46 protein-coding genes and 1 pseudogene are annotated in these 41,136 nt (G+C 39.3%); 33 read left to right on the top strand and 14 right to left on the bottom strand.

The annotated features are described in order from the left end of the window. Together R7190_RS24250 and R7190_RS24245 are read left to right on the top strand one after the other, a co-directional pair. The coding region (locus tag R7190_RS24250) for a Tn3 family transposase (RefSeq protein ID WP_206926123.1) at positions 1-282 on the top strand (282 nt) is incomplete at its 5' end. 127 nt (positions 283-409) lie between these two features. After that, positions 410-601 carry a hypothetical protein gene (locus R7190_RS24245; RefSeq protein WP_225455764.1) on the top strand — a complete coding sequence of 64 codons (192 nt, stop codon included), beginning with the start codon at positions 410-412 and terminating at the stop codon, positions 599-601. 894 nt (positions 602-1,495) lie between these two features. Here the strand turns inward: R7190_RS24245 and R7190_RS24240 are convergent. Both R7190_RS24240 and R7190_RS24235 read right to left on the bottom strand, forming a co-directional pair. After that, positions 1,496-1,858, bottom strand: a complete 363-nt coding sequence (locus R7190_RS24240; RefSeq protein WP_025634091.1) for a hypothetical protein — start codon at positions 1,856-1,858, stop codon at positions 1,496-1,498. Positions 1,859-1,944: 86 nt separating this feature from the next. Continuing rightward, positions 1,945-2,229 carry a hypothetical protein gene (locus tag R7190_RS24235; RefSeq protein ID WP_138058896.1) on the bottom strand — a complete coding sequence of 95 codons (285 nt, stop codon included), beginning with the start codon at positions 2,227-2,229 and terminating at the stop codon, positions 1,945-1,947. Between the two features lie 753 nt (positions 2,230-2,982). Between R7190_RS24235 and R7190_RS24230 the strand changes: the two genes are divergently transcribed. The 7 genes from R7190_RS24230 to R7190_RS24200 all read left to right on the top strand — a co-directional run bounded on the left by R7190_RS24230 (position 2,983) and on the right by R7190_RS24200 (position 8,689). After that, positions 2,983-3,531, top strand: a complete 549-nt coding sequence (locus R7190_RS24230) for a hypothetical protein (RefSeq protein ID WP_318137620.1) — start codon at positions 2,983-2,985, stop codon at positions 3,529-3,531. 11 nt (positions 3,532-3,542) lie between these two features. Next, positions 3,543-3,881 (top strand): hypothetical protein, encoded by a 339-nt coding sequence (locus R7190_RS24225; RefSeq protein ID WP_025634098.1) that lies wholly within the window; start codon positions 3,543-3,545, stop codon positions 3,879-3,881. Positions 3,882-3,892: 11 nt separating this feature from the next. Next, positions 3,893-5,230 (top strand): hypothetical protein, encoded by a 1,338-nt coding sequence (locus R7190_RS24220; RefSeq protein ID WP_025634099.1) that lies wholly within the window; start codon positions 3,893-3,895, stop codon positions 5,228-5,230. Positions 5,231-5,335: 105 nt separating this feature from the next. Continuing rightward, the gene (locus tag R7190_RS24215) at positions 5,336-5,653 is read left to right on the top strand and encodes a hypothetical protein (protein WP_025634101.1); all 318 of its coding nucleotides are present in this window, start codon (positions 5,336-5,338) and stop codon (positions 5,651-5,653) included. Positions 5,654-5,913: 260 nt separating this feature from the next. Continuing rightward, on the top strand, positions 5,914-6,561 hold the full coding sequence (locus tag R7190_RS24210) for a hypothetical protein (protein WP_042776360.1): 648 nt from the start codon (positions 5,914-5,916) through the stop codon (positions 6,559-6,561). 245 nt (positions 6,562-6,806) lie between these two features. Further along, complete coding sequence (locus tag R7190_RS24205) at positions 6,807-7,223, top strand: hypothetical protein (RefSeq protein WP_025634104.1); 417 nt, start codon at positions 6,807-6,809, stop codon at positions 7,221-7,223. A 308-nt stretch (positions 7,224-7,531) separates the two neighbouring features. After that, complete coding sequence (locus tag R7190_RS24200) at positions 7,532-8,689, top strand: tyrosine-type recombinase/integrase (RefSeq protein ID WP_086484022.1); 1,158 nt, start codon at positions 7,532-7,534, stop codon at positions 8,687-8,689. Here R7190_RS24200 and R7190_RS24195 read toward each other — a convergent pair. After that, positions 8,686-9,408: a hypothetical protein gene (locus R7190_RS24195; protein WP_086484021.1), complete on the bottom strand. Its 723-nt coding sequence runs from the start codon at positions 9,406-9,408 to the stop codon at positions 8,686-8,688. The two genes, R7190_RS24200 and R7190_RS24195, sit on opposite strands and share 4 nt — an antisense overlap. Positions 9,409-9,586: 178 nt before the next feature. On the opposite strand from R7190_RS24195, the gene R7190_RS24190 reads away from it, so the two are divergent. After that, the gene (locus tag R7190_RS24190; RefSeq protein ID WP_025634109.1) at positions 9,587-9,949 is read left to right on the top strand and encodes a hypothetical protein; all 363 of its coding nucleotides are present in this window, start codon (positions 9,587-9,589) and stop codon (positions 9,947-9,949) included. 3 nt (positions 9,950-9,952) lie between these two features. After that, positions 9,953-10,390 (top strand): hypothetical protein, encoded by a 438-nt coding sequence (locus tag R7190_RS24185; protein WP_025634110.1) that lies wholly within the window; start codon positions 9,953-9,955, stop codon positions 10,388-10,390. Here the strand turns inward: R7190_RS24185 and R7190_RS24180 are convergent. Further along, positions 10,387-10,878, bottom strand: coding sequence for a hypothetical protein (locus R7190_RS24180; protein ID WP_025634112.1), 492 nt, complete (start codon positions 10,876-10,878; stop codon positions 10,387-10,389). The genes R7190_RS24185 and R7190_RS24180 overlap by 4 nt on opposite strands. A 344-nt stretch (positions 10,879-11,222) precedes the next feature. Here R7190_RS24180 and R7190_RS24175 point away from each other — a divergent pair, with 344 nt between their 5' ends. The 13 genes from R7190_RS24175 to R7190_RS24115 all read left to right on the top strand — a co-directional run bounded on the left by R7190_RS24175 (position 11,223) and on the right by R7190_RS24115 (position 25,004). Then, positions 11,223-11,747 carry a hypothetical protein gene (locus R7190_RS24175; RefSeq protein ID WP_139351512.1) on the top strand — a complete coding sequence of 175 codons (525 nt, stop codon included), beginning with the start codon at positions 11,223-11,225 and terminating at the stop codon, positions 11,745-11,747. After that, positions 11,734-12,258 (top strand): DotD/TraH family lipoprotein, encoded by a 525-nt coding sequence (locus tag R7190_RS24170; RefSeq protein ID WP_025634114.1) that lies wholly within the window; start codon positions 11,734-11,736, stop codon positions 12,256-12,258. Before R7190_RS24175 ends, R7190_RS24170 begins: the two co-directional genes overlap by 14 nt. Beyond that, complete coding sequence (locus tag R7190_RS24165; protein ID WP_206946959.1) at positions 12,255-13,184, top strand: type IV secretory system conjugative DNA transfer family protein; 930 nt, start codon at positions 12,255-12,257, stop codon at positions 13,182-13,184. Before R7190_RS24170 ends, R7190_RS24165 begins: the two co-directional genes overlap by 4 nt. Before the next feature lie 8 nt (positions 13,185-13,192). Next, entirely contained in the window at positions 13,193-14,335 is a 1,143-nt protein-coding gene (locus tag R7190_RS24160; protein ID WP_025634117.1) for an ATPase, T2SS/T4P/T4SS family, read from the top strand. Positions 14,336-14,711: 376 nt separating this feature from the next. Next, the gene (locus R7190_RS24155; protein ID WP_025634121.1) at positions 14,712-15,359 is read left to right on the top strand and encodes a hypothetical protein; all 648 of its coding nucleotides are present in this window, start codon (positions 14,712-14,714) and stop codon (positions 15,357-15,359) included. Next, on the top strand, positions 15,359-16,996 hold the full coding sequence (locus R7190_RS24150) for a hypothetical protein (RefSeq protein ID WP_025634122.1): 1,638 nt from the start codon (positions 15,359-15,361) through the stop codon (positions 16,994-16,996). The genes R7190_RS24155 and R7190_RS24150 overlap by 1 nt, the downstream gene beginning before the upstream one ends. A 17-nt stretch (positions 16,997-17,013) precedes the next feature. Beyond that, entirely contained in the window at positions 17,014-18,576 is a 1,563-nt protein-coding gene (locus R7190_RS24145; RefSeq protein WP_206946961.1) for a hypothetical protein, read from the top strand. Continuing rightward, complete coding sequence (locus tag R7190_RS24140) at positions 18,566-19,306, top strand: hypothetical protein (protein ID WP_025634125.1); 741 nt, start codon at positions 18,566-18,568, stop codon at positions 19,304-19,306. Before R7190_RS24145 ends, R7190_RS24140 begins: the two co-directional genes overlap by 11 nt. 7 nt (positions 19,307-19,313) lie before the next feature. Next, the gene (locus R7190_RS24135; protein ID WP_206946963.1) at positions 19,314-21,137 is read left to right on the top strand and encodes a GspE/PulE family protein; all 1,824 of its coding nucleotides are present in this window, start codon (positions 19,314-19,316) and stop codon (positions 21,135-21,137) included. A 3-nt stretch (positions 21,138-21,140) separates the two neighbouring features. Further along, positions 21,141-22,229 (top strand): hypothetical protein, encoded by a 1,089-nt coding sequence (locus R7190_RS24130; protein WP_025634128.1) that lies wholly within the window; start codon positions 21,141-21,143, stop codon positions 22,227-22,229. 101 nt (positions 22,230-22,330) lie between these two features. Then, positions 22,331-22,915 (top strand): hypothetical protein, encoded by a 585-nt coding sequence (locus tag R7190_RS24125; protein WP_025634129.1) that lies wholly within the window; start codon positions 22,331-22,333, stop codon positions 22,913-22,915. 24 nt (positions 22,916-22,939) lie between these two features. After that, positions 22,940-24,442 (top strand): hypothetical protein, encoded by a 1,503-nt coding sequence (locus R7190_RS24120; RefSeq protein WP_025634131.1) that lies wholly within the window; start codon positions 22,940-22,942, stop codon positions 24,440-24,442. A gap of 64 nt (positions 24,443-24,506) precedes the next feature. After that, complete coding sequence (locus R7190_RS24115; RefSeq protein WP_025634132.1) at positions 24,507-25,004, top strand: hypothetical protein; 498 nt, start codon at positions 24,507-24,509, stop codon at positions 25,002-25,004. A gap of 241 nt (positions 25,005-25,245) precedes the next feature. On the opposite strand, the gene R7190_RS24110 is transcribed toward R7190_RS24115, so the two are convergent. Then, positions 25,246-25,524 carry a hypothetical protein gene (locus tag R7190_RS24110; RefSeq protein WP_206946965.1) on the bottom strand — a complete coding sequence of 93 codons (279 nt, stop codon included), beginning with the start codon at positions 25,522-25,524 and terminating at the stop codon, positions 25,246-25,248. Between the two features lie 211 nt (positions 25,525-25,735). Between R7190_RS24110 and R7190_RS24105 the strand changes: the two genes are divergently transcribed. Further along, a complete protein-coding gene (locus tag R7190_RS24105; protein ID WP_083135829.1) occupies positions 25,736-26,656 on the top strand; it encodes an IS5 family transposase in 921 nt (306 codons plus the stop codon). Between the two features lie 58 nt (positions 26,657-26,714). Here the strand turns inward: R7190_RS24105 and gltS are convergent, their stop codons facing one another. Next, entirely contained in the window at positions 26,715-27,920 is a 1,206-nt protein-coding gene (gltS, locus tag R7190_RS24100; RefSeq protein ID WP_000599531.1) for a sodium/glutamate symporter, read from the bottom strand. 443 nt (positions 27,921-28,363) lie between these two features. Here gltS and R7190_RS24095 point away from each other — a divergent pair, with 443 nt between their 5' ends. The 3 genes from R7190_RS24095 to R7190_RS24085 are packed head-to-tail and all read left to right on the top strand — an operon-like array spanning position 28,364 to position 29,757. After that, entirely contained in the window at positions 28,364-28,684 is a 321-nt protein-coding gene (locus R7190_RS24095; protein WP_000562370.1) for an antibiotic biosynthesis monooxygenase family protein, read from the top strand. Further along, the gene (locus R7190_RS24090; protein WP_000460651.1) at positions 28,677-29,063 is read left to right on the top strand and encodes a hypothetical protein; all 387 of its coding nucleotides are present in this window, start codon (positions 28,677-28,679) and stop codon (positions 29,061-29,063) included. Before R7190_RS24095 ends, R7190_RS24090 begins: the two co-directional genes overlap by 8 nt. Before the next feature lie 7 nt (positions 29,064-29,070). Then, on the top strand, positions 29,071-29,757 hold the full coding sequence (locus R7190_RS24085) for an ArsR/SmtB family transcription factor (protein ID WP_001284954.1): 687 nt from the start codon (positions 29,071-29,073) through the stop codon (positions 29,755-29,757). On the opposite strand, the gene tetR(B) is transcribed toward R7190_RS24085, so the two are convergent. Continuing rightward, a complete protein-coding gene (gene tetR(B) / locus R7190_RS24080) occupies positions 29,735-30,358 on the bottom strand; it encodes a tetracycline resistance transcriptional repressor TetR(B) (protein ID WP_000088605.1) in 624 nt (207 codons plus the stop codon). The genes R7190_RS24085 and tetR(B) overlap by 23 nt on opposite strands. Positions 30,359-30,439: 81 nt before the next feature. On the opposite strand from tetR(B), the gene tet(B) reads away from it, so the two are divergent. After that, a complete protein-coding gene (gene tet(B) / locus R7190_RS24075) occupies positions 30,440-31,645 on the top strand; it encodes a tetracycline efflux MFS transporter Tet(B) (protein WP_010446567.1) in 1,206 nt (401 codons plus the stop codon). Between the two features lie 112 nt (positions 31,646-31,757). On the opposite strand, the gene tetC is transcribed toward tet(B), so the two are convergent. Then, on the bottom strand, positions 31,758-32,351 hold the full coding sequence (gene tetC / locus R7190_RS24070) for a tetracyline resistance-associated transcriptional repressor TetC (protein WP_139794960.1): 594 nt from the start codon (positions 32,349-32,351) through the stop codon (positions 31,758-31,760). An 87-nt stretch (positions 32,352-32,438) separates the two neighbouring features. Between tetC and R7190_RS24065 the strand changes: the two genes are divergently transcribed. Beyond that, a complete protein-coding gene (locus R7190_RS24065) occupies positions 32,439-32,855 on the top strand; it encodes a helix-turn-helix domain-containing protein (protein ID WP_000275180.1) in 417 nt (138 codons plus the stop codon). Positions 32,856-32,864: 9 nt separating this feature from the next. Here R7190_RS24065 and R7190_RS24060 read toward each other — a convergent pair. From R7190_RS24060 to R7190_RS24035, 6 genes and pseudogenes are all read right to left on the bottom strand, one after another. Beyond that, positions 32,865-33,353, bottom strand: a pseudogene (locus R7190_RS24060) (IS4-like element ISVsa5 family transposase); the annotation flags it as partial. Between the two features lie 40 nt (positions 33,354-33,393). Next, entirely contained in the window at positions 33,394-33,954 is a 561-nt protein-coding gene (locus tag R7190_RS24055; RefSeq protein WP_083135933.1) for a hypothetical protein, read from the bottom strand. A 101-nt stretch (positions 33,955-34,055) separates the two neighbouring features. Then, positions 34,056-34,844, bottom strand: a complete 789-nt coding sequence (locus R7190_RS24050) for an SIR2 family NAD-dependent protein deacylase (protein ID WP_083135934.1) — start codon at positions 34,842-34,844, stop codon at positions 34,056-34,058. After that, positions 34,844-35,398 (bottom strand): non-canonical purine NTP pyrophosphatase, encoded by a 555-nt coding sequence (locus tag R7190_RS24045; protein WP_083135935.1) that lies wholly within the window; start codon positions 35,396-35,398, stop codon positions 34,844-34,846. Before R7190_RS24045 ends, R7190_RS24050 begins: the two co-directional genes overlap by 1 nt. Beyond that, positions 35,395-36,375, bottom strand: coding sequence for an adenosine deaminase (locus tag R7190_RS24040; RefSeq protein WP_031847929.1), 981 nt, complete (start codon positions 36,373-36,375; stop codon positions 35,395-35,397). Before R7190_RS24040 ends, R7190_RS24045 begins: the two co-directional genes overlap by 4 nt. Positions 36,376-36,384: 9 nt before the next feature. After that, the gene (locus tag R7190_RS24035) at positions 36,385-36,699 is read right to left on the bottom strand and encodes a helix-turn-helix domain-containing protein (protein WP_083135936.1); all 315 of its coding nucleotides are present in this window, start codon (positions 36,697-36,699) and stop codon (positions 36,385-36,387) included. A 114-nt stretch (positions 36,700-36,813) separates the two neighbouring features. Between R7190_RS24035 and R7190_RS24030 the strand changes: the two genes are divergently transcribed. From R7190_RS24030 to R7190_RS24020, 3 genes are all read left to right on the top strand, one after another. Then, positions 36,814-37,326, top strand: a complete 513-nt coding sequence (locus R7190_RS24030) for a hypothetical protein (protein WP_083135937.1) — start codon at positions 36,814-36,816, stop codon at positions 37,324-37,326. A gap of 351 nt (positions 37,327-37,677) precedes the next feature. Next, complete coding sequence (locus R7190_RS24025; RefSeq protein WP_031847928.1) at positions 37,678-38,652, top strand: AAA family ATPase; 975 nt, start codon at positions 37,678-37,680, stop codon at positions 38,650-38,652. A gap of 24 nt (positions 38,653-38,676) precedes the next feature. Beyond that, positions 38,677-41,037 (top strand): S8 family peptidase, encoded by a 2,361-nt coding sequence (locus R7190_RS24020; RefSeq protein ID WP_318137619.1) that lies wholly within the window; start codon positions 38,677-38,679, stop codon positions 41,035-41,037. Positions 41,038-41,136: the final 99 nt, after the last annotated feature.

The following is a 41,136-nucleotide window of genomic DNA, read 5'->3' as shown; positions in this document are numbered from 1 at the left end:
GTGAATGGTGATCAGTTCCGTGGCAAAAACGAGTCTGAAATCGCTATCTGGAATGAATGCGCAAGATTGCTTGCCAATGCGCTCATCTACTTCAACTCCGCGATACTGAGTCATCTTCTGGGACACTTTGAAGCGACAGGTGATGAAGAAAAAGCGGCTATCACTCGTGCTGTTTCGCCCGTTGCATGGCAAAATATCAACTTAAGCGGGACGTATAACTTCACCAATACCGGAAAATTGCCTGATATTAGTGAAATTACGAAGCCAATCGTGGATGATTAAGCTTGGAAACGAAAGTAACCCACAGCTGGAGGCTATATAATACAAAGCCTGTAGCATTCTATGTTACTTTAGAGGGGAAAATCCCTAGAACCCCTTCTTGGCTCATAGTTATTTCCAAGCTAAAGCTATGGATTTTATGAACGCGTCTGGGCGTAATAAGATGATTACAGGGTTGGAAAAATCAATAGAGTTGTTCAATGAGGTTGAGGACATCCTAAACCCAATCACAATGACTGTCGCAGCAAAGTATGGGTTAACCGAGGAAGTTATTGCAAATATTCAAAAACAGGCTCTGGAAGATGCGAAAACCGACCTTTAACAAACGACTATGGCGTCAATAACTAATTTTTAGCTATGTTCTAATCCTACATGATGCATCTCTTAGCATATCACAACCATCTTGCGAACACATGCAATAATAGCAAGCGTTTAAGGTTTCAAGATGCTTTTTCTAATCTGACAAAAACGTTTTAATACACAGCTCTAAAACATTTTTGTCCAGATACGTGTTCCAGCGGATGGTCAGACAACCAGTATGATACTTTTATAGTCAATTGTTGTGAGATTGAAACATGGTAGTACCAATTGGTATGAATCTTTATTTATGTCAGCGTGACATTTAGAACGGTACTGACAGGCTTACTTGAACATTTAGTATGAAACTTTATTTCTCTCCCAAATCTACGGGGACTTCAAACCATAAATATACACGGTATCCACCACCTAAACTACACCACAAGCCGCTGTTACGACACCAATAACCTTAACTACCTCACTCGCTTTAACTCGAATTAAGCGAGCTTCGCTCGCAAAGAATCAAGCTCCCTTTCGCGTCTTCGACGCTAACGAATAAGGGCTTCGCCCTAAATATTTCTACTCCTTGGTGGCTTCGCCACTGCTAAGACCCCCTGGAAAAAAGTTTGGCGTAGCCAAACATAGATATGGATAGATAAAGATAGAAATAAATCGATATGAATAGTATTTACCAATCTAAGAAGCGGCGAAGCCGCTGGTTCTCCCAGGGGGGAGAATGCTCAAGAGGCGGCGAAGCCGACCTTATAGTTACAGCACGTGCGGATGGAGCGAAGCGGTGGGGGAGAGGCACCAATGAGTACCTTAAAGTGTGGTGGATACCGTGTATAGTTGACTAATTTTTGTTCGATAGTGGTTCAAATGAGGTCCGATTTAGACCTCAATATTTGAAAACGAAGTATTAAGTCAAAGCTGATAATGGCCAAGCAAATGTACTCAATGAGTTGTCTGACTCTTTGATTTTCTCCACAAGGTCATCCGCTCCGACTTCAATACCACATTCATACAGTCCATAAACCTCTTTTACAAAGAAAGGTTCGTCCGAACTAGTGTCCTTTACCATTTTTCGATTAAGGCATTCATTAATAAATGTTCTAGAGACATGTAAGTTCTCAGGATGTTGCCTGTTCCAGGTATCGATCGTATGCATTCTGGAATCTTTGATATGAGCGAGGTGCTGACTAATTTGTCCTCCAATTATCGACACTATGACAGTAATCGAAAACAATATTACTTTTAGACTAAGACGGATCGCAGATTTCATGCAGTATTCCTATTATAGAGGGGGATTTATTCTGATTTGGTGCTTAACGAGGTTGTTTGTGAAAGCTCTATCAAGTTGTAGTTAGGTCATGACATAAAAGGAACACCAGCCTTTTCTAGGTCTTGCCATGTAAGGGGGGCGTTCTTCACTGTACGGGGTGTTTCAAAGTGAACATTTTCGGCTTCTGAAATAAACATTCCTCTATCAGGATTTAAAAGATCCATGATTAAAGTGCCATCGGGATGGACAATAAACTCCAATTGATATCCCTCCGGTACATTTGGCCATTTATAATCCTCAGGAATGATGCCTTTAAGCCTTTGCGAGACAATGGAGACTGTCAAAACTTCATCTTTATCAATTTTTATCATATCAATCATACTCTTCGTTAATATTTGTACCAAAGCTCATATGGAAACTAAGTTGATCAAATTATCAACTAGCTCAGCATGAGGTTTTCCTAACATACGTATTAAAATATATGGTAACATTAGTATTGTTTTTTATACGCGAATGACATCTATTATTCAATGTTTAGTCTAGACTGCCTAAGAATGGTTGAGGAAAAGCTAATGTTTAGAACAAAGTATTTACTGATAGCACTATCTTGTACTGCTTTGATTTGCCTGATTTTCTTTAATAGCGGAGCATACAAAGACAATTTCGAGGTGGTGGCCAAGGTATGTGGTCTACTATCACTAGCTAGCTGGCTAGAACGTACAAAGCAGATATAACAGATAGTCGTCATGTGGCCAAAACCTATACATCCATATCTACTTAAAAAGCATGCGTACAGGTGTGCTCTAGATCCATATCGACACACGTTGATGACACTCCAGAACTATGACGACCTGATAAACCTAGATCTGCAGGTGCTTGATACTCTCTATCAACTAGAACATTTGATAGTCAGTCATTTAGAAAAAATGACAAACCATCATATTAACTCAATTACTAGTGGTAAGTACCTTTTCGGCTTGAAACTAATAGAGGCGGCTATACACAGACTTCCAGTACCGACATTCGAAAATATTGAACTGACATCGCGATCAGATAACGGCGTAAGACAAATCCTCGCGATAAAAGTGTTGTAACTGAGAATATTTGAACTAGGAGACTCAAGATTGGAAAGCGCAGTAACTAAAACAAGATGTACTGCTAAGCGCAATACATCAACGAACATCGAAAGGGCATGCTCTGCTAGTTTAGAAGAATTACTTTCAACCTATAAATTAATTGAAAGTATGGGAAGGTATGATCCTCTCTGGATCTCTTTCGAAAGAAACAGAATTGAACAAATTTGCAAAGTTAAAGAATGGACTAGGGTTGGTTTAAAAGAGCTCAATTGTATTTTGTCTTCGAAAGATATGATTAAGCTCGCCAAGAAAGAACCTAACCTAACACCACTACTTGACAGGTTATCAGGGTGTTATCGCGTTAGAAGTACCAATACTTACATGGTAAGTACCTCAAGCGAACTCGATTTGTTGAAGATTGAATTTACAGCAGCAGCACGATTTACTGTCGCAAGTTGGATGTACATTGCATTTTCTACCCATTTTGAGGACGGAGTTGAGCTAGGTTGGTCAACCATTGATGCAATATTCGAATCTCAATCACTCCCTTCAACACATCCAGACACATGGACAATGGACAATTTCTTATACATCTAGGAGGTAATAATATGATGCATTACAAAGACTCTGTATTTTCACCAGAATGGGGGCAGTTCACCAGAAGAATAGTTATATTGGCATTTTCTCTAACAATTGTAGGTTTAGCTGCATGGCGATTCTCTCAATTAGAGTCTTTTAATCTGCTTTATATAGTAATTCTTCTTCTTGGTATCCTTATCCAGGGGCTATACCCAATTTATGCTGAACGCAAAGAATTGAGACGCAAGCTTTACAGAAGACACTTGAGTACACTTAATATTGATATTCTCGAGAAGTATTTAAATCAAGCTGAAAGCGATATAGAACGAGATTTGATAGAAGACACCATTTCAACAATACGTTATTGATTGGTGATTGAATGGATATCAAATTCGACACTACTGAAATCTATCACGAGAATCGACACCAAAACCTTATGCGTATAGTCAACCAAGACTACAACCGTAAGATTCAGAACTTATGTAGACATTTAGATATGCCTCACTTGGCCAGTTATCTCAGCCACAGATCCAAGCCTCAGAAGAACATCAGTCACAGACTAGCTAGAAACATAGAAACAAAGCTCGGTATGCCTATTGGACAACTTGATGAGGCCATTTCTACCATAAATGTAGACCCAACAATTGATGATAACCTCCCAATTGACAAGCTTGCCAGATCTAGGAATTTAGAGATCCTATTGACCCTTATAGGGAATGGCAATATTAGCAAATTGAACTCAGAGCTAGGTTGTCATTTGAACAATCATTTAGGGCCCAATAAATCCCGTATGCTAGGAAAAAAGTTAGCAACCAGAATTGAAACTAAACTAGGGCTACGCCCTGGCACCATGAGCGTGAAATGTACTTTCAATGATTTTCTACCATATTTAAACAGGGACCAATTGACTAGGCATATCGAGTCTAAACAAGAAGAGTATGATGAACGAATGTCAAAACGTAGAATAATAATTGAACAAAGGAATGATATCGTGAGCCAGATGTTGAAGAAGATAGCCAGCTTTCTGGAAGGCAGTGGTACACATGAAATATTAGAGGATTCTGATATTAGAAAGGTGTATATCCCTGTGCCAAACCACAAAAATGAACTCCCAATATTAGTTAGCTGCGAAACTAAGCCATCAAACAGATTCTTAATTTTATGCTCTAAAGGTATGACAGAGCGACACGATAAACTCACAAACATGATTTTAAGCGATAGGGATAAGTTTGAAACAGATGTCGGTGAAATGGACCATTATCCAAAAATCGCTGTAATAAACGCCTATGACCGAGAGTTGGCGATGCCATCGTTGAATAACCCAGAAATTACATTAATTATTAAAAAGGCTTTGTATCAGCTCAGTAATTTGACAGACGACTATTTGCTAGCAAAGTTTAAGTTAAAAACGGTATATAACGAACTAGTAACCGCACAACTCCAATACGTAAAGTCATTCAGTTCTGTGCAAATCATTAAAACAAAGGAGCTGTTACATCGAGGTTTTTCAATACCCAATATTAAGTTGCGTGGAACAAGGGAACTTAGCCACTCTTTACTAGTACCAGTTAGCAATAGCAAAGATACCTTAAGAGAAGTACGGGAGTTTGCAAAAGGAAGTGGTACTGACTTCGTATTGCCCATCTGTATAAATAATGGCAATGTGGTGTCAGACCAATTTGTGCCTACCAAGACCTGGCTGGCCAGCCACATATAGATACAAGCTTGATCATAACCATATAAAAACAAAAGATAATTGATACATACTTGGTAACATCTTAGTATGTGTCAATATGGTTTTTTTTTACGCAAAGTAGGAAGTATGTTGTTCTTTCTTGAAAAATTGGGGATCAAGGCAGCGATGCACTGTCGGCTCGTGAATGGTAATCAAGAGCATTTATTATGGGGACTGGATTGGAACTCGAAAAGAGCACTACTTGAGTCAAAAAATCGCTGGTTTTGGCTACCTTTACAAAATGTAGAAATATCGAATGTTACAAACATAGTCGATAAACTTTCGGAGTTTTACGCTTCACATGATGAAAAGATATTAGGTGTAAATTGGCTTGAAGGCACACTATTGATATCTAAAGATACTCACTTGGATTGGGTTACCGAAGAAGATCTCGAGCTTCCTTAAATCATAACCTAACTGTTTAAAGAAGGATTAATTTATGGCCACTGTTGCAGCATTACCTTTCCCTCAACTACCTGAGTTTTTTTCATTTTTCGCAACAAACCCCTACGGAATAGTAATTAGTTTACTATTAGGATTGATCATTAGTGGCGTTGTGTTGAGAGGACTAGTTGATCTGTTTAGAGGTCAACAAAAGTAATAGCTCAATTTTGTTTAGTTTTTAGATAATACAATTTAAGACTTATAACCTGATGAGAAGCGGCATGTTAGAAAGAACAATGGAAAGAGAGCTCATCTTTCATGGTACACGAGCTAAGGAGTTTGATAAATTTGAGTTAGGCATGCTAGGTACAGGCGAAGGCTGTAATGATGCTAATGGATTTTACTTCGTTTCTAATCTGAAAGGAGCATGCTATCACGCTGACTATAAAGCGAGGCAGGTAGGTAAACCTACCGTATATGTGTGCGCAATAAAGGAACAAGCTAAAGTAGTAACTATTGGTAAATCCATTTCTATGCACCCCAAATATCTACAGCAACATTGGGATAAATTACCAGTGTGGATATCAACTAAGAGGGGTAAAGAATGGTACTCAGAACTTGCAAAACCACCTGAAAATCGAATACACAATGACCTAATTGATTTGAATGAACGGAAACGTTGTCATATTTTGCGTGAAAACGGTATCGATATCTTAAAGGATTTTGAGAGTGGACAATTTGTAGACGGTGGGTATCATGGCCGTTCTCATTTAGTGTTAAATCCAGACTCTATTGATATAATTGAGACTTTAAATGTAGAAGAAATATATGATGAAATATCTGGGAGACCCAAATTTTACCACCTCCGTAAAGAGCCTTGTATATTTGGTAAATCAAATATTTTAAGCCGACTTTGCGAGTATGACTGAGTATATTTTGACCCGTTTAAATCTTTCAGATATTAAGTTTAACATAGACATTGTTCTAGCATACCCAGGTTAAATATCAAATTGAAAGGGCTGGTGGGTGTTTTATAACCAGCCTTTTTGATGAACAAATAATATTTAAAACTAGATATAACTAGTCATGAAATACAATTATTGTATTTCATGCATTGAATATTCCAAAACAATCCCCACCTTAATACTAATACTAACAATAAAACGGATATAATATGTTCGACTCACTTAAAAGCACCTTTCCCTGGTCTATTATAGCTATCGTTGCTGTATCTGGCTCTGGAGTCGTCGGTGCAAAACTATACAAAGAATATCTCAAAACTACCGGGCCAGCAGTTGTTCAAGGCATTTCCGACAACGAAGCGTACAAAGACTTTGTTGACTGCCTGACGGTGGTAGATTTAGAGCGTTCTAGCTTAATGGAAAAATGCGACAGTTTCTATTTAGAATACCTACCAGCTAAAACAGATCCGAGTTACAAGAAGAAGATCATAGAAGTTCAACAGCTAAAGCCAGAGTGGATTGAACAAACCTACCAGAAATTAACTTGGTTACGATCTGACTATGGACTTCCTGATTATCCACCACTGGAAGACTTATCCAATGGTCAATTGACTTCAGTAAGCAACTGATTTCAAACCTAACAGCACAAGGCAACTTTAAATGTTGCCTTTTTTTTATCTATATTCAAGTAATATTCCCTTACGCAGTCTAGCAGACTATGTAGAACCATGGGTTATTATGTGGGTTTTACTTTAGTAGCTCGCTTTGTTTTCGTTAAGCTAATCTTCGAATAATTCATATAAACTCAACAAACAAATAACACTGTATAAATAGACATGATTATAAAGTGTAGTATAATTTGAGTTATATTACATTTTTTGGTCGTTAAGGTTAGCGTTACAGGTGACAGCGTAACACTTTATTTTTGGAGGTGAACGTGGAGATTACTAAGCAAAATTTTCCAATTCCTGCATCCGGATTGGAAAAGATTAAGGCATTAGAACTAGGCAATAACAAAGAAAAAGAAAATCTTTCACGATTTAAAATCCCTTTGCCTGAACTTGACGGTGCAATTGACCCTGATCACCCAAACCTAAAGACAATTCTAGATAACATGGCCATATTCGAGGCTACACGTGGTGGTTTTTCGAAGGCAACACAAAAAAACATGTTTTCCGCTGTTCGCTCTTGGATAAGATTTACTGAGTATATTGAATTAGCCTACGCATTTCCTATACATCCAAGAATGTTTTACTACTGGATACTACACCTAAAAAATGAACAGAAAGTGTCTTATGCGACACTAATGAGCCGAAAGAACCTCATAGCCATATTTTTGAATCAACTAGGATTCGCCAACGTTACTGAAGACAAGCTTATAAAAGACTTTTTCAGGGGTGTAAAAAAGGATATGGCAGAATCTGATTTATCAAAGGTAGAGCAAAAAGTTGCTTCACCATTCAGAGCAAGCGATTTGAACAGACAGATCGAAATAGTTGGGACACTTGAACAAGCTGGGCCAAAGCTTTTCAAAGACCTAGCATACATGACCATTGCATACTCTACTGCTCTTCGAGAAGAAGAGATCTTTACTTTAAAACGTAAAAACATCATCATTTCTGGTGACACTGTCACTATAGTGAGGACAAAATCTAAGACATCTGCGGCGCCACCCAAAAAGTCTATCATTGGCAGGTATGCAGGGATCGTGAAGAAATATATTGAACTTGTAGAAAAAGGAGTAGAGCTTTACAACCATGTAACCCCTTCAAGTCCAGTCGAAGATCAGGAATATTATATTTTTGGTTGGATTCTGAAAAATGGACAGATTAAGGACCCATTAAAACCTATGAATGGTGTATCCGTACTTAGATTGTTCCGTAAAGCATATGAACGACAAAGTGTATTTAAAGGTCGTTGTTGGTCAGGGCATTCGGCACGTTGTGGAGCGGTAGTTGATGGGCATGTCGTTCATAAGATGAATGCAGTCGACCTTATGTCTATTGGTGATTGGACAAATATGGGTACTGTTAAAAGATATCTGAGAGCTACTGGTCACCTAGAAGCTTCAAATATCGAACTACAAAAACACTAAATCAAAGCTATCTGACGCAGAATTCGTTCTTGGTCCAAATCTGGAAACGCAGTAGCGAAGTAGTGTTTTGTAGCCACTTCTAATTGGGCCATAAACTTTATCTTTTGGGCGATGTTTCCTGTAAGGCTTATTGTTTTACCGGAGATGATTGTGCTTACATAAATCGAGCTCTCTTTAAATCCTATAGACAATGGCCCAGTTTGTTGTTGGTGAAACTTTAACTTGAAATCAAGGCATTTAAGGTTTTGAAGAAATAGGGAATAAGCTTGAATAAGTTCAGTGTGAGAAAAGGCAACTGAGATTTTGTTGTTCCAATCACTTGAGCAACCGTTATGTTCTGGGCAAATGTCTACAACAATTGAAATTAGGTTGTTAGCTATGTTTCCTAATCGAATCACCGCTGCACAATTTAATGACTTGTTATAGAGATTAATTTGACTATTTGGGTGGAAGTAAGCGTTTGATTTTGTGGCAGAAGGTTGCACTGATTGTGACTTGCCGCCAACTTCAGATAGACGAACGTCCTGCTTTTGTTGATTAAAGGCGTTCAAACAGACATCATTGCTTGGCAAAGTTGTACTTTGTGGGCTTAGGTGTTTATCGTGTACATTAACAATTCGATCTGAGGTTTTTTCTGATACTACATCCTGATGATTCAGATCATCTGTTATGTCAGAAAACTCGTTGTCTGGTTGAAATTCCCATGAATTTACACTCATATCGCCCCCAAAGTAGTACGTTAGTTGTCAAAAAAATGGCAAATACCCTTGTTTATGTATATCTTATATTGATACATAAGCAAGATTTATAAAGACTGGACTGGTTCCTGGTGAAGCAAAGAGGAGTTACCTTTGCCATCAATAGAACCGATGGGCACAAGCTTAAAACAAAAAATATATGAACCCAATCTCTCTAAAGACATTACCAAATTTTACAAGCTATGTGCTTTCTATTTCAGAGTACTTGCTCTTAAATGTTCTTGAAAATGACAAGAAAATCATAAAGAAAATTCAAAGCGGTGATGAGCTACCTCTACCTGAAATTAAAAACTCTTTAGATCAACGATTTGAAGATCTAAAGTTAGAAATATTTGACTATGAAATCCTTAAGTCAATCGCTATGAATTATCCTCATGACCACTACGCTGAAAAAATCGTGTCTTGTAACTATGACTATCATATGACAATGACCTGGTTCAAGAAGGCTATTCTTCAGTCATCTGTTAGACCACTTGCCTTTGCACAGCTTGAGTTAGGCTAAAAAATGGATTTAGAAAAACTCAAAGTGTCAGTTGAAAAGTTCTCAAGTCAGAACTTTCAAAAACAACAAGATATTCTCCAACTACAAAATAGAATGATCGGCACCATTCTACAAATCAGACTAAGTGCAATACCACCAGCTCGAAGAAGTGAATTCGATAATACCAGTTTTACAAATTTGCCAAGTTTGCTAACAAAATGGCAAGTTAATCCAAATGCTGTACAAGATATCAATTTCTTTCTGAATGAATTTGAGACAAAGTTTGGCAGGAGATTTGACCATATTAGCTTGAAGAGTGTTGAGAAAGCTAATGTACTTGAACCTAGTCAACAAACAATAAATCAGAGGCTAGAATCTTGTATAACTGGACCAGTAAATGAAAAGGACGCCATTGGTATCAAACAACAGCGTCCTGATAATGACTTCGACTTTTCTCGCTAGTAGAGCCCTTCCATAAATGCCTCATCATCAAGACATGCTCTTTCAATTTCCAAGAACTCTTCCATTTTACGTAAGTAATAGGACTGCTCTTCGAAAGTGATTTCATCAAACAAAAATTGATATCCGCTCATAGGTGTAGATGAAACTATCTTAGAGAGAAAGTGCTTTGACTGTTTAGTAAAGCCAGGAGAAACAATAAGCGCCGAAACATTGTTGGCTCTAATTGTTAGAAGTTGAGTTTGGCTAATAATTTCATGTTCTGCGTCTAGCCAACCTCGAGCTACCTTTAACTTTTTCTCTAAAAGCCTAGCGCTACGGTCTGAAACATAGCTTTCTTTTGAATTAAGCCTAACGTCACGATGATTAATACCTAACCGTGAAACTAATTCAAGATTAGCCTCCCGATTGATTAAATATGCCGCACCACCTTCATTCTGTTTTGTAGCGAATATGTCGGAGAACAGTTCGCTGTAATGATTCTTATCCATAAATACTTTCTTATTTTTGAGAATAGACGCAAATAATCATGTGACTTGTATCTAAACATTAACTGCCGTTATGTCTAATTTTCACCCATGAAGAGTGAAACTTAAATAAATTTTCATCATTTGTTGCATATGTGTGAGCTATATCCCTATTTGTAGGTCGCATTACTCAAATATTTCTACAATTTGTTGAGTAATTAGTCTATTGAACCGATATCACTTCTGAGACTAGCAAATTGAAACTAACATTTGACTCAATAATAAGCCTATGCTAGCAGCTATCGCTATTGTATTTTAGACAAAAATGGCATAGATTTATGCTATTATTTGCTATTAGACATCTTATTGTGTTCGAACTAATTAAAGAAAAAATATTGGGTTTGGCTTCCATACTCATCACTTCTTTCGCTGCTACATATTATTTGTCCGCGAGTTATACATTCGGTGTTTTCACGAGTGCCTTGTTTGGCATCGCATATTTGTACTTTATGCAACGGCAACAACAACAATCGGTTAGAAGAAAGGAAGCACAAGCGAAGATACGTGGGTTTGGTTATACAAACTCAATTTCCTCTCAGATGGAAAGACCCTCTAATGCGAGTAGATCTCAAAGTTCTCCGACTCTGAATGAACAAAACCCATTTAACTTCTCTGAAGAAGAAGTTCAGGCTTTCAAATTATTAGGGCTACCTATTACGTCCCTCAATATTTCTGAAATCAAGAAAGCCTTCCATCACAAAGTTAGGTATTACCACCCAGACATTAACCAAAACATCAGTACGGATGAATCAATCATCACTGTTTCAAATCTGAATACAGCTAAAACACTTTGCATCAATGCAACGAAGAGGAAACAAAATGAACGTCTTTAAGCTTTCTAGCATAGCATTCGCTTCTACTCTACTTCTTGGGTGCGCAACTAATGAAGTCAAAGATTTAAGGCACTTAGAAAAGAGCCCTGAAGAAAGGGCTTTTGGCGATCTTGAACCATATGCAGTTGAAATGCTTGACGAGCTCCGATTGTTAGCAAAAACGAGAAGTGCACATGCACAAGCACTTAAAGGCCCTGAGCAGAGAAGGCAGGAGCGCATGCTCTCTACAATGGTGTTACCTGGTTTTGAAAAGGTTGTTGACTGGAATTGTGATTGTGAAGTCGAAACTGCCGTAAAAGGTATTGCTGAGACAGTAGGTTATGGTTCTGATCGAGTATTTACTTATGGCCAAAAACCACCTGGTGGCGTGTTTGTAAGTATTAAACTGAAGGATCAACCAATAAACGACGCAATAAAGATTATTGACTCTGAAAAGGGTGCCCAGGTAGACATCATGGTCGATAACCGACTTAAGACGATTGTCGTTAAATACTTGGAGACAAAAGCGTGAGAACCAATACTGCTATTTGTTTAATTGCTAGTCTATTTTTCAGTGTTACCACTTTGGCAGATGAATCTAAGCGCACCTATTACAGCTTAAGTGAACTAAAAGATGTAAAGGTTAGACAACAACTAGTAAGCGATGGGGAAGAGGCACTCAGAATTGAGTCGATCCGCGAAAGAGCTGAAGAAGTTGGCAGTGCGAATGGTTATATAGCTACGATGGAGCGCTTAACAGATGTAGTGGATAGCAAGTCTCACCTCTTTGACCGCTTGCTACCTTTCGAGCATCTCATTAACGCTTCTGCAAATCTAAGTTCAGGTGAAGCCAAGTACCTTCGTCCAGGTATGGTAGACAAAGTAGAAGCTCATGCCGCGATAACGCGAGACACAAAAGCTACGATTATCAGGACCGATAATCTTGTCTATCGATTGAGAGAACAACCTAAGCCTGTGTTGAGGAAACCGCATTGGTCTGACTATCTCTACGACAAAAATTCACTTACGCCAACCACATTAATTGATGAACTTTTACCTAGAAATTCAGAAGAATTGGAGATCTTCAACTCAGCTCTTGATGAGGGATGGGCCATGGGCTCAGAACAAGCAATTGCTGAGATGAGAAATCGTGTAATTAATGCTTTTATTGACGCAACAGCCATGATCCGTTACGTGAATTTAGTTGAGTCCGGATATATAGAAAAGCCAGATATGATTATTGAAAATGTAGGAATTACGGTACAAGGAGACCAATTAGGTTTAGGCACTCAGTTCATATCTTTGAGTGGTGAGGCAGTTTGGCAGACAAACTCTGATCTCTATTCTTCACCAGTAATAAAAGACCCTAGAGGCTCTGTACGTAGGGATGCTGTTTCTAAAGTAGAAACTGAAGGCCTTACTCACGACCAAATTAAATCCATTCTCGTTGAAGAGTGACACCTACCATGAATGATATTCCATTAATACCTGTTTCAAGCGAAATGACACAAGTAGATATCGAAACTGTCATATGGAAAGCAATTGAGTACGGTGCTTCAGACATTTTAATAGACTGTAACTATCGAATCAGAATCGATGTAAACGGGCAAATCAGGGAAATCACTGATAAACAAATGCAACCTAACGCATGCCGTAATATTCTTGAATATATGCTCGGCACCAAAAAATCGCTGATTAACAATGTTAATGCAGCTACTCCTACATTTTTTGCATTCGTTACCAAAAACCCCAATGATCAATCTCAGATTAGGAGTTTCCGCATTGCAGCTATTACCTCAAGGTCACTTGAATATGGAAAGACCTATAAGATGGTTGGTAGGTTGAACCCTAAAACACCAAAGGACGCAGAATCTTTGGGTATAGAGCCGGAGCTAGTCAATCTTGTAAAGCATAACCGTAAAGGTATTCTTATGTTTGTGGGAGGGGTAGGCACAGGCAAAACAACTACTATGGCCGGAATTGTAACTTCAGTGCTAAAAACTCCCAGCCTTGGTAAGCATATCTTAGTTTTTGAGGACCCACCTGAAATTAATTATGAGGGAGTAAAGATTGCTCCTGGTAACAGTATTTCAGTTCATGAAGTAGGTTCAGTTGAAACAGACTCCGATGTTCAAAGTTTTAATCAAGGCCTTGAAGCTGCTCTTCGTCTTCGTCCAGATATCATCGTTCAGGGCGAAATACGAAGTAAAGAATCAATCGAAAACGCATTTAACGCTTCTAACACTGGCAACTTCTTGATGGCTACAATACATGCAAACTCTTGCGAGACAGCGATGAGCCGCATCTACAATATGATAGATGGAGAAAATAAGCTGGCTGTATTAGCTGGTTTTATTAGTCAACTCTCTGGCATTGTCGCTCAGATACTAGTTAGAACTCTCGACGGTGAAAGGATTGCTGTTAGAGAAACCCTATATCTAACTGAAGAAATCAGAGAAGAAATGCTGAAGTGTAAATCTGACACAGAGATATCTGTAGTAGTAAGAAGGCACCTAAAGGAACAAGAGCTTACCTTTTCTCAACAAATCGCAAACCTATATCACAACAGTGAAATTGGGCCAGAATATCTCCTTATGGAATCAGAATAATGGAATATAAACCGAAGCTGGATAGAAAAGCGGTACAAAATGCGATGAAAAGACCACTTTTCCTACTTATGGACGGGTCTACTATCGTCCCGGTTTTGACATTGCCAATAATGTTCAGCTGGAACTACCTTAAAGCCATGAGTGTTTTCTATGTATTAATGTCCTTAATCTCTCTTACCAAAAGGACACCATTAGAGTTTTTTATACACCTCCTGTCAAAATACAACCAAGGCAACAACTTGCCATATCGAAAAAACGAAATTTGGAAGCCAGATAACCGATAAGAAATTGTTCTTATTCGTAGGTTACCTTACAGCTTTGTTTGTTGTTTGTTATCCGAAAATGACGTATATTTATCAAAATAATAGGGGTTACTATGATGAAATTAAGATTAATTTTACCTTTACTCGTGATGAGTAGCGCGCAAGCGGGGGTTGTATTTACTGAATACGAGTCAGATACAGCTTATGGTTTAAACGACATCCAATCTAAAGTCGGTTACCAAAATAAATTACCTGCTCACGAAATACTGAATGCTTTAGCACCAGCTGGTTGGCGGGTAAATATTGGACCAGGCATCTCTTCCCACCAATTAGCCTGGGTACCTTCACCTAATTGGCGCAGTGCTGTTGCTAAGATACAGGAACTAAATTCCGGTATTTATATTGTTCTAAATGAACAAGAACGAGTGTTGGCTGCATCCAAAAATCGTGAACACCTTACGTACCTTCAGACACGAACACCAAAACTCTGGACATTAGACCCTAAACTGTCACTCAAAGAGAACTTTGAGGTTTGGAATACAAAGTCCAATATCGACATTATTTGGGGCTCTAAATACGACTTCCCTGTTAAATCACGTTCGGTATTGATTGGTGACCTAACAGGAAGAGACGGAGTCTTAGATAGAGTGCTTAAGGAGACGTTAAAAACAAAAGAACCATTGTGGATTAGTTACAGCCCTGAAATTGGTGCTGCTCATATCCTAAAAGGCGGTTCTACTGAAAAAGGTACTTACCAGTGATGAACAACACATTGAAACTTAAAGCTCTCACACTAACCATTATCGCGCTTGTCAGTGGTTGTAGTACTCCTGGTAAAGATGCCAATAGAGTTGCGACAGCACAGGCAGACGCTGCCACTGAGACGATTCAAAAACACAGACTTAAACCCGGTATAGATCAGAGCGTCTACAGCGAAGACAATAATTACGTTATTCTTGGGGAACCTTTCAAGTTAAAAGAAAGGCAAGACCTTCCAGAGATTTTTCTTACCCCGAGTAAATTCATGTCATATCGCTCTAAACCCCTTAGCGACACGATTGACTATTTGAACAACAAGTATGCCTCGTATGGGGTTTACATTAGCTTTACTAGCGACGCTATCAAGTATCTTAACCAAGACTCTGGAAGTTCCAAAGCAAGCGGTGGTACAAGTGATTCTACTGGTGATGATTTAGACGTTTCGGCACTTTATACAGATACGAACAAAGGATCACTATTAGATGGCGCAAAAGTGTCTATTTCCCTGAACTTTGAAAAGCACGTTGCTTTAAAGCAAGTGTTGGATGCTATCGCAGCAAAAACCAACCTATGGTGGAAATACCAATCTGATGGTCGTGTATCCTTTTACCGACAAGAAACTAGACACTTTCGGATCGACCAATATGCTGGTAGTACAACTTTAAAATCAAGTATCAATTCGTCTACTAGCGGTGGTCAGCAAGGCGAGGGGACAAGCTCTCAAACTTCGAGTTCTCACTCATATTCATTTGACCGTGACCTAGGGAAACCAATGGACCAACTCCTCAAGGGGATTAAATCCATTGCTTCTGAAGATGCAAAAGTAGAAGTGTTACCTGCACTAAGTATGGTTGCTGTAACTGACACACCGCGAAAGCTGCGAATTGTTGAGAACTTTATTGATGAGTCAAATTCTACTGCTGGAAAGATGATCAGGCTCGATATAGAGCTATGGGAACTGATCACTACAGACGAATCAAATTACGGCATTGAGCAATCTATTAAATACGCTAAGAATGACTTCGAACTTAAAATCGATGGAGTTCCAGTTGGTGATGCAGCTAAGTTAGGTGGTTTAGGGCTGAGTATCGGTGATGGTAGCTTCAAAGGCACTGAAATGGCATTGAAGGCTCTTCAGGGGACTAAATCTCTTTCGCTTAAAAAGTCAATTACGACAACTGTACCAAACAATGATGTTATTCCAGTCCAGTTCGTAAATGAAAAGAAATATGCGGATAAAATCGACCAAAGTGTATCTGGTGATGTTGTAACACAATCTGCAAGCACAGATACAACAACAAACGGTATTGTTTTCTTAGCTTCACCACGTGTTAATTCAGATGGAACAATTGCTGTCCGTATCGTAACTGATGTAAGTACCTTAAATGCAATTGACCCACTAGAAGTTGGTAATACACAACTTCAACTAACAGACAGAACTGTTACTGCCATGGTTAGCGCTAGAAATATCCGTTCAGGCGAAACAATGGTTATGACTGGGTTCGAGCAAGTGATTGACAATGGCCAAAACCAGTCAGTTCTAGGCGATTTGCTATGGATGTTTGGTGGCAATGACTCTAATGCTAAAACACGCTCAGTGATGCTAGTAATTATAACGCCTCATATCGAAAAAGTTTAACCCAATTAGGTCCTTTTATGCAGTCACTAGAAGAACTTGGATTTGATAGGCACTACATCGGTTTAGATTGGTACGAGGTTTCAGAATCCGATAAGACCATCCATATCAAAAATCTGGTTAACAAATACGACGCTACAAATGCAGTAATTGTTGAAGGGTCAACAATTGATGATGCACCAAAATCAACAATCGGTTTCGCTCAAAGCATAACGACAAAATACTACAGCGCGGCGGCAATCGTCGCTCGCGCTATTTGTGTCGATCACCCGAATGCTTTCTTCATACAAAAGCTACCATCCGGTAAATATTGGTATCTTTTGGTAATTGATAAGTGCCCAGCTGGTGGTGAGAATGATTTGGTATTTGAAACGGTGGAAGAAGTTATCCAACAGATCTTCGACCATTATCAAATGTACGATCTTCATCACGTAAAATTACGCTATGTAGTCCCTAATGAGATAACAGAAAATATCTCAGAACTATTTGAAGAGTCACGTTCAGAGTACCAACAGCACTCATATGACGTCATATGTGAAGCTGTACCTAATGAAAAGTTCGCTCAAATTCAAACAATTGAGCAGCTACTCAACACAAACCCCCTATCAAAGATAAAACCATCCCACATCGTATTTATGGCTCTTGGAATTATATTTTTGATAGGTGTGCAGGTATTTAAATCTAACTCCAAGCAAGAGTATGTAATTCCTGACATAGATTCAATGGTGAAGAAAGCATCAAGCAGTACTCTAGCTAAGCAAGCTGAAAACGATTTGAATCATAAAAAAATCGAGAGAATAGACAAGGCAAATGCAACTAAAGAGGAAGCAAAATGGCTTACTCAACGTTTAACCGCATCAGATCCTAAAAAGGTCATTTTGAACCTTAAAGCCTATATTAACTCTCTTCCTGTTGATGTTGGTGGATGGTTCCCAATGACTGTCGATCTCGTTACCAAAGGAATCATTACTAGAGACTCATCAACGGTAGACAAACCAGCAGACCAAGAGTTTTTTCATGAGACGACCGTTTTGTGGAAAAACGGAGGGACAACGGTTGCCAATTTTAGAGACAACATCGAATTCGATGGAACTATCACTTATTCACTCTCTGGAGAAGAGATTACTACGTCTCAAATAGTACCGCTTCCTAAACCAGACCATTATTTTGATGAAAGTGACGCTTTTATCTTCATAAAGGAAACTCACGGCCACTACCTAGACTTACTAACCTTCATTCAGCAACAAGCAGAGAAGACACAAGGAAGACTGTACGGAGCGATTTCAGCAAACCGCAAAACAGAAAGGGAGATCCCTTTTAAAAACGAAACATATTCCACTGAAGTAAGAAACCCACAAATAGATTACACCGTTGTGAATGTACAACTTTCGTTAAGTGGGTTTGGTTGGGCATTTAACTACTTGGACCAACTAGCTAACGATATCGACAAATTTAAAAGCATGATTATACAAAGCATTTCGATAAATCTGGAAACAGAAGAGATCGTTCTTAAGATGCAGTACATACACGAAAGTAGCATTCTTAATCAACAAGACAAAGAGGTTTCATTACGTGAAAATTAATACTATTACCCTATGCATCGCGACCCAATTGTTGAGCTTTACAACTTTTGCAAATGATCAATCCGGGCAGACTTACCAAGACATCCAAAAACAACGAAGCCTCTCTATAGAGGAAAACAAATCACTCTCGCAAAATGAGTTGATACGAGCCCAAAAAGAGCATGCTAATAAGATGTTAATGCTTGACAATCAGTATCAGCAGCTTTTGATAGAAAATAACAAATTACTAAACGGTGGGCCTGAACCGAAAAAAGAGAAGGCATCGGATGAAGAGCGTTTAGCAAAATTCCAGGAGGAGACTAGGACAAAGCGTAGAGCTCAACGGGAAGCTGAAGTTAATGCTCTGCTAAACGAAATGGAAAAACAAATCTTCGTTACAGATATTTATGAGATAGCTGGTCAGTTGAAAGGTGAGTTTTGGCATAAGGGGGCTATCCAAACTTTAAAAGAAGGGGAGAGCTTTGGGGACTGGTATGTAGATTCACTGTCATTTCAAGGCGCTGTAGTCATGCCTTTCGATTATTCAACTCACAAAATGGACAAATCAAGAGCACGACATATCACGGTTAAAACCTCTGACGAAGCAATTGACCGCTTTAAGAAAGCGCAAACATTCCGAGACCGTATTATCGAGCAGAAGATTGGGGAGCTTTCAGAATCAAGTATGTTTGGAGCCCCGGCGCCTACATTAATTAATGACTCTCCCTCTCAAGGTTTAATGTTCAAGTGAGAATTTCATGACTAGTACTAACTTAGCAGAGTATAGACCTGCAACCAGCATTGTAGAATCCAGCGCAAACGAATACGACATTTTGTCAGATTCAATTTCTGGTGATTTAATAAAATACTTTGGTAGTCGTAGTAGCTCTAGTTCACACTTCTTTAACGACTTAACATACGACACTAGAGAACAACTTCCTTGGGCCTTAGGTGGTATCATTGACAAGGACAAAGTGGCACATCCAGCTTATGGTAAAAAATTCCTTATTTCGGATGGCCATATTCAAGGTGTGGAAGAAGGATACAACTACCTTACCGTCTTAATGACAGAAGACTTTTCAAAGTCAATCACACAAGTTCGAGCGACTATCAGAGATGATTTGGGATATACCGATCATACTCATACAAAAGTCATTAATCTTAAGTGCTCAGAAGACCTAATCCTATTACTTGCTGATGTCATCTTCATGGGCTCTGAAGAAAACCAATCTAAAGATGATGAGGGCAGAAGTTTTAAAGCGATCACTGCGTCTGTTTTAGAATCACACCCTGCAACGTCAGACATTCACTTTGAAGTATCTAATATACCTGGCAACACGTTAGTACGTATACGTGTAGATGGCGATTTAATTGATTTCAAAGAATATACATACGATAGGCTTTACGAGACGGTTGATGTTGCTTACAACATCATCGGTGGGGATGAAGCATCCGGCTCTAGCATCCAAGGTAACAACCTAAGCTGGAAAGAACCTCAATCTGGTAAATTTATCTACACGTATAACAATACTCAAATTGAAATGCGTGTTGAATTTGCACCAAGAGAAACTGAGGGCGGTGGAGATCTAGTATGCAGGATTACCAGTAAAGGGGAGAAATCCTCTATAAGAAAGCTTGATAAAGCTGGATATCACCCAGTTCAAACGCTGTTGATTAAAAAACACTCCAGTAAAAAACAAGGAAATATACTGTTTGCTGGTGTTACAGGTTCTGGTAAGACCCAGTCCATGTATTCAGTTATCGATTACTTACAAGACCTGTACAAATCTACTCGGAAGTTTGTTACTGCCGAAAACCCTATCGAGATGAACTTAGAGGGCGTTTCACAAGTTAACTTAGAAGATAACTCTAGCGCTTCTGATAATGAAATGAACACATTAACCAAGCAGTTTGAACGAATTTCCGAAAGCTTCATGCGACTAGACCCAGATATCATGGGTACAGGAGAAATACGTTGCTACAATTCAGCAAAATTTGCAATTGAATCTGCCCGAACTGGCCATGTATGTTTCTCAACAATACATGCCGCATCTTCTTGTGATGTACCAGGTCGCTTGGACGGTTTCGGAGTAGCTAGATCAGTCTATCAATCATCAAACACCCTAACTGTCATCATTGCTCAGTCTTTAGTACGAACCGTGTGCCCGTCCTGTAGTCGAAGTTATGATGAGCTTCCGAATAACTCTCCATTAGTTTATTCATTAATACAAAGCTTATCTTCCCTAGAGTTACTTGAGTACCTGCCGAACATACGTTTCGCAAAGCAAGGTGGGTGTGAAGAGTGTAATTATTCTGTAGATGGCCGTGTTGGACGAACACCTGTAGCTGAAGTCTTGGCGCCAGATCAAACAATCAGAAACCTATGGGCTAAAAACGAAGATGATTTGGCTAAAGCTCATTGGCTAAACACTGGTGGTTTTACTAAGTTAGAGCACGCAATTTATAAAATGTGCAAAGGGGTATTGGACCCTGAGATGATAGAACGTGAAATCGATCAACTTGTGGTCTCTCGATTAGATCGTGAAGAGCTAAATGTTTCTCTCTACCACCCAGAGGTTTAATTAATGGAAAACGATATTAACCAAAAGTTGCTCAGAATAAAGAGTCAATACCTTAGTGATGACTTCATTGATACCTTAAAGCTAAAGTATACAAACTTTCGTGTGGGCTCAAAGAGAAAGTCTCAACTTCTAGAGAAAATTGCATCACGTTTAGCAGATGGTGATTCAATCGTAAATGTATTGGACTCCCTCTATGAAGCATATAAGTCTCAACAACCAAAATCCCAAGAAACAAAGTTCGTAAAATATCTTGCAGACCGGTACCGATACAGACCAGTTATCTCATACATGCTCGCACCATTCTTTGATAAAACCACTATTGGAGTTGCTTACGCAATCGAGAAGAAAACTGCAGCATACAAAGTAATACGCATATGTGTCAGCCAATTACAAAGAAAACAACAAATGAGAGGTGCTGGCTTTTTAGGAATAGTCGGTCCAATTATAGGTGTTGGTTTGATTATGTTGATTTGTAGTCTTGCACACTTATACATCTATGCTGTGCTGTTTAAGGGGCTTAATATAAAACCAACTCCTATTATGACATTTGCAAGAGAGTTTACAAAAACTGTATACGAGCTAAGCCCATTTATTACAGGCACATTGGTGATATACGGGACCTGGGTAGTTTGGAGTTTACCCAATCAAATTAATCGGAGATTAACTAAATTACCACCTTGGAATGTTGTTGACGCGATTAATTCCGCTATAACCCTACAAACATTCAATGCTCTTTTGAAAGTCGGGATGCCCTCTTCAGAAGCACTAAAGCTTGTTGGTTCCCACTCAACGCCATATGTAAAACATTGGTGCCAAAAAATGCGTCTTAATATGATTGGAGGAAAGAGTGAAGGGCAAGCACTCGCCTGTGATTTCTTTAGTAGAGAACCAAGAATTGAGATTGAGTCGTATGCTACAACCTCTGACTTTACAAATAAACTAGACGATATCACCGAAGAAGTATTTGCTAACACTGAAATGCTAGTAAAAAAGCTTACGACAGGGATCATGCTCGGTTGCATGATGGCAGTTTTAACTGTAAACGCCATAGTTGGCCTTTCTATTTCTTCAATTGGTCAAACCCTTAACTAAGTTTGATAATAAAATTAACAAATTGTGAAAACCATATTCCACTTGATTGATATATGCCAATCATGTATAAAATCCAATAGCTTTCAAAGAGGAAAATAGCTATGTTATTTAAACCAAAAAAACAATATTCAAAGAAACTAAACCGCGTTCATGCAAAACGTAAAGGTGCATTTCTATCTACAGAGCTTCAATTAGTCCTGGCATTCGTGGGCATTATGGTTGTCGGTATTGCTACAACTATGGGGGATTCAGGTGCGGGTAAACTTGTTGACGATGCTGAGTCAGCTCTACTACAAGCATCGGACGAACTACGACGTACAGTGGGTGGCTTTGGTTCATACGCATCTGTTAACAACACTGACTGTTACGACAAAAACATCTGGCCTTCAAGCTGGTTAAGTGCAACCCAAGATGAATTTACCACACCTTTTTCTGATAATGGCTTGACCTGTGGAAGCGTAGACACCGCGACTAACCGTGATGGGATTACAACTACTGGTACAGGTAAATTCTTCACTTTCACTTTCTCAAATGTAGAAACAGATCAGTGTAACCTACTCGTTGGTCGTGTATTCCAAAACTTCGTTGAGATCCAGGTTGAAGGTACGCGAATTGATGGTAATGACACTCTTAAAACACAGTGTGCATCTGGCGATGAAGTAGCAATCACATTCATCAACCGTTAATCATTATTAATAAGAGTGGCCAATATGCTGCCTAGAACCTCAATCAAAAGACAAAGAGGCTTTTTCCTTCAACTTGGCATATTGGCCTCTACTGTCGCTTTAAGTATCATCATGTCCACTTACCTCATGATGAAAAGTGATCAATACGAATCTCAAGTAGACCAACTTCAAGGGCAGCGTATAGCAACGCTGCTTCATGCTATCAAGAATGCCTCAAGACAAAGTGGCTCATTAGCCCAATGGAATCAGCCGGGCCAACCCTTCCAAAACGGTGCTGAGCACATTGGAACAATGTGGTTGAAGCCAAACACCTGTGGTGGTACCCAAACATCTGAGTTCCTATTCTGTGACTTCGAAGATTCCCCTAGAATTGGGGATAACATGCAATACAAAACTGAAGTTACAAATGATGGAACCCAGGTCGAACTCAAATTAACTGTCTCAAATACTGCTGAAACTCGGGGATTTGACTTCTCTGGTGAAAACGGAGTCAAACGTTCATGTACTATAGCCCGAATTGCTGGTGGAGGTTTGGCAAACCTAAATTCAGGCACCTCAATCTCGCAAGTGGATTGCGACTTTGATACAGGTATCATTACTATGGATATCACTTGGGGCACAAGCTTCTCTGATGACCTGAGTATCCATGGTACAAACTCACCGTTAGCTACAATCGACTGGAATGGACAGGATGTCGATAATATGGACCGCCTTGAAGTATCTAGCATTGTGGACCGAGAAAACCCTGTATTTAGACTCGATTTGAATGGAACCAGCAACCTCAACAACCTCAACGTTAATTCCATAGACGCGAACTCCGGTACTATTGACACGTTACGCTCCAATTCTGCAAACTTAACTAGTGTTCGCGGCACTGACCTTGATTACGATAACGCTGACATTGATCGTGCTGATATTAATAGAGCTGACATCAATAACGGCGATATAAATACAGCTAGTATAGGCTCAGCAACAATAGACCAAGCTACAGTACGGAATAGAATCAACCAAACCAACTCATCGCAAATGAATAATTTCGCAGGGGGCTTGGCAATCGGTACTGGTTCAAACATATCAACTCTAGAGAATGGCTCTCTTTATGTCCCTGGAGCCGTTGTTGATTTCAATGACCCCTCAATGTTTTTTGACCCAAATGGCGTTTCTCGAACAAGAGACATTCGTTTGACATCGAGAGGGGGTGTAGCTCTCTCAAACCTAACAAGTAAATATGTTCACCAAGGTTCCGCTACAATAAACGGAGTTGGTGCAATTAAAGGTGTAAATTGTGGTGATGGTGCAGGTTATGCGGCAAATAGAATTGTTGTAGACTGGCAAGATAGTAAGCGTTACCACTCAGCGAACGGTGTAGTCGTATCTGACTATTCATTAAACCGAATCGGTGTTACAAAAAATGCATCTGGCTCACAATTTCTTGTCCGCCTTTACTCGTATAATTTCAAAACTAAACTTTGGGAAACACCTAGAGAAAACCGAGCACTAGCAACTATCTATTGCTATTACCCTTAAATATCTTCCCTTCCAGGGCATACCAAACTATAATATATTATAGACTAAGCTTAAGGTATGCCCTATGAACCTACTTCTTGCTATCTTCTTTGGAATTCTTCGTACTCCGGCTCTACTTTTTTATGTAACTACAGGAGTCGTTCACTACGTAATGGGCAAGCTCGTAAGGACGGTCCTAATCCCTTTATCATACGTAACAGAGAAACTCCTTAAACCCAATCACTATCTAATCGGCCTTGGTGGCCTTTTAATACTATACAAAGGATATGAGTATCTACGTGCTATAGCAGTATCAATTGCTGATACAGAAGTGTTTCTATATATGCCCGTTTGGTTACTAAGTTATCTTGAGTTTAGTGATGTACCATTTGATAGGCTAGGCTTGCCGGGTGCACAAAGACCACTTACAGAATCAATGTTAGATTTCGAGCAGGTATTGTTTGGTAAATTCGATGTAATTGATTTGTACTTGGTCTGGTGGTGGTTCTTTTTAGGGAGTCAACTAGGGCTTTACATCTACTATGCAGTAAACAGGCTTTTGAAGACAATGAACCTCGATTAAGACAATGAAAAAAGAGCCATTATCTGAATTAGTCTGAATGCAATCTGTGAGTTTCTTTATCTCGATGTGACTAGGTCTGACAGGTTGCCCTTAATCGGCTCTGTCCAATAGTTTGCTAGAGATTGATCAATCTTTATTGTCATTTCCACAGTGTTTCTGGTACCAATACGCATCAAAATTGATCAAACCTTTGCTTTTTACAGTCTAAGAATCGCTTGAAAGGCACATTTCCGATCAAAGTCTATTGTCCTCCGATAATTACACCTACTGCATTGATGTATTCTTCTGGCGAGTGGGTAGTGAGTAAGTGGGCTTTAAAATCATTTCCGCGCAGATAACATTTTTGGTGAAAAGCATGGTGCATATTTTTAGGGTAGTCAGTTCGGTACTTAGTAATAACACTGCTAACCTTTTGACGCCCAAGACCAAACGCATTAGAAACATCTACAGAGATAATGCGGCCATCTTTGGATAACTTGACATCAATGAACTTGTAAACGGCTTGGTCTAGACATAGCAACTTTCTCCTTATCCGTCTGGTTGTTCAATAATTGTTGATAAAGCCTTTTTAGTTGCACTTTCAAGCGAGATCTTATTGTTACGATAGGCCAGTACAATTGAGTTGAACTTCTGGTTATCACAAACACAGAAAGGCTTTGTTGCGTAATTCGATGGAACTAAATCAAGAAACTACGATCTGAGCGGCTACGCCCATCAATCGTCGTAGCCTCATGCCTAAACCTCGTTACAAAACAACTAACTGGAAGCAGTACAATAAATCCTTAATCAACCGTGGTTCTCTGACCTTTTGGATTGATGAGGAAGCGATAGCTGAGTGGAAGCAAAACAAACAAGGCAAGCGTGGTAGACCTCGCCGATTCAGCGACTTAGCCATTACTACCGCACTGATGGTGAAACGCGTTTTCTCTATGCCCTTGAGAGCGCTGCAAGGTTTTCTAGACTCCGTATTTAAGCTGGCTAACATCCCGCTTGTTTGCCCGCACTACACCTGTATAAGCCGCCGAGCTAAGGAAGTTGAAGTTTCATTTAAAACCAAAACCAGAGGAGCAATACAACATCTGGCCATTGATGCCACTGGCCTCAAGGTTTATGGCGAAGGTGAATGGAAGGTCAAGAAGCATGGAACTGATGGGAAGCGAAGAGTCTGGCGTAAGCTGCATATCGCGGTAGATACAAGCACCCACGAAATAGTCGCAGCAGAGCTGAGCTTATCTAACGTAACTGATGCCGAAGTGCTCCCCAACTTACTCAAGCAAACACGTCGTAAAATCATTGAGATATCAGGCGATGGCGCTTATGACACAAGGAATTGCCATGATGCCATATGGATCAAGCGAGCTGTTCCGCTCATCCCGCCAAGAGAAGGAGCAGCCTTCTGGGAACAAGGACATCCTCGTAACTTAGCGGTAGGTTGCCAGAAGCTCTGCGGCTCCAACAAGAAGTGGAAAAAGCGGTATGGCTATCATAAGCGCTCTCTGTCAGAGACCGCAATGTACCGAGTAAAACAGTTGCTAGGTGGGAAATTAAGTCTAAGAAATTACAACGCTCAGGTTGGCGAGACTTACGCCATGATCAAAGCACTGAACAAACTTACAGGGCTTGGTATGCCTGAAACTCAGTATATTGTATAAAAGTCGCTCAACTTTAGGAGGTTTGGTTTCTCGTCTGAATTACGCAACAAAGCCGCTATTAGGTAAAGTATGTACCAATTTCAATAAATATTTTAATTAAGATACTGTTTGAAATATCAACAATAAAGGCACCGACCATAGGAACGACAAGGAAAGCTTTATGTGATGGTCCAAATGCTTTTGTGACTGTTTGCATATTCGCAATTGCTGTTGGTGTTGCTCCCATACCAAAGCCACAGTGACCCGCGCTGATCACGACAGCATCATAATCTTTGCCCATCATTTTGAAGGTGATAAAGCAGGCAAATAGCACCATGACAACAGTTTGTACAGCAATGATAATTAATACTGGCCCTGCCATGCTTGCCAATTGACCAAATTTTAATGACATTAACGCCATTGCCAAGAAAAGCGATAAAGCAACGCTACCTAATACATCGACGGTCGGCTCAAACACTTCGTGTTTAAATACATGAGTCAGTGTATTACGGATAATAATACCGACAAATAAACACCAGACAAAAGTAGGCAGTTGCAGAAAAGTATCTTTAAACAATGCACTGATATAGCCACCAACAACAATACAGATAATCAGCATTGAAATGGTTTCAATAACGTTATTTGCATTGATTTTTCTTTTGACGCTTGGTTGCTCAAAAGCTTCAACGATAGTGTCGCGCTCTTGCTCGGTTGTTTTAGGAATAGAGACCTTTTTCAAAAGATGACGGGCAACAGGGCCGCCAACTAAACCACCCAACACTAATCCAAGTGTTGCACAAGCCATCGCTAATTCAACGGCGCCTGTTACACCATATTTATCAGCGAGAATAGGGCCCCATGCTCCGGCATTACCATGACCACCTGTTAGAGTAATTGAACCTGCAATTAAGCCAATAAATGGACTTTCATTCATCATGACAGCCATACTCATGCCGACAGTATTTTGAATGGCGATTAGGATCGTTACTGCAATAGTTAATAGAACTAACGGCTTTCCTCCTTTAATCAGTCGAGAAAAGTCAGAACTTAGCCCGATAGAGGAAAAGAATGTGAGCATTAATAAACTTTGCAATGAAGCATCAAAAGTAAACGAATAACCTGATGTTTTATCAATAATTAACAGAACAATTGCAACAATAAAGCCACCAACGACGGCTTCTGGTATGTGGTTTTTTTGTAGGAACGGGGTAAATTTTACGACAAACATTCCTATGAGTAGCGCGATACATGCGACTAATAATGTATAACTGGCATCTAGGATCATTTTTTTACCTCTATTAGTTTACCAGAATTTTCACTATAACAATTTAACAATAGTGAAAAATGAAGTTACTTTGGTTAACTAATCTTTAACAATGAGTTTTATTAGGGTATCCATAACTTTTAGTTAATAGGGTCATAATTTTAGTGTGATCTTAATCATGAAATATTAAAAAGATTAAAATAACAACAATGGTATTTAATGATGGGTAAACCTAAATACCATGCGGGATCCGCACTATTTTCGGTGATAGCAAAAAATAAAAAAGTATAAATAATAAACAAAATTATAAGAGAAGGAGAACATGATAAGCGCAGGCCGAGCAATTTAAAGAAGTGTGATATACAACATAAAACAGCAGCATGACCTTTCTATATTTCGTTGCTTATCGAAGTGTTAATTTTCGGGTGGATTACTCTGTTTGTTGATTAATAACGGAGAAAAATATGATTGCTGTAATATTTGAGGTGCAAATACAACCCGACCAACAAACTCGCTATTTGACTTTAGCTGAGGAGTTAAGACCACTATTAAGTCATGTAGCTGGTTTTATTTCAATTGAACGTTTTCAAAGTCTAGCTACAGAAGGAAAAATGTTATCGCTATCTTGGTGGGAAAACGAATACGCAGTTCTGCAATGGAAAAATCATGTTTTACATGCGAAAGCTCAACAAGAAGGGCGAGAGTCAATATTTGATTTTTACAAAATTAGTATTGCTCATATTACTCGCGAATATTCATTTAAAAAGGACAAGGATAATGTTTGATGTTCACGTTGTTTTAGATAATCAAATAGGACAATTAGCATTACTAGGAAAAACATTAGGTAATAAAGGTATTGGATTGGAAGGGGGAGGGATATTTACGGTTGGTGATGAATGCCATGCTCATTTTCTTGTTGAACAAGGAAAGGAAGCTAAAATAGCGCTAGAGCAAGCTGGACTGTTAGTACTTGCGATCCGGACACCATTAATTCGTAAGTTAAAACAGGAAAAACCGGGGGAACTTGGCGAAATAGCACGAGTATTGGCGGAGAATAACATTAATATTTTAGTGCAATACAGTGACCATGCTAACCAACTGATATTAATAACGGACAATGATAGTATGGCTGCATCTGTTACGCTCCCTTGGGCAATAAAGTGAACTTGCGATGGCTAATTTAATACGAAAAGAGGTTACCTTTGAGTCCTCAATAGCCGCGATAGGGGCGGCTATGTCTGACATTTCACGAGTTAAAATACTCAGTGCTTTGATGGATGGGCGAGCTTGGACGGCCACTGAGCTAAGTTCTGTGGCGAATATATCAGCTTCAACGGCGAGCAGTCATTTATCTAAATTATTAGATTGCCAGCTAATCACAGTAGTAGCTCAAGGCAAGCATCGTTATTTTCGGCTAGCAGGAAAAGATATTGCTGAATTGATGGAAAGTATGATGGGGATCTCCTTAAACCATGGCGTACATGCCAAAGTTTCCACGCCAGTGCATTTACGAAAAGCACGTACTTGCTATGATCATTTAGCTGGCGAAGTTGCCGTTAAGATCTATGATTCCCTTTGTCAACAGCAATGGATCACTGAAAATGGTTCAATGATCACATTAAGTGGTATTCAATATTTTCATGAAATGGGAATTGACGTTCCTTCCAAACATTCACGTAAAATCTGTTGTGCGTGTTTAGATTGGAGTGAACGCCGTTTCCATTTAGGTGGGTACGTTGGAGCCGCATTATTTTCGCTTTATGAATCTAAAGGGTGGTTAACTCGACATCTTGGTTACCGTGAAGTTACCATCACGGAAAAAGGTTATGCTGCTTTTAAGACCCACTTTCACATTTAAGTTGTTTTTCTAATCCGCATATGATCAATTCAAGGCCGAATAAGAAGGCTGGCTCTGCACCTTGGTGATCAAATAATTCGATAGCTTGTCGTAATAATGGCGGCATACTATCAGTAGTAGGTGTTTCCCTTTCTTCTTTAGCGACTTGATGCTCTTGATCTTCCAATACGCAACCTAAAGTAAAATGCCCCACAGCGCTGAGTGCATATAATGCATTCTCTAGTGAAAAACCTTGTTGGCATAAAAAGGCTAATTGATTTTCGAGAGTTTCATACTGTTTTTCTGTAGGCCGTGTACCTAAATGTACTTTTGCTCCATCGCGATGACTTAGTAAAGCACATCTAAAACTTTTAGCGTTATTACGTAAAAAATCTTGCCAGCTTTCCCCTTCTAAAGGGCAAAAGTGAGTATGGTGCCTATCTAACATCTCAATGGCTAAGGCGTCGAGCAAAGCCCGCTTATTTTTTACATGCCAATACAATGTAGGCTGCTCTACACCTAGCTTCTGGGCGAGTTTACGGGTTGTTAAACCTTCGATTCCGACCTCATTAAGCAGCTCTAATGCGCTGTTAATCACTTTACTTTTATCTAATCTAGACATCATTAATTCCTAATTTTTGTTGACACTCTATCATTGATAGAGTTATTTTACCACTCCCTATCAGTGATAGAGAAAAGTGAAATGAATAGTTCGACAAAGATCGCATTGGTAATTACGTTACTCGATGCCATGGGGATTGGCCTTATCATGCCAGTCTTGCCAACGTTATTACGTGAATTTATTGCTTCGGAAGATATCGCTAACCACTTTGGCGTATTGCTTGCACTTTATGCGTTAATGCAGGTTATCTTTGCTCCTTGGCTTGGAAAAATGTCTGACCGATTTGGTCGGCGCCCAGTGCTGTTGTTGTCATTAATAGGCGCATCGCTGGATTACTTATTGCTGGCTTTTTCAAGTGCGCTTTGGATGCTGTATTTAGGCCGTTTGCTTTCAGGGATCACAGGAGCTACTGGGGCTGTCGCGGCATCGGTCATTGCCGATACCACCTCAGCTTCTCAACGCGTGAAGTGGTTCGGTTGGTTAGGGGCAAGTTTTGGGCTTGGTTTAATAGCGGGGCCTATTATTGGTGGTTTTGCAGGAGAGATTTCACCGCATAGTCCCTTTTTTATCGCTGCGTTGCTAAATATTGTCACTTTCCTTGTGGTTATGTTTTGGTTCCGTGAAACCAAAAATACACGTGATAATACAGATACCGAAGTAGGGGTTGAGACGCAATCGAATTCGGTATACATCACTTTATTTAAAACGATGCCCATTTTGTTGATTATTTATTTTTCAGCGCAATTGATAGGCCAAATTCCCGCAACGGTGTGGGTGCTATTTACCGAAAATCGTTTTGGATGGAATAGCATGATGGTTGGCTTTTCATTAGCGGGTCTTGGTCTTTTACACTCAGTATTCCAAGCCTTTGTGGCAGGAAGAATAGCCACTAAATGGGGCGAAAAAACGGCAGTACTGCTCGGATTTATTGCAGATAGTAGTGCATTTGCCTTTTTAGCGTTTATATCTGAAGGTTGGTTAGTTTTCCCTGTTTTAATTTTATTGGCTGGTGGTGGGATCGCTTTACCTGCATTACAGGGAGTGATGTCTATCCAAACAAAGAGTCATCAGCAAGGTGCTTTACAGGGATTATTGGTGAGCCTTAACAATGCAACCGGTGTTATTGGCCCATTACTGTTTGCTGTTATTTATAATCATTCACTACCAATTTGGGATGGCTGGATTTGGATTATTGGTTTAGCGTTTTACTGTATTATTATCCTGCTATCGATGACCTTCATGTTAACCCCTCAAGCTCAGGGGAGTAAACAGGAGACAAGTGCTTAGTTATTTCGTCACCAAATGATGTTATTCCGCGAAATATAATGACCCTCTTGATAACCCAAGAGGGCATTTTTTACGATAAAGAAGATTTAGCTTCAAATAAAACCTATCTATTTTATTTATCTTTCAAGCTCAATAAAAAGCCGCGGTAAATAGCAATAAATTGGCCTTTTTTATCGGCAAGCTCTTTTAGGTTTTTCGCATGTATTGCGATATGCATAAACCAGCCATTGAGTAAGTTTTTAAGCACATCATCATCATAAGCTTTAAGTTGGTTCTCTTGGATCAATTTGCTGACAATGGCGTTTACCTTACCAGTAATGTATTCAAGGCTAATTTTTTCAAGTTCATTCCAACCAATGATAGGCATCACTTCTTGGATAGGGATAAGGTTTTTATTATTATCAATAATATAATCAAGATAATGTTCAAATATACTTTCTAAGGCAGACCAACCATTTGTTAAATCAGTTTTTGTTGTGATGTAGGCATCAATCATAATTAATTGCTGCTTATAACAGGCACTGAGTAATTGTTTTTTATTTTTAAAGTTATGATAAAAGGCACCTTTGGTCACCAACGCTTTTCCCGAGATCTCATCTATTGAAACAGCTTGATAGCCTTTTTCAACAAACAATATTCGTGCTGAGTTAACCAGTGATTGATAGGTACTCTTAAAATTTTCTTGTTGATGATTTTTATTTTCCATGATAGATTTAAAATAACATACCGTCAGTATGTTTATGGTATCATGATGATGTGGTCGTGACAATCTTAAGAACATTTAGGTTATTTTATGTATATTGAACAGCATTCTCGCTATCAAAATAAAGCTAATAACATCCAATTAAGATATGATGATAAGCAGTTTCATACAACGGTTATCAAAGATGTTCTATTATGGATTGAACATAATTTAGATCAGTCTTTACTGCTTGATGATGTGGCGAATAAAGCGGGTTATACCAAGTGGTATTTTCAGCGGCTGTTCAAAAAAGTAACAGGGGTCACACTGGCTAGCTATATTCGTGCTCGTCGTTTGACGAAAGCGGCTGTTGAGTTGAGGTTGACGAAAAAAACTATCCTTGAGATCGCATTAAAATATCAATTTGATTCCCAACAATCTTTTACACGTCGATTTAAGTACATTTTTAAGGTTACACCAAGTTATTATCGGCGTAATAAATTATGGGAATTGGAGGCAATGCACTGAGAGATCCCCTCATAATTTCCCCAAAGCGTAACCATGTGTGAATAAATTTTGAGCTAGTAGGGTTGCAGCCACGAGTAAGTCTTCCCTTGTTATTGTGTAGCCAGAATGCCGCAAAACTTCCATGCCTAAGCGAACTGTTGAGAGTACGTTTCGATTTCTGACTGTGTTAGCCTGGAAGTGCTTGTCCCAACCTTGTTTCTGAGCATGAACGCCCGCAAGCCAACATGTTAGTTGAAGCATCAGGGCGATTAGCAGCATGATATCAAAACGCTCTGAGCTGCTCGTTCGGCTATGGCGTAGGCCTAGTCCGTAGGCAGGACTTTTCAAGTCTCGGAAGGTTTCTTCAATCTGCATTCGCTTCGAATAGATATTAACAAGTTGTTTGGGTGTTCGAATTTCAACAGGTAAGTTAGTTGCTAGAACCCATGGCTCCTTTGCCGACGCTGAGTAGATTTTAGGTGACGGGTGGTGACAATGAGTCCGTGTCGAGCGCTGATGAATCCCCTAATGATTTTTACCAAAATCATTAGGGGATTCATCAGAGCTTTGTTTTGGTAGGATTACCGCCAAAATACACTCCCCTGAGGTTGACTGCATCCCGTACACAGAAAAGGTATCTAGCTATTCGATAGAATGGTTGGTCAATAAAGCTAGGCCACTTTGTAAAGTAGAGGGTATTCGAGTGGTTATATGATGTATTGTTCTCAAGGCCTAAACAGTCGTTTGTTACTAACAGGTTGAACGCTAATTCCTGCCCTGTGGCCGTAGATGAATTGGGTTGGAGTTGATTTAGAGCGCGGAATGTTGTCTCTAGTGCGGACTCTTTTCGATCATAAAAGAATGATACCAATGCGATGAGGCCGATTATTCCTAACAAAATCTTTAAAACTAGTGATATTTTTTTAATAATTTTATGCAACAAAGAGTGACGTTTCAGGTTGTTGAACTCTGCTCTTTCATTAAGCTCTTTTACTTCTAACCGAATATCTCGGCTTTCTAATAGTAAGCTTTCTAAAGCATTAGTTGAGTTATTTCGCGTTTGCTGACGGTGACGGTTCCTTCGAAAATATCGTTTAGGTTCACTATTTGATTTGCTCATAGCTCGATATCCTTATCTAACCAAAAGTGGTTAAGTTTTGTGTTTTTTCGCGTCAAACTTATGATGATGGTCCTAGAGTTAATTTTAAGGAGTCTAGAACGTTATATAAATTGCTTTAAGAACTCTTCAAGTGCTTTACCAGGGTGATCAATTTCTGAATTAATCATATTGATCCCCCATTGCTCGAGAACTGCTTCCTGCACAGGGTTTGGACGTGGGGAAAACACATAAGACTTAGGCTGGGCTCCTCCACAGTAATTACCTTTCCACAGTTTTGATAATTTATAGAATAGAAGCCTTATGTTGATATCAGATAGACTATAACCAATGAAAAGAACAGTTTTTCCAAGTACATCAGCTCTAAGTTTTAGATCTAAAGGCGATTCGAATTCTAGTCGCTCAAAGTAACTTGATTCATCGAGGACTATTGACTCATCATCATCAAAATCTCCATGAAATTTAATGACTTGTGTTTGGTCTTTTCTTATCTCAGTCATATCAGATACAGACGCAATTTTTATAAATTCTTTACCGTAATGTTTTAGCGATTTCTCAATCCATCGGTCGTAGTTTGTCGTATAGATAAGAGGAAAATTTGCTTTAGCAATGTATTCATGAACTTTGGAGTTTTCTAGCTTCACATCTCCCGAGTGCCACTGGGTGTCCATCCAGCTACGCAAGGGACCTATTCTTCCTTTTTCGATTCGATAATACTCGGCTAGCGCAAGATCATTTCCAAATGTTTTATATATGTCAGGATCATAGCCTAGTTCTACGGAGATATGGTTGATGAGCTCAGACCAAGAAGGAAGACCAAGATTCATTGATACTCCCGCACCAACGAATAAAATTACGTTCCCTTTTTTGTAGGCAGACAATAGCTGTTCCATTAATCTTTTCCTTGTTTCAAAAACTCTTTGAACTTGTCAAAAGCTAACTTTCTCATTGAAATTTCATTTTTTTTGTCACCCATTTCTGAAAACGTTAAGCTTTCTCCATCTGGGATAAAAATGCAGTCCCATTGAAAGCTACGGTCTCCCTTAGGTTCAGGGGCGATTGTTCCTCTTATCTCACCCTTAAAGGTATGTATTTTCATTGAGTCACAGTAACCAATAATTGTTTTTGCGATAACTTTAGTATTGTCCCCAGTACCAAATAAAGTAGAAAACTTATCAGCTTCAAGCTTATCCCAGAAAATCTGGGTTAAGCCGCCAGGAAACTCGTTTAAATTGTCAATGTATAAGCCAGTATGCTCCACGAAAACTGGGCGCCCTACAATTTTAAATGCCTTTAGTAGTTTGTCCTTAACTAGAAGATCAACGTCATCGGTTTGGATTTCATTTATAGAGTGTTTCGCTGCCACTACATCTACACCGATGCCTTCCAAAAGTTTGTTTACTTCGTCGACTTTATGGTCGTTCTTTGTAATGAATCTGAGTTTCATTCAATTCCCTTAATGAAAGAGTATTTTTTTTGAGTCGAGAGCATATTTTGAATTAGAAGAACATTATTGGTTTCTTTGTAAAGTTCAAAGTAGTCATCGCTGAGAGTAGAACCGTGTATAGAGGGATTGTCTGAACAGATAACGAAAGGTATTTCGTACTTAACCATTTCTGTAACAGGGTGAGATTCATTCTCTGCTACAGCATTTGTTAGACGATTGCTTACAGGGCACACTTCAATGCAAATATCTTTGTTCTTAACTAACTCAATCAGTCTTGGATCTTTAACTATTGCTGTTCCATGGCCAATTCTATCGGCAGAGTAGTTAATGATGGCATCTTCAATATTCTGGGGATTACCTGTTTCGCCTGCATGGATTGTAATAGACAGCCCTTCTTCATCTTTAGCTGTTCTAAATAGATGCGCTGTCTCTGGAGGAGGTGAGATATCCTCATTACCAGCTAGGTCCAATCCAATGACTGACTGAGGGCGGCCAAGAGATTTATAGGCATCTACTAATGCTCGTAAGTGTTCTGGAGCGTACTCCCCACGCGTGATAGTTAGAAGTAGGCCTGCTTTTATATTGTAACGACACGAGAACTCTTCTATGTCTTGTAGTAGCCATTCCAATGCTTCTTGCACTGTAATATTGTTTAGGAGGGATATGTATATGACGCTATTGCGTAGCTCTACAAATTTAACATTATCATTTTTGAGTTCGAAGAATGCGCTATCTACAATTTTAGATAAATCTGCTCTACTTTGTGGTACTAACCTGAGTGCTTGCCAAGGCGTTAAGTATTCAGCTAGAGAGCTAGCTGGAGTTTTTCTCGTTAAGTCGTAACGTAAGTCAAAACCTGAGGGGAGTTCATTGATACTTGCTTGTAAAAGAGATCGGAGAAGAGCTGTGTTGGCGAGGCCGTTCAAGTGTACATGCAACTCCCCTTTGGGCATTCTTTTTATATCAATGAAGTTCATGTTTGTTTTTCAGTCCCCACTCATATCTTTGATGATTTGAAGCAGCTTCATTTTATTTTCTTTGGAGAGTTTTTCTATATACAGAGACAGCTCTGCCGAGACTTCGTCCTCACAAAAAAAGTAGTTCAAAGGTACACCAAGCTCGTCCGCAATCAATTTTAGCGTTTGAACATCCGGTGTATGTTTCCCTTTTTCATACTGGTTCATTCTCGGACTCGCAGAGCTTTCATCCATACCTATTCGCACTCCCAAGGCTTTCTGAGAGAGTTTTGCTTTCTTACGCGCTTCTTTGAGACGTAATGGGATTGGACTTTGGAATGACACTTATGGCTCATATTATGAAACTCTACTTAACTAAGATTTTCTTAGTTTTACCGATCTCTGTATACTAAGCAATCCTTAGTTTTATTGCGGTATAAGTATTACATGAAGCGTTCTATTAAAATCAGTGCAGAGATGTACAAGTTATTGATTGAAAGAACAATTGATGATTTTTCAGTGACTGAGTTGAGGGATGAGTTTATTGTCCTAAGAGGTTTCCACATTGATGCTGATGAAGCGCGTAAAAAAGTTTATCGACAAATCTTGCGGTTCATGAAGCATGGCTGGCTTAGGAGTGAAGGTAGTGGTCATCAGAAACGCTATTTTCAGACGGAAGCTTTCAAAGCTATTCAGGTGGAACCTAAATTAGTAAATGTAGACATTGAGATTGCATCGGATCAGGGCTATTCGGTCTTAACTAGTGAGTATAACCATTACAAACGAGAGCTAGAGGTTGTTTTAGGTGAGATTAACGAATACCGTTCTCTGAATAAGCGTTTCCCAGAATTAGAACCGAAACTGGTTATGCTCCTTAAAGGAGCAAAAGAGCGATCAGTGCAATTATTAGGGAAAGTTAATGGGCTCAAGAGTGTCCTTAGAGTCCTCGATGAGAAAAATCAGACATGTTGAGACTTGTTGTATTAGGCAAGCGTTAGCGGGCAGTTAACGTCATAATATGAACGCTATTGATGTGTTTAGGTTGGTTCTTTAATGATCGCGCCTAAATTGCGGTCTTAGATCTTTATGAATGATGATGTACACGAAATACTATAATCACATGACTTAAACGAAATGCTCAAAATGTGAGTGGTTTAACTTTCAATTATGTTAGGATTGCCCGTTTTCGCATATTTGACGTAGAAATCATAATATGTGTCAAAATTTAATTGTGCTTTTGATTATTGTATAAGCACTTAGGTTATTATTTGTTGGTATGTTGTTCATCACTTGTCATTCACTATCAAGTGGTCTGGAGGGTTTATGGCTAGTGGTAAGTTGTTAAGATTACTTGTTCAATCAGGTACTTCCGGTGATCCTGGTGCTTTCAGAAGTGCGACTGAGCAATTAATTAAAGAAGAAAGACAAAAGCAGCATAACTTGTTAGCAAATGATTTGGAGCGAATTCTTTACGGAGATAGAGTTGCGACCAACTCAACTAGGCATAACATTCTACCGGAACCTCCGACAGACAAAGAAAGTGGTGTTCCGTTAGTTGATATCAGACAAGCCAACAGGTCTATTGAAGACTTGGTTTTAAATAAACGTACTTTAGAGATTATTGAGGATGTACTTGAAGAGCACCGTCGTGAAGATGTTCTTCGAAGTTATGGAATGGTCCCTGCTGAAAAAATCCTCTTTTTCGGTCCTCCAGGCTGTGGCAAAACGTTAACTGCTGAGTCTATGGCCTACGAGTTAGAACGACCACTTGCTATAGTTCGTTTAGATTCTCTTGTGTCCTCGTTTCTAGGGGAAACTGCTGCTAACTTACGAAAAGTGTTTGATTTTATTGCCAAGCATAAACTATTGGTTCTTTTTGATGAGTTTGATGCTTTAGGGAAAGAGCGTGATGATGGTTCAGAGCATGGTGAGCTGAGGAGGGTAGTTAATGCCGTTCTTCAAATGATGGATTCTTACGATGGAAAGAGTACGATCATTGCAGCTACTAATCATGAGCAAATTCTTGATAGCGCTATTTGGCGCAGATTTGATGAAATTGTAGAGTTTCCAGAAATAGACCAAAACCAGCTTCAAGATTTGTTGCAACTGAAGCTCCGTGGAGTGAGGAGAGAGTTTGATCTAGATTCTTCCGAACTTCATGCCATTTTCCGAGATAAGTCACCAGCAATAATTGAGCGAATAATAAGGCGAGCAGTTAAGCGAATGATCTTAAAGGGGAAGGAATTTCTAACCATTAGAATGCTAAGAAATGCACTAGAACAAGAAAGTCAAATCTAATAATAATGCGCAAAGGAATGCAGTATGGCAGGAGCTTACCCTCACCTTTCTTTTTCCAAGGAGACTCCTTTAACTCCAAGGAGGTCTCGTCCAGGCTTTGGCACTAAAGTTCAACGTGGTAACCCGGTAGAGCACGTAAAGAGTCTAAAAAAGCAAGTAGAGACCTTTCGAAAGGTAATATCAGACCAGGTTGGTGGTAGCACATCACGAAACCTTATTCAGATAAAGCTGAATGAGAGAATGAGTTTTGAAGAAATAACGAAACATGGCATATCCATAGTAAGTCAAGAAGACCAGACAGTTTACATTGCTTTTGCCGATGAAAAGCAACTACAACAATTCAATGAACGCTTATCTTTGTTGGTTGATGGAGAGTATGTAACTTATGCGAACCTATTGTTTGCAATTGATAAGATTGATGCGTGGGGGTACGAAGATCGTAAAAGTTGGGCATTGCAACAGTTTGGGTTTCCAGATGAAGATACTTTTCGATTAGATGTTGAACTTTGGCCACTCGGTAGCACGGGGAGCATTGCACGAAATGCTCTCGTATCTGATTTTTTAAATTGGTTAAGCTCAGAAGATATTCAGCATCTAGACAAAGTTAATCGGGATAGCTTAGTTATGTTCCGAGTTACAGTTAACTTAAATCAAGCGCAATACTTGCTTCAACACAGAGATGTTCGTCAAGTTGACCTCCCGCCAAAGACAGGCGTCGATTTCGCTCAATTAAACTTAGATGTAAACATTCTTCCTCCAACTCTAAATACAGTTGCAGAGTCAGCAAGTAAAATATGTGTACTCGATAGCGGTATTAATGCCAACCACATATTACTTCAGGGTGCGGTTGGTGATGCTCAGAGCTTTGTTGATAGAGAAGATGAGTTTGACTACGTTGGACATGGAACCGCAGTTGCAGGTGTCGCTCTATTTGGAGATTTAGAAGCTCGAATTGATGGTAACGATTGGACTAGAGACTTGTGGCTTTTAAGCGGAAAAGTATTGGCTACTGGTTCAAATGGCCAAACTGAGTTTGATACAAAAACGATAGAGTCTACGTTGAGCGAAGCAATTTCGTATTTTTATCGAGAGTATGGGTGCCGTATATATAATCTTTCTCTTGGTAACGAAAATGCACCATACCTTCATAACCATGTATCAGGTATCGCAGTTACACTTGATGAACTCGCTAGAGAACTTGATATCTTAATTGTTGTTTCAGCTGGTAACTATAGCGGTTCTGAAAGAATAAGTAATTGGAGAGACGACTACCCTCACTTTCTTTTATCCGATGATGCTGCGCTTATTGATCCCGCTCCAGCTGTTAATGTGCTAACTGTAGGGGCGATGGCAAAGCACACTTCCACGTACACAGAACGCTACTATCAACGACAGGGGGAAATCAATGAACTACATGTTGCGAATGAAGGTCAAGTTTCTCCATTTTCAAGAAGTAGTCAAAGCGATAAGTCTGTATTGAAGCCTGACTTTTTAGCACACGGTGGAAACTTTGCTATACCAGCTAGGTTAGAAGGAAAGAGCTGGAAGCAAGTATTTAAACACCTTGGTGTAGTTACATTAAATCATAACCCTCAAGGTAATACGCTATTAAGTGAGTATAGTGGTACAAGTTTTTCTGCTCCTTATATTACCAACCTAGCAGGAAGGTTACTGAACAGTTATCCCGATTCATCTGCGAATCTTCTTCGAGCGCTATTAGCTAATCATGCGCGTATAACTCCAGAGTTGGGTGCCACTTTTTCAGACAAGAAGGATGTAAGACGTGTTGCTGGCTATGGGGTTATTGATGAAGATAGTTTGTTTCGATCATCTGAGGAGCATGTAGTACTAATTAGTGAAGAACAAATTGAAAATGATACACATCAGTTCTTTGAGCTTCCAATTCCAGAAGACTATTTTCGTAAAGGAAAGGCGACCAGAACTATCACCGTTAGTCTGGCTTATAGTCCTTCAGTTCGCACTACTCGACTTGAATATATTGCAACTAAGATAAAGTATCATTTGGTACATGGTGATTCGTTGGAAGCGGTCTCCAAGTCATTTAATAATGAAAATAAGAAAACAACTCAATCGATACCTGAATGTGATGGCACTAAGAGGGATCTTACGCAAGATGATAGGAGTAGGGGCACGTTACAATCCAGCACTTGGACATACAGTCAGTTTAATAAACCCAGGAAGCTCTTCTTAGTTGTTACTCGGCAAGATACCCCATGGGCTAGTAATCAAGTCAAAGAAAAAGAAGATTATGCACTCGCAATATCCATCACGGATAGGGAAAATGAAGAAGCAAGGTTGTACCAGCAAGTTTCCGAAAAGCTGCAAGCTAGAGAAAGGTTAAGAGCTAGAGCAAAGTTGGCATAGGAGGCACATACCGTTGCACAATTGAGAGTGTCCCGAATTCTGTGTAACTGTCTAGACTTAAGCCTTAAAGGCTAAGGATGGACAATATGGATAAGAAAG

It is taken from the genome of Vibrio sp. 1078-1, from assembly GCF_033340475.1.
This window is presented reverse-complemented; position numbering and strand designations above follow the sequence as displayed.

What these genes read in the sequence shown, in the direction of transcription:
- R7190_RS24170 (WP_025634114.1), top strand. Translation starts at nt 11,734, where the DNA reads ATGAACGTCTTTAAGCTTTCTAGCATAGCATTCGCTTCTACTCTACTT.
- R7190_RS24245 (WP_225455764.1), top strand. Translation starts at nt 410, where the DNA reads ATGGATTTTATGAACGCGTCTGGGCGTAATAAGATGATTACAGGGTTG.
- R7190_RS24160 (WP_025634117.1), top strand. Translation starts at nt 13,193, where the DNA reads ATGAATGATATTCCATTAATACCTGTTTCAAGCGAAATGACACAAGTA.
- R7190_RS24205 (WP_025634104.1), top strand. Translation starts at nt 6,807, where the DNA reads ATGTTCGACTCACTTAAAAGCACCTTTCCCTGGTCTATTATAGCTATC.
- R7190_RS24090 (WP_000460651.1), top strand. Translation starts at nt 28,677, where the DNA reads ATGTTTGATGTTCACGTTGTTTTAGATAATCAAATAGGACAATTAGCA.
- R7190_RS24125 (WP_025634129.1), top strand. Translation starts at nt 22,331, where the DNA reads ATGTTATTTAAACCAAAAAAACAATATTCAAAGAAACTAAACCGCGTT.
- R7190_RS24220 (WP_025634099.1), top strand. Translation starts at nt 3,893, where the DNA reads ATGGATATCAAATTCGACACTACTGAAATCTATCACGAGAATCGACAC.
- R7190_RS24050 (WP_083135934.1), bottom strand. Translation starts at nt 34,844, where the DNA reads ATGGAACAGCTATTGTCTGCCTACAAAAAAGGGAACGTAATTTTATTC.
- R7190_RS24020 (WP_318137619.1), top strand. Translation starts at nt 38,677, where the DNA reads ATGGCAGGAGCTTACCCTCACCTTTCTTTTTCCAAGGAGACTCCTTTA.
- gltS (WP_000599531.1), bottom strand. Translation starts at nt 27,920, where the DNA reads ATGATCCTAGATGCCAGTTATACATTATTAGTCGCATGTATCGCGCTA.
- R7190_RS24025 (WP_031847928.1), top strand. Translation starts at nt 37,678, where the DNA reads ATGGCTAGTGGTAAGTTGTTAAGATTACTTGTTCAATCAGGTACTTCC.
- R7190_RS24150 (WP_025634122.1), top strand. Translation starts at nt 15,359, where the DNA reads ATGAACAACACATTGAAACTTAAAGCTCTCACACTAACCATTATCGCG.
- R7190_RS24115 (WP_025634132.1), top strand. Translation starts at nt 24,507, where the DNA reads ATGAACCTACTTCTTGCTATCTTCTTTGGAATTCTTCGTACTCCGGCT.
- R7190_RS24045 (WP_083135935.1), bottom strand. Translation starts at nt 35,398, where the DNA reads ATGAAACTCAGATTCATTACAAAGAACGACCATAAAGTCGACGAAGTA.
- R7190_RS24155 (WP_025634121.1), top strand. Translation starts at nt 14,712, where the DNA reads ATGATGAAATTAAGATTAATTTTACCTTTACTCGTGATGAGTAGCGCG.
- R7190_RS24185 (WP_025634110.1), top strand. Translation starts at nt 9,953, where the DNA reads ATGGATTTAGAAAAACTCAAAGTGTCAGTTGAAAAGTTCTCAAGTCAG.
- R7190_RS24215 (WP_025634101.1), top strand. Translation starts at nt 5,336, where the DNA reads ATGTTGTTCTTTCTTGAAAAATTGGGGATCAAGGCAGCGATGCACTGT.
- R7190_RS24105 (WP_083135829.1), top strand. Translation starts at nt 25,736, where the DNA reads ATGCCTAAACCTCGTTACAAAACAACTAACTGGAAGCAGTACAATAAA.
- R7190_RS24135 (WP_206946963.1), top strand. Translation starts at nt 19,314, where the DNA reads ATGACTAGTACTAACTTAGCAGAGTATAGACCTGCAACCAGCATTGTA.
- R7190_RS24190 (WP_025634109.1), top strand. Translation starts at nt 9,587, where the DNA reads ATGAACCCAATCTCTCTAAAGACATTACCAAATTTTACAAGCTATGTG.
- R7190_RS24065 (WP_000275180.1), top strand. Translation starts at nt 32,439, where the DNA reads ATGTATATTGAACAGCATTCTCGCTATCAAAATAAAGCTAATAACATC.
- R7190_RS24240 (WP_025634091.1), bottom strand. Translation starts at nt 1,858, where the DNA reads ATGAAATCTGCGATCCGTCTTAGTCTAAAAGTAATATTGTTTTCGATT.
- R7190_RS24195 (WP_086484021.1), bottom strand. Translation starts at nt 9,408, where the DNA reads ATGAGTGTAAATTCATGGGAATTTCAACCAGACAACGAGTTTTCTGAC.
- R7190_RS24210 (WP_042776360.1), top strand. Translation starts at nt 5,914, where the DNA reads ATGTTAGAAAGAACAATGGAAAGAGAGCTCATCTTTCATGGTACACGA.
- R7190_RS24145 (WP_206946961.1), top strand. Translation starts at nt 17,014, where the DNA reads ATGCAGTCACTAGAAGAACTTGGATTTGATAGGCACTACATCGGTTTA.
- R7190_RS24120 (WP_025634131.1), top strand. Translation starts at nt 22,940, where the DNA reads ATGCTGCCTAGAACCTCAATCAAAAGACAAAGAGGCTTTTTCCTTCAA.
- R7190_RS24095 (WP_000562370.1), top strand. Translation starts at nt 28,364, where the DNA reads ATGATTGCTGTAATATTTGAGGTGCAAATACAACCCGACCAACAAACT.
- R7190_RS24130 (WP_025634128.1), top strand. Translation starts at nt 21,141, where the DNA reads ATGGAAAACGATATTAACCAAAAGTTGCTCAGAATAAAGAGTCAATAC.
- R7190_RS24235 (WP_138058896.1), bottom strand. Translation starts at nt 2,229, where the DNA reads ATGATAAAAATTGATAAAGATGAAGTTTTGACAGTCTCCATTGTCTCG.
- tetC (WP_139794960.1), bottom strand. Translation starts at nt 32,351, where the DNA reads ATGGAAAATAAAAATCATCAACAAGAAAATTTTAAGAGTACCTATCAA.
- R7190_RS24040 (WP_031847929.1), bottom strand. Translation starts at nt 36,375, where the DNA reads ATGAACTTCATTGATATAAAAAGAATGCCCAAAGGGGAGTTGCATGTA.
- R7190_RS24085 (WP_001284954.1), top strand. Translation starts at nt 29,071, where the DNA reads ATGGCTAATTTAATACGAAAAGAGGTTACCTTTGAGTCCTCAATAGCC.
- R7190_RS24180 (WP_025634112.1), bottom strand. Translation starts at nt 10,878, where the DNA reads ATGGATAAGAATCATTACAGCGAACTGTTCTCCGACATATTCGCTACA.
- R7190_RS24225 (WP_025634098.1), top strand. Translation starts at nt 3,543, where the DNA reads ATGATGCATTACAAAGACTCTGTATTTTCACCAGAATGGGGGCAGTTC.
- R7190_RS24055 (WP_083135933.1), bottom strand. Translation starts at nt 33,954, where the DNA reads ATGAGCAAATCAAATAGTGAACCTAAACGATATTTTCGAAGGAACCGT.